General features: G+C 55.8%; 56 protein-coding genes and 1 tRNA gene (2 of these 57 cut by a window edge). 6 read left to right on the forward strand and 51 right to left on the reverse strand.

The window, feature by feature from the left end:
• Both AAFN83_RS14095 and AAFN83_RS14100 read left to right on the forward strand, forming a co-directional pair.
• Positions 1–103, forward strand: the end of a protein-coding gene (locus tag AAFN83_RS14095; protein WP_347770415.1) for an AlkZ-related protein. It extends 575 nt beyond the left edge of the window; only the last 103 of its 678 coding nucleotides appear in the window; the start codon falls outside the window, past its left edge; the stop codon is at positions 101–103.
• Between the two features lie 63 nt (positions 104–166).
• Positions 167–1,057 carry a hypothetical protein gene (locus AAFN83_RS14100; RefSeq protein WP_347770417.1) on the forward strand — a complete coding sequence of 297 codons (891 nt, stop codon included), beginning with the start codon at positions 167–169 and terminating at the stop codon, positions 1,055–1,057.
• Between the two features lie 133 nt (positions 1,058–1,190).
• On the opposite strand, the gene AAFN83_RS14105 is transcribed toward AAFN83_RS14100, so the two are convergent.
• From AAFN83_RS14105 to AAFN83_RS14205, 21 genes are all read right to left on the reverse strand, one after another.
• A complete protein-coding gene (locus tag AAFN83_RS14105) occupies positions 1,191–1,508 on the reverse strand; it encodes a rhodanese-like domain-containing protein (protein ID WP_347770762.1) in 318 nt (105 codons plus the stop codon).
• Positions 1,509–1,702: 194 nt separating this feature from the next.
• Entirely contained in the window at positions 1,703–2,647 is a 945-nt protein-coding gene (gene trxB / locus AAFN83_RS14110) for a thioredoxin-disulfide reductase (RefSeq protein ID WP_347770419.1), read from the reverse strand.
• A 326-nt stretch (positions 2,648–2,973) separates the two neighbouring features.
• The gene (locus tag AAFN83_RS14115) at positions 2,974–3,690 is read right to left on the reverse strand and encodes a winged helix-turn-helix domain-containing protein (RefSeq protein ID WP_347770421.1); all 717 of its coding nucleotides are present in this window, start codon (positions 3,688–3,690) and stop codon (positions 2,974–2,976) included.
• Positions 3,660–4,064 carry a Fur family transcriptional regulator gene (locus AAFN83_RS14120; RefSeq protein WP_347770423.1) on the reverse strand — a complete coding sequence of 135 codons (405 nt, stop codon included), beginning with the start codon at positions 4,062–4,064 and terminating at the stop codon, positions 3,660–3,662. The genes AAFN83_RS14115 and AAFN83_RS14120 overlap by 31 nt, the downstream gene beginning before the upstream one ends.
• Before the next feature lie 307 nt (positions 4,065–4,371).
• Complete coding sequence (locus AAFN83_RS14125) at positions 4,372–5,136, reverse strand: adenosylcobinamide amidohydrolase (protein ID WP_347770425.1); 765 nt, start codon at positions 5,134–5,136, stop codon at positions 4,372–4,374.
• Positions 5,133–6,329 (reverse strand): pyridoxal phosphate-dependent aminotransferase, encoded by a 1,197-nt coding sequence (locus AAFN83_RS14130; protein ID WP_347770427.1) that lies wholly within the window; start codon positions 6,327–6,329, stop codon positions 5,133–5,135. Before AAFN83_RS14130 ends, AAFN83_RS14125 begins: the two co-directional genes overlap by 4 nt.
• Before the next feature lie 94 nt (positions 6,330–6,423).
• Positions 6,424–7,458, reverse strand: coding sequence for an adenosylcobinamide-phosphate synthase CbiB (cbiB, locus tag AAFN83_RS14135; RefSeq protein WP_347770429.1), 1,035 nt, complete (start codon positions 7,456–7,458; stop codon positions 6,424–6,426).
• Between the two features lie 127 nt (positions 7,459–7,585).
• Positions 7,586–8,656 carry an ABC transporter substrate-binding protein gene (locus AAFN83_RS14140; protein WP_347770431.1) on the reverse strand — a complete coding sequence of 357 codons (1,071 nt, stop codon included), beginning with the start codon at positions 8,654–8,656 and terminating at the stop codon, positions 7,586–7,588.
• A complete protein-coding gene (locus AAFN83_RS14145; protein ID WP_347770433.1) occupies positions 8,657–9,454 on the reverse strand; it encodes an ABC transporter permease in 798 nt (265 codons plus the stop codon).
• Entirely contained in the window at positions 9,429–10,256 is an 828-nt protein-coding gene (locus tag AAFN83_RS14150) for an ABC transporter permease (RefSeq protein ID WP_347770435.1), read from the reverse strand. The genes AAFN83_RS14145 and AAFN83_RS14150 overlap by 26 nt, the downstream gene beginning before the upstream one ends.
• Complete coding sequence (locus AAFN83_RS14155) at positions 10,246–11,355, reverse strand: ABC transporter ATP-binding protein (protein ID WP_347770437.1); 1,110 nt, start codon at positions 11,353–11,355, stop codon at positions 10,246–10,248. The genes AAFN83_RS14150 and AAFN83_RS14155 overlap by 11 nt, the downstream gene beginning before the upstream one ends.
• Before the next feature lie 31 nt (positions 11,356–11,386).
• Positions 11,387–11,929, reverse strand: coding sequence for a helix-turn-helix domain-containing protein (locus tag AAFN83_RS14160; RefSeq protein ID WP_347770439.1), 543 nt, complete (start codon positions 11,927–11,929; stop codon positions 11,387–11,389).
• Positions 11,930–12,203: 274 nt separating this feature from the next.
• Positions 12,204–13,082, reverse strand: coding sequence for a glutamate racemase (gene murI / locus AAFN83_RS14165; protein WP_347770441.1), 879 nt, complete (start codon positions 13,080–13,082; stop codon positions 12,204–12,206).
• Positions 13,083–13,181: 99 nt separating this feature from the next.
• Positions 13,182–13,254, reverse strand: a tRNA-Lys gene (locus AAFN83_RS14170).
• Positions 13,255–13,352: 98 nt separating this feature from the next.
• Complete coding sequence (locus tag AAFN83_RS14175) at positions 13,353–13,853, reverse strand: hypothetical protein (protein ID WP_347770443.1); 501 nt, start codon at positions 13,851–13,853, stop codon at positions 13,353–13,355.
• Between the two features lie 14 nt (positions 13,854–13,867).
• Positions 13,868–14,323 (reverse strand): YrhA family protein, encoded by a 456-nt coding sequence (locus AAFN83_RS14180; protein ID WP_347770445.1) that lies wholly within the window; start codon positions 14,321–14,323, stop codon positions 13,868–13,870.
• A gap of 42 nt (positions 14,324–14,365) precedes the next feature.
• Positions 14,366–14,905, reverse strand: a complete 540-nt coding sequence (locus AAFN83_RS14185; RefSeq protein WP_347770447.1) for a T6SS immunity protein Tdi1 domain-containing protein — start codon at positions 14,903–14,905, stop codon at positions 14,366–14,368.
• Positions 14,906–14,968: 63 nt separating this feature from the next.
• On the reverse strand, positions 14,969–15,538 hold the full coding sequence (locus AAFN83_RS14190) for a suppressor of fused domain protein (RefSeq protein WP_347770449.1): 570 nt from the start codon (positions 15,536–15,538) through the stop codon (positions 14,969–14,971).
• Between the two features lie 30 nt (positions 15,539–15,568).
• Positions 15,569–15,955 (reverse strand): hypothetical protein, encoded by a 387-nt coding sequence (locus AAFN83_RS14195; RefSeq protein WP_347770451.1) that lies wholly within the window; start codon positions 15,953–15,955, stop codon positions 15,569–15,571.
• Between the two features lie 171 nt (positions 15,956–16,126).
• A complete protein-coding gene (locus AAFN83_RS14200; RefSeq protein WP_347770453.1) occupies positions 16,127–16,348 on the reverse strand; it encodes an SMI1/KNR4 family protein in 222 nt (73 codons plus the stop codon).
• On the reverse strand, positions 16,327–16,875 hold the full coding sequence (locus AAFN83_RS14205) for a T6SS immunity protein Tdi1 domain-containing protein (protein ID WP_347770454.1): 549 nt from the start codon (positions 16,873–16,875) through the stop codon (positions 16,327–16,329). Before AAFN83_RS14205 ends, AAFN83_RS14200 begins: the two co-directional genes overlap by 22 nt.
• Positions 16,876–16,967: 92 nt before the next feature.
• On the opposite strand from AAFN83_RS14205, the gene AAFN83_RS14210 reads away from it, so the two are divergent.
• Positions 16,968–17,723 carry an AAA family ATPase gene (locus AAFN83_RS14210; protein ID WP_347770456.1) on the forward strand — a complete coding sequence of 252 codons (756 nt, stop codon included), beginning with the start codon at positions 16,968–16,970 and terminating at the stop codon, positions 17,721–17,723.
• A 14-nt stretch (positions 17,724–17,737) separates the two neighbouring features.
• On the opposite strand, the gene AAFN83_RS14215 is transcribed toward AAFN83_RS14210, so the two are convergent.
• The 7 genes from AAFN83_RS14215 to AAFN83_RS14245 all read right to left on the reverse strand — a co-directional run bounded on the left by AAFN83_RS14215 (position 17,738) and on the right by AAFN83_RS14245 (position 23,422).
• Positions 17,738–18,241: a GNAT family N-acetyltransferase gene (locus AAFN83_RS14215; RefSeq protein ID WP_347770458.1), complete on the reverse strand. Its 504-nt coding sequence runs from the start codon at positions 18,239–18,241 to the stop codon at positions 17,738–17,740.
• Positions 18,242–18,285: 44 nt separating this feature from the next.
• On the reverse strand, positions 18,286–19,188 hold the full coding sequence (locus AAFN83_RS14220) for a TIGR02452 family protein (RefSeq protein WP_347770460.1): 903 nt from the start codon (positions 19,186–19,188) through the stop codon (positions 18,286–18,288).
• Positions 19,189–19,211: 23 nt separating this feature from the next.
• A complete protein-coding gene (locus AAFN83_RS14225) occupies positions 19,212–19,766 on the reverse strand; it encodes an NADAR family protein (protein ID WP_347770462.1) in 555 nt (184 codons plus the stop codon).
• Complete coding sequence (locus tag AAFN83_RS14230) at positions 19,763–20,656, reverse strand: NUDIX hydrolase (RefSeq protein WP_347770464.1); 894 nt, start codon at positions 20,654–20,656, stop codon at positions 19,763–19,765. The genes AAFN83_RS14225 and AAFN83_RS14230 overlap by 4 nt, the downstream gene beginning before the upstream one ends.
• 41 nt (positions 20,657–20,697) lie before the next feature.
• The gene (locus tag AAFN83_RS14235; RefSeq protein WP_347770466.1) at positions 20,698–21,714 is read right to left on the reverse strand and encodes an AAA family ATPase; all 1,017 of its coding nucleotides are present in this window, start codon (positions 21,712–21,714) and stop codon (positions 20,698–20,700) included.
• Positions 21,711–22,391 (reverse strand): nicotinamide riboside transporter PnuC, encoded by a 681-nt coding sequence (pnuC, locus tag AAFN83_RS14240; RefSeq protein ID WP_347770468.1) that lies wholly within the window; start codon positions 22,389–22,391, stop codon positions 21,711–21,713. Before pnuC ends, AAFN83_RS14235 begins: the two co-directional genes overlap by 4 nt.
• Positions 22,392–22,612: 221 nt before the next feature.
• Positions 22,613–23,422: a nitroreductase family protein gene (locus tag AAFN83_RS14245; RefSeq protein ID WP_347770470.1), complete on the reverse strand. Its 810-nt coding sequence runs from the start codon at positions 23,420–23,422 to the stop codon at positions 22,613–22,615.
• A gap of 88 nt (positions 23,423–23,510) precedes the next feature.
• Here AAFN83_RS14245 and AAFN83_RS14250 point away from each other — a divergent pair, with 88 nt between their 5' ends.
• Positions 23,511–24,977: a sensor domain-containing diguanylate cyclase gene (locus tag AAFN83_RS14250; protein ID WP_347770472.1), complete on the forward strand. Its 1,467-nt coding sequence runs from the start codon at positions 23,511–23,513 to the stop codon at positions 24,975–24,977.
• Positions 24,978–25,090: 113 nt separating this feature from the next.
• Positions 25,091–27,406 carry a stalk domain-containing protein gene (locus AAFN83_RS14255; protein ID WP_347770474.1) on the forward strand — a complete coding sequence of 772 codons (2,316 nt, stop codon included), beginning with the start codon at positions 25,091–25,093 and terminating at the stop codon, positions 27,404–27,406.
• Between the two features lie 107 nt (positions 27,407–27,513).
• On the opposite strand, the gene AAFN83_RS14260 is transcribed toward AAFN83_RS14255, so the two are convergent.
• The 11 genes from AAFN83_RS14260 to AAFN83_RS14310 all read right to left on the reverse strand — a co-directional run bounded on the left by AAFN83_RS14260 (position 27,514) and on the right by AAFN83_RS14310 (position 39,620).
• Positions 27,514–28,434 (reverse strand): ABC transporter ATP-binding protein, encoded by a 921-nt coding sequence (locus AAFN83_RS14260; RefSeq protein WP_347770476.1) that lies wholly within the window; start codon positions 28,432–28,434, stop codon positions 27,514–27,516.
• Positions 28,407–29,498 carry an ABC transporter ATP-binding protein gene (locus tag AAFN83_RS14265; protein ID WP_347770478.1) on the reverse strand — a complete coding sequence of 364 codons (1,092 nt, stop codon included), beginning with the start codon at positions 29,496–29,498 and terminating at the stop codon, positions 28,407–28,409. The genes AAFN83_RS14260 and AAFN83_RS14265 overlap by 28 nt, the downstream gene beginning before the upstream one ends.
• 12 nt (positions 29,499–29,510) lie before the next feature.
• Positions 29,511–30,530 (reverse strand): oligopeptide ABC transporter permease, encoded by a 1,020-nt coding sequence (gene opp3C, locus AAFN83_RS14270; protein ID WP_347770480.1) that lies wholly within the window; start codon positions 30,528–30,530, stop codon positions 29,511–29,513.
• Positions 30,523–31,464, reverse strand: a complete 942-nt coding sequence (locus AAFN83_RS14275) for an ABC transporter permease (RefSeq protein WP_347770764.1) — start codon at positions 31,462–31,464, stop codon at positions 30,523–30,525. The genes opp3C and AAFN83_RS14275 overlap by 8 nt, the downstream gene beginning before the upstream one ends.
• Before the next feature lie 121 nt (positions 31,465–31,585).
• Entirely contained in the window at positions 31,586–33,193 is a 1,608-nt protein-coding gene (locus AAFN83_RS14280; protein ID WP_347770482.1) for a peptide ABC transporter substrate-binding protein, read from the reverse strand.
• 182 nt (positions 33,194–33,375) lie between these two features.
• The gene (locus AAFN83_RS14285) at positions 33,376–34,137 is read right to left on the reverse strand and encodes a DUF1361 domain-containing protein (protein WP_347770484.1); all 762 of its coding nucleotides are present in this window, start codon (positions 34,135–34,137) and stop codon (positions 33,376–33,378) included.
• Between the two features lie 143 nt (positions 34,138–34,280).
• Positions 34,281–34,877 carry a TVP38/TMEM64 family protein gene (locus tag AAFN83_RS14290; protein WP_347770486.1) on the reverse strand — a complete coding sequence of 199 codons (597 nt, stop codon included), beginning with the start codon at positions 34,875–34,877 and terminating at the stop codon, positions 34,281–34,283.
• A 78-nt stretch (positions 34,878–34,955) separates the two neighbouring features.
• Positions 34,956–35,789, reverse strand: coding sequence for an endonuclease VIII (locus AAFN83_RS14295; protein WP_347770488.1), 834 nt, complete (start codon positions 35,787–35,789; stop codon positions 34,956–34,958).
• Between the two features lie 69 nt (positions 35,790–35,858).
• Positions 35,859–36,842, reverse strand: coding sequence for a Gfo/Idh/MocA family protein (locus tag AAFN83_RS14300; RefSeq protein ID WP_347770490.1), 984 nt, complete (start codon positions 36,840–36,842; stop codon positions 35,859–35,861).
• 34 nt (positions 36,843–36,876) lie between these two features.
• A complete protein-coding gene (pabB, locus tag AAFN83_RS14305) occupies positions 36,877–38,700 on the reverse strand; it encodes an aminodeoxychorismate synthase component I (RefSeq protein WP_347770492.1) in 1,824 nt (607 codons plus the stop codon).
• A 71-nt stretch (positions 38,701–38,771) separates the two neighbouring features.
• Positions 38,772–39,620 (reverse strand): AraC family transcriptional regulator, encoded by an 849-nt coding sequence (locus tag AAFN83_RS14310; RefSeq protein ID WP_347770494.1) that lies wholly within the window; start codon positions 39,618–39,620, stop codon positions 38,772–38,774.
• A gap of 223 nt (positions 39,621–39,843) precedes the next feature.
• Here AAFN83_RS14310 and AAFN83_RS14315 point away from each other — a divergent pair, with 223 nt between their 5' ends.
• Entirely contained in the window at positions 39,844–41,160 is a 1,317-nt protein-coding gene (locus AAFN83_RS14315; RefSeq protein ID WP_347770496.1) for a deoxyguanosinetriphosphate triphosphohydrolase family protein, read from the forward strand.
• 174 nt (positions 41,161–41,334) lie between these two features.
• Here the strand turns inward: AAFN83_RS14315 and AAFN83_RS14320 are convergent, their stop codons facing one another.
• The 12 genes from AAFN83_RS14320 to AAFN83_RS14375 form a co-directional block, all read right to left on the reverse strand.
• Positions 41,335–43,899, reverse strand: a complete 2,565-nt coding sequence (locus tag AAFN83_RS14320; protein ID WP_347770498.1) for a beta-mannosidase — start codon at positions 43,897–43,899, stop codon at positions 41,335–41,337.
• Positions 43,900–43,933: 34 nt separating this feature from the next.
• A complete protein-coding gene (locus tag AAFN83_RS14325; RefSeq protein WP_347770500.1) occupies positions 43,934–45,046 on the reverse strand; it encodes an SGNH/GDSL hydrolase family protein in 1,113 nt (370 codons plus the stop codon).
• A 14-nt stretch (positions 45,047–45,060) separates the two neighbouring features.
• The gene (locus AAFN83_RS14330; protein WP_347770502.1) at positions 45,061–46,101 is read right to left on the reverse strand and encodes a glycosyl hydrolase; all 1,041 of its coding nucleotides are present in this window, start codon (positions 46,099–46,101) and stop codon (positions 45,061–45,063) included.
• 40 nt (positions 46,102–46,141) lie between these two features.
• Positions 46,142–48,427, reverse strand: coding sequence for a DUF5060 domain-containing protein (locus AAFN83_RS14335; protein WP_347770504.1), 2,286 nt, complete (start codon positions 48,425–48,427; stop codon positions 46,142–46,144).
• An 80-nt stretch (positions 48,428–48,507) separates the two neighbouring features.
• Positions 48,508–49,428 (reverse strand): carbohydrate ABC transporter permease, encoded by a 921-nt coding sequence (locus AAFN83_RS14340; protein ID WP_481810512.1) that lies wholly within the window; start codon positions 49,426–49,428, stop codon positions 48,508–48,510.
• A gap of 99 nt (positions 49,429–49,527) precedes the next feature.
• Positions 49,528–50,424, reverse strand: coding sequence for a carbohydrate ABC transporter permease (locus AAFN83_RS14345; RefSeq protein ID WP_347770508.1), 897 nt, complete (start codon positions 50,422–50,424; stop codon positions 49,528–49,530).
• Positions 50,421–52,994 carry a DUF5696 domain-containing protein gene (locus AAFN83_RS14350; protein ID WP_347770509.1) on the reverse strand — a complete coding sequence of 858 codons (2,574 nt, stop codon included), beginning with the start codon at positions 52,992–52,994 and terminating at the stop codon, positions 50,421–50,423. The genes AAFN83_RS14345 and AAFN83_RS14350 overlap by 4 nt, the downstream gene beginning before the upstream one ends.
• A gap of 15 nt (positions 52,995–53,009) precedes the next feature.
• A complete protein-coding gene (locus tag AAFN83_RS14355; RefSeq protein ID WP_347770511.1) occupies positions 53,010–53,630 on the reverse strand; it encodes a YIP1 family protein in 621 nt (206 codons plus the stop codon).
• Entirely contained in the window at positions 53,620–55,083 is a 1,464-nt protein-coding gene (locus tag AAFN83_RS14360) for a gluconolactonase (protein ID WP_347770513.1), read from the reverse strand. The genes AAFN83_RS14355 and AAFN83_RS14360 overlap by 11 nt, the downstream gene beginning before the upstream one ends.
• 6 nt (positions 55,084–55,089) lie before the next feature.
• The gene (locus AAFN83_RS14365) at positions 55,090–55,965 is read right to left on the reverse strand and encodes a carbohydrate ABC transporter permease (protein ID WP_347770515.1); all 876 of its coding nucleotides are present in this window, start codon (positions 55,963–55,965) and stop codon (positions 55,090–55,092) included.
• 3 nt (positions 55,966–55,968) lie between these two features.
• Positions 55,969–56,841, reverse strand: coding sequence for a carbohydrate ABC transporter permease (locus AAFN83_RS14370; protein WP_347770766.1), 873 nt, complete (start codon positions 56,839–56,841; stop codon positions 55,969–55,971).
• A 107-nt stretch (positions 56,842–56,948) separates the two neighbouring features.
• Positions 56,949–57,223: the 3' portion of an extracellular solute-binding protein gene (locus AAFN83_RS14375; RefSeq protein ID WP_347770517.1), read on the reverse strand. It continues 2,665 nt past the right edge of the window; only the last 275 of its 2,940 coding nucleotides appear in the window; its start codon lies beyond the right edge, outside the window — the gene reads right to left on this strand; the stop codon is at positions 56,949–56,951.

A 57,223-nucleotide genomic window follows, 5' to 3' on the forward strand; every position in this document is an offset into this window, starting at 1 on the left:
CGTCTCGGCTGACCGGGCGGCCAAACTCGTAAAAGAGAGGCTGGAAGAGACGGCAAGCTCGGAAGCGATGCGCTATTTGGCCAAGATTTATCCGCTTCGGTAATCAAGCTGACATCGCGCGATGAGCACGATGCCTGGTTTAGATAAAACAAGGAGGATGTCCTATATGAGAACCGGACATGAAGTGTGGCGAGCAGGTAAGGATTTCCTTTACCGCAGCGGAAGGCTTCTTGATCGCAGGCGGTATGAGTTCCATTTTGAGGGAGGAAGCAAGGATTCCGTCCTTGCCGCGTTAACCGCTTACCAGAATGAAGACGGCGGCTTCGGAAGTGCGCTTGAGCCGGATCTTCGCGGGCCGGACAGCCAGCCTATTCCCACGGAGGAGGCTCTGCTCATTCTGGATGAGCTGGGCGGGCGGGAACCGGCTGTTCTCTCCCAAATTGCAGGATTCGTTGAGCGCTCCATCCGCCCATCTGGAGGACTGCCCAGCGCCTTCTTTTCGGTGAACGGGTATCCTCATGCACCCTGGTGGGAGACGAAAGACGATACTCAGGGTGCTCTCAATCCGACCGGCAGGCTCATCGGGCTGCTGCTCAAGCATGGGGCCTTTGACGGAAAGCCTTGGCCGGATTGGCTCACGCAAACGATGGACTTCCTCTGGGAGAAGACAGCTTCTCTCGGGAAGGCGGACTACCATGACTGGATCCAGGTGCTCACGTTCCTGGAGCATGCTCCGGATCGGGAACGCGCTGCGCAGGAGCTGCAACGGCTTAAGCCCCTCCTCCTGGCATCCGGAGCGATCGAGTTCGATCCCTATGCCGAGGGATATGTTCATCCGGTCCTGAATTGGGCGCCTTCCCCTTCCTCCCTCTGCCGGTCTTTCTTCACAAAGGAACAGATCGATCAGCATCTCGACGCACTCGTCAAGACCCAGCAGGAGGACGGAGGCTGGAACATCTCCTTCCCCGCTCAAAGCCCAGCAGCCGAAGCCGAGTGGAGAAGCTATCTGACCATCAAGCAGCTTCTCATCCTTCGTGCATACGGGCGCCTGGAATAGGGTGAGAAGTGCCTCTGCAAATGATGAAGGCCGGAGGAAAACGAGAACCCTCTCGTCTATCCTCCGGCCTGAATTCGTTATGGACGCCTCGCTTGAACAACCCGGCCGTCCCGCACGCGGAGCCGTATCGCCATTAGCGGCCGGTCTTGACCGATCCCGGCCAAGCAAGCATGCCGCCTGCCATGTTGGCAACCTTGTAGCCGATGCCTTCCATGTATTCACAGGCTAGGCCGCTTCGATTGCCGCTGCGGCACACCAAGATGAGCTCCCGATCGCGGGGAAGCTCCTGAATGCGATGCCCAAGCTGACCGAGCGGAATATGAACCGCACCCGCAATGTGCCCGTCTTCCCATTCGTCCTGCTCGCGAACATCGACCAGGTACAGCTTTTCCTTGGCCAGCCGCTTGTGTACTTCCGCTGCTGTCATCTCCTTGGAATAGACGCCTGCCATCGTCATCGATCCCTTCCGTACGAAATTCTTGTCTTATCAGGATAGAGCTTACCACAAAGGAAGCTCTATCCCAAACGCAAGCCCCGAGGGAGAAGCATCTGCCTGCAAACGGCAGCCTGCGGCCCATCGGGGCTTCTCTTTCCAGCCTATGCTCTGAATAATAGCCTTATTTCGCTTGGCCTATGCGAGGGTTTTTACAACGTCAGCACTTCTTCAGCGGGAATGCCCTCCAGGTAACGCTCGGCGTCCAATGCCGCCATGCATCCGGTGCCCGCGGCACTGATTGCTTGCCGGTAGCGATGATCCTGCACGTCTCCGCAAGCGAATACACCGGGAATATCCGTCTCGGTCGTTCCCGGATGAACAAGCAGGTAGCCCTGCTCATCGGTCGGAAGCTGCCCGGCCAGGAAGCCCGTATTCGGGGTGTGGCCGATGGCAATGAAGATTCCGTCCGTCTCGATAATTTCCTCTTGTCCGGTCTCATTATTCCATACCTTGAGGCCGGTCACGCCCCTCTCGCCTGCCAGCACCTCAAGCGGAGCTCGGTTCAGGCTCCAGGTAATCTTCGGGTTGCTGCGGGCCCGGTCCTGCATGATCTTGGAGGCGCGAAGCTCTTCACGCCGATGTACGAGAACGACCTCAGACGCAAACCGCGTCAGGAAGTGGGCCTCCTCCATCGCGGAGTCTCCGCCCCCTACGACGATGATCTTTTTGCCGCGGAAGAAAAAGCCGTCGCACGTTGCACAGGTGCTGACTCCTCGTCCGATGTTCTCCTGCTCACCAGGGATGCCGAGGTAGCGAGCGGAAGCCCCTGTGGAGACAATGATCGATTCCGCCTTCAATTCGCCGTGACCCTCCACCTTCAGGGTGAATGGTTTTTGGGACAGGTCCACGGAGGTGATCCAGCCCGTGCGGAATTCCGCACCGAAGCGCTGGGCTTGCTTGCGCATGTTATCCATAAGCTCCGAGCCCAGAATCCCATCCGGGAACCCGGGGAAGTTCTCCACTTCCGTCGTGGTGGTAAGCTGCCCGCCTGGCTGCGGCCCTTCGATGACGAGCGGGTTCAAGTTGGCGCGAGCCATGTAGATCGCTGCGGTAAGGCCAGCAGGACCGGTGCCGATGATGATCGATTTGTACATGAGGATTCCCCCTGAAAAGCGAATTGTTTTATAAGGTAGATACTTCTCCCATTCCTCCTAGGACACTACCGAGCTCAGCCTGCGGATCATCCGGCAGCATGGAGATGAACCCGAGAGAATGCCTGTCGGGAATCCTTTTATCAGAAGGAATCCCCTCTAGAAGGTAACAACGGTTAAATAGATTGTATTCAATCGGTTTATGCTCTCATCCTATCACCCGCTTGGCCCCCTTGCATGAAGAATGGATGAAGGCTGCGTGAAACTTGGATGAACGCATAAAAACAGGCTCGGATCGCCATTTGGCGACCGAGCCCGGACAAATGCGATTAATCGACTAACCGATACCCGACGCCGCGAACCGTCGCAATGTAGCGGGGACAGCGGGAATCGTCGCCCAGCTTCTGGCGCAGGCTTTTGACATGGACATCGACGTAGTTGCTGCCGCCGAAGTATTCCTCACCCCAGACGAGCTCCATGAAGTCTTGCCGGGAACGCACGCCCCCATCCGCTTCCAGCAGAACGCGGAGCAGGTCGAACTCCGTCTTGGTGAGGTCGATCCGTTCGGTCCCGCGGGTAACCATCATGCGCCGCAGGTCGAGGACGAGGTCCTTCATCCGAAGCTGGTAGGGGTCGTTCCGATTCACGGGGTCCTTGTCGCCGATGAGCTCCTCAAGCCGGGCCATCACAGCATCCGGTTCAGCCGGCCACTGCTGCGTGGGGAGGCTGTTCTCACCATCTGGAACTTGCACTCCGTCCGGAACAAGGATAAGAACGTCTGCCGGCTTTTTTGGGTGAAAGGCTTGAAGTGGAGAGCTCACGGTCCGATCGAGAAGAAACAGATCGGCCTGCAGCACGGCAAGAACCGGATCGCTCTCGTTATGAAACACCAGGACATCGTAGCAGCGAGCGGTCAGCTCATGAATGAGCGGATTCAACACCACAGGATACGGACTGATGATGACGATGCGGCGGGTAGTGGTGCAATAGGCTCCTTCCGGCAGGGAAGAGATCTTCACAGCTTCAACGCTTTCGAGTTGCGGCATTGCGGACAAACCCCCTTGAATAGAACTTGCTCCTGATCAATCAGGTACCCGGTCTCGGCCGAGACCTCCTCCAGCCATTTCTCGGGCACATGGGCAAACACTTCGTCGACTCGCCCGCACTCGGTGCAGACAATATGATGATGATCCTCCATACGGCCATCGTAACGGCTTGCGTCCCCTTCGAGCTTCAGCTCGCGGATCAAGCCTTCCTCCGACAGGTAACGGAGAGAGTTATAGACTGTCGCGTAGGCGAAATGATCGCCCCGCTCCTTCAGATGCTCCATGATTTCAGAAGCGGTAGGATGATTATGCGAAGCGCAGATGACCTCCAGGATCGTTTTGCGCGGCTTGGTTAGTTGCCCCTTGCGTGTCATCGTGCAACCTCCCTTGATGGGTATGTTTTTATATTTAAACTTAATCTAAATTTATAATAGATCTAACCAAACAAGATGTCAATGGCAGCTTTGTGAACTTCATCCGGGGTTCATTTCGTGTGTGATGGTCGGCGCTCATTCGTGTACGATATCAGGATTCATTTAGTGTGTGATATCGGGGCTTATTTCTTGTGTGCAAAAAGAGGTCCCTTTTTCCTGTACGGAGAGCTGGAATGCTCAAAAACCCGACCTGCTTGACGAGCTGCAGGATCGGGTTTTCCAGAAAGGCAACAGGCTGAGCAGACACTCAACGCTGCAGATGATCGTATGAAGGCAGCGAATCCGACTCTGAAACGGGCGCTCGATCCGACTCGATGGTCTCGAGGATCGTCCGGTAGACGAGTCGGCCGATGGCGTCGCCCAGCGAGGTAGCCGTCCCCGCATAGAGGTGAATGGCCTCCTCGGGGGCGGCCTGGCTGACGGCAAGCACGATCGCATCCGTTGTGGTACCGGTCGCCGGCCGGCCGCTCACCGGATCGAGGATGCCCGCGTCCTGGAGCGCAGCCGCCTTCGCCTCCGCTGCCGTCAGGAGCGCGTTCACCATCGCGGCGTCACTCATCCCGCCGTCCACCAGCACGATCGTGTTGATCGTGCCGGCGCTGTAGGCGGGATAGGTCTCGCGCGGGTAGCCCGCCCGGGCCGCGTTGCGGGTGCCGCTGGTCGTGCAGACCGAGAGGCGGAAGCGGTCGCCTGCCTCCTCCAGCAAGGAGGCTCGGCGAATCACCGCCGCGGTCAGCAAGCCCACGGCCTGCTCCGCCGCGAGGCCCTCGGCGGCAAGGAGCCGCCGGATGTCTTCTTCCGGGTCGAGGCCCGCGTAGTCTTTGTGAACCATTCGGTTCACAAAGCGGGACGCCGGGACCCGCCCGCCTCGATAGACCGCGTTGCTCAAGCAATCGAGCAGCGCGGGTGCTTCCGCCAGCAGGCAATCGCCTGCCAGGCGGTAATGGAGTCCCGGCCATACCTTCGAGGGATAGGCATCCCTCGCATCCGGGCCGAGGAACGGCTGTGTCATGGCTCGGCCCTCCCTTCTGCGTCAGCAGCGGATGGGCCGAGCCGAAGGCATTCCGCGAGCGCCGCCAGTAGGCGCTCGTGGTCGCGCCTCGTCTTGATGGCGAGGCGCACATGCAGCGGCGTGAGCTGCCCCATTCGCGACGCATCGCGAATAAGGACGCCGCGCCGCCCCATCGCCTGCTGCAGGAGAGGCGCCGTCCATCCGGAGGCGGCGGGCAGCTGTGCGAGCACATAGTTGACCGAGCTGGGGGTTACGGTCAGCCCCAGCTCCTGAAGGCACTCGGTCAGCCAAGGCCGCTCCTCCGCCAGCCAAGCTTCCGTCTGCTTAACGAACGTCGGGTCATCCACCACCGCGCAGCCGATCGCCTGCGCCAGCCCGTTGACGCTCCACGGGATTTGCGCATGGCGAAGCTGTTCGATGCGCTCGGGATGCGAGACGATATAGCCAAGGCGGATGCCGGGGATGGCGTAGAATTTGGTCATCGAGCGCAGAACGAGAAGGTTGGGGTCCTCCGCAGCTCTTCTGACATAAGAGAAGGCGCCTTCGCTCTCTCGCTCGACAAACTCCATGAACGCTTCATCCAGGAGAAGCGGCTCGCCTGCCGCCCGAATCGCTTCCGGAATGGCCGGATCGAGCAGTTGCCCGGTCGGGTTGTTCGGATGGCCGAGCACCCAAAGAGGGAGAGCGGTAACGCCGTGCGTTCCGTCCCTCATATCTTCGCTCGCTCTCTTTCGGGTCGCCTCATGCCAAGCCTCGCCCGAGGCAAGGGCAAGCTTCTCCGTCACCTGCTCCACACGAAGCCGGTACTCTGCCTCCTCCGGGAGGGGGAGTTCCTCTACTCTTGCTCCGATCTTTCTTGCCGCTTCTTCATATTCCCCGAAGCAGGGCTTGGCAAGCCTTACAACGGACGGCTGAAGCTGGCGAATCGCCAGATCGATCAGCTCCGCGGCTCCATTGCCGACCAGGATCGCTTCCTCCGGGATGCGGTGCAGAGCCGCCAGCTTGCGCCTCAGCTCGCGAACGGCCGGATCGGGGTAGCGTGTGAGCCAGTCCAGTCCGCCCTGCAAAATCTCCCGTACTCCAGAAGGAGGGCCGAGCGGATTCATATTGGAGCTGAAATCCACGAAATCCTCCCGTTCATAAAGACGGCTTGCCGTCTGCCAATCTCCACCATGTCCATAGGTTTCGAGCATGGAGCATCTCCCCTTCCCGACAGTTGCACTTCGTCCCGCTTTATCGTCTTGCTTCAGCACTCCTTGGCCTTGTGTCAGCCTCATTCATTCCCCACTACCCACTCGCCAGCACTACCCCTATCCCAGCGAGCAGCACCGCTGCAAACAACAGGAAGCTCACGCGGTACAGCAGCTTGACGGATGCTGCGATATCCGTTTGCTCCAGCGTGCGGAGCGGCCAGCCCATCCGGGCGCGTTCGCTCGCCACGCCGAAGTAGACATTCACGCCGCCCAGCTCGATGCCAAGCGCCCCCGCTACGGCGGATTCGGGAATGCCGCTGTTGGGGCTCGGGTGCAGGCGTGAGAAGGTGCGTATGGAGCGGGCCGCACGCCGAGCGGACACGGGGAGATCCCGCGAAATCCAAGCTGCGAGCACAAGCAGCCAGCCGGTCAGACGAGCCGGAAGGTAATTGAGGACATCGTCGAGCCGTGCCGATGCCCAGCCGAAGTGCCGGTAACGCTCGTTCTTGTAGCCGACCATCGAGTCGAGCGTATTGGCGGCTCGATACAGGAAGGCAAGCGGGGCGCCGCCCACGAGCGCGAAGAGAAACGGCGACACGAATGCGTCTACCGTATTCTCGGCAACCGTCTCCACGGTAGCCCGCACGATCTCTCGCTCCTCCAAGTGCTCGGTGTCGCGGCCCACAATCCAGCCAACGTACTTCCGTGCTTCGGGCAGATCTCCTGCGAAGAGCGGCCGAGCCACCCGGTCTGCCGCCTGCTTCAGTCCCTTCACCGCCAAGGTGGTGGAGATGAGCCACGTGTTCACCGCATAGCCAAGCCACGGATGAATCCAATCGGCAAGCCACACTGCGGCAAATGCTGCAACCGCCGCCCCGATGGGGATCACGACTGCCAGCACCACTCCCCTTCGCTTGAGGGAGGACGCACTTCCCCCTGTTGGGGCATTATCGTCGTGTCCTTCCCCGTTCCCTCGCTCTTTTCTCCGCAGGAGCTTTTCCAGCCCCTTGATCGCCCTGCCCATGAGGATCACCGGATGCGTGGGCCATGGAGGGTCGCCGACCAGCCAATCGACCAGAAGCGCGGCCGCCGCCATGAACAGCATCTCTTGCCAGCTGTAGAATCCCATTGTTCCGCCTCTTTCGTCCCCAACCAAACAAAAAGAACAGGGGAGGAATTATCATGCGCCAGAGCCAAACCTGCTGCCTGCTCTTGCCGCTCCCCGCCCTGTTCATTCGCTGGTTCAGCTGATGCCGTTATTTTTTATGCATTTTGAATTCTAGGAACAGCTCGTTGTAATGGGCGAGCATGATTTTGCCGAGGTTCTCGTAGACCTCCAGCTTCATGGAATCCAGCTCCGGGTAAAACCGTTCATCGGACGAGATTTCCTCAGGTAAAAGCGTGAGCGCCTTCTCATTTGGCGTGGAATACCCGACATATTCGGCGTTTTGCGCCGCATTTTCCGGATTCAGCATGAAGTTGATGAACTGATGAGCGCCTTCGATGTTCTTCGCCGTCTTCGGGATGACCATGTTGTCGCTCCACAGGTTCGTCCCTTCCTCCGGCAGCTCATAGGTCAGCTTTTCGTTGTTGCCGATGATCTCTGACGCATCCCCCGACCAGACGATCCCGACCGCCGCTTCTTCGTTCGCGAGCAGCATCTTGATCTCGTCCCCGACGATCGCTTTTACGTTCGGAGTAAGCTTTTGCAGCTTGGCAAGCGCCGCCTGGAGATGGTCTTCATTCGTGTCGTTAACGGAGTAATTCATGCTGTTCAGGCTCATGCCGAGAATTTCACGCGCTCCGTCGACGAGCAGGATTTTGTTCTTGAGGCTCGGGTCCCACAGGTCATTCCACGACTTGAAGGTCAGATTGCCGACCAGCTCCGGGTTATAGACGATGCCGACCGTACCCCAAAAATACGGAACCGAATATTGATTGCCCGGGTCGAAGGCCAGGTTCATGAAGCGCGGGTTGATGTCGGCCATGCCGGGAAGCTTGCTGTGATCGAGCGGGAGCAGCAGGTTTTCCTTCCGCATCTTGTCGACCGCGTATTCGGAGGGAACCGCTACGTCGAAGGTGGTCCCGCCTTGAACGATCTTGGTCATCATCGCCTCGTTGGAGTCGAACGTCTGGTAGATGACCTTGATGCCCGTCTCCTCCTCAAACTTGGAGATGAGCTCGGGGTCGATATAGTCTCCCCAATTGTAGACCGTGAGCGTATTTCCGCCGGTATACCCCTCGGATGCATTCAGATAGGATGCCGCATACATTAGAGCGAAGGCGGCAACGAAGATCAGGGTGAAGGTCTGGACAAGCTGTTTCATCTAGTGCACCTCCGGTTTCGGCCGGCTTTGCCGCTGGTTCAAGTAGTAATACCCGATGACCAGAATGATCGTGAACAGGAAGAGAAGCGTCGAGAGCGCGTTGATCGACAGCGAAATGCCCTGACGAGCGCGTGAGTAAATCTCTACCGACAAGGTCGAGAAGCCGTTCCCCGTGACGAAAAAGGTAACCGCAAAATCATCCAGCGAATACGTTAACGCCATGAAGAATCCAGCGAAGATGCCCGACCGGATGTAAGGCAGAATGACCTTGGTCAGCACGTTCCACCGGCTTGCGCCGAGGTCGCGGGCCGCGTCGATCAAGGTCGGGCTCATCTCCTCCAGCCGAGGCAGGATCATGAGCACGGTGATCGGCACGCTGAAGGCGATATGCGACAGCAGCACCGACACGAAGCCAAGCTGGACGCCCAGCGCCGTGAACATGATGAGGAACGAAGCGCCGATGATGACGTCGGGGCTTACCATGAGGACGTTGTTCAAGGTGAGCAGCGTGCTCTTTTGCCTGGCCTTGCGTACCGCAATGATGGCGAGCGAGCCGAGGATGCCCATGATCGTGGCGAGGGCGGACGACAGCAGCGCGATCACCAGTGTGTTCAGCACGATGATGAACAGCCTCCGGTCCTGGAAGACCTCCCGGTAGTTGTCGAGCGTGAAGCCGTCAAAACCGTGCATGGTCCCGCCGCTGTTAAACGAGTAATACATCAGGAAAGCGATGGGCGAATACAGGATGACGAAGACGAGAATGAGGTAGAGGTTAGACAGCTTTCCGAGCTTGACCACCCTTCATCCCTCCTTTCCTTCCTCCGGTGATGATCATGGTGAGCGCCATGGCGATGATCAGGAAGACGGCGATGGTCGCACCCATCCCCCAATCCTGCGTGACGAGAAAATGCTGCTCGATCGCGGTACCGAGCGTAATCACTCGGTTGCCGGCGATGAGCCGGGTGATCATAAACAGAGACAAAGCCGGAATAAAGACAGCCTGGATGCCCGACTTCACCCCTCCAACCGTAAGCGGAACGATAACGCGGCGGAAGGTCCCCCAAGGGGAGGCGCCCAAATCCCGCGAGGCATCGACAAGCGTTGGATTCAGCTCCTCCAGGGAGTTGAAGATCGGCAGGATCATGAACGGAATGAAGATGTACACCGAGACGAAGATAAAGCTGAAGTCCGTGAACAAAATCTGCTGCGTTCCAATCCCGATGAATTCCAACAGCTTGTTTGCCGCACCGTAGGTACCGAAGATGCCGAGGAAGGCATAAGCCTTCAGGAGCAGGTTGATCCACGTCGGCAGAATGATCAGCAGAAGCCAGAGCTGCTTGTGCTTCGTCTTCGTCAGCAGGTAGGCGGTCGGGTAGGCCACCAGTAGGGAGAAGAACGTGATCAGAAACGCGTACCAGAACGAATTGATCGTCATCTTCAAATAAACAGGCGTGAAGAATTTGACGTAATTGTGGAGCGTGAAATTCCCTTCAATATCGAAGAAGGAATAGTACAAAATCATCAGGATCGGCGCTACTACACAGAGCGCGATCCACAGCACGTAGGGAATGAGGTAGACGTTCCGGGATTTATTCTCCATGGCCAACCTCGCTGTAGGCCTCCAGCCGCTTGTCGAATTCTTCTTCGGTCTCGCCGAAGCGCATGACGTGAATGGCTTCCGGGTCGAAGGTGAGCCCGATCCGGTCCCCGACGGTCGCCCGCTTCGTCGAGTGGACGAGCCATTCGTTACCGGCATCGTCGTAGGTGCTGATCTCGAAGTGAACGCCGCGGAACAGCTGCGTATCGACACGCACCTGAAGCTTGCCCAGCTCCTGCTTCGTGATCTCCAGGTCCTCGGGGCGAATGACAATCTCAACCGGCTCATCCGGGTGGAGCCCTTGGTCAACGCATTCGAATTCCTTGCCGGCGAATTCAACGAGGAAGTCGCGCTTCATGCGGCCGGGAACAATGTTTGATTCTCCGATGAAGTCGGCGACGAAGCGGTTGATCGGCTCGTCGTAGATGTCCATCGGCGTTCCGCTCTGCTGGATAATGCCTCCGTTCAGGACGAAGATGACGTCCGACATGGCGAGCGCCTCCTCCTGATCGTGCGTGACGAAGATGAAGGTGATGCCGAGGCGGCGTTGAAGCTCGCGCAGCTCATACTGCATCTCGGTGCGCAGCTTCAGGTCGAGCGCGGAGAGCGGCTCGTCGAGCAGGATGATCTCCGGCTCGTTGACGATGGCGCGGGCAATCGCGACGCGCTGGCGTTGGCCGCCGGACATCTCACGGATTTCGCGATTTTCGTAGCCCACCAGGTTGACGAAGCGGAGGGCTTCCATGACCTTCTTCTCAATCTCGGCTTTCTTCATCTTCTTGATGCGCAGCCCGAACGCCACGTTCTCAAACACGTTCAAGTGCGGAAAAAGCGCATAGTCCTGAAACACGGTGTTGACCTGACGCTTGTTGGCGGGAACGCCGTTGATCACCTTGCCGTTCATGAAGATGTCACCGCGAGAAGGCTGAATGAAGCCGGCGATCAGCCGCAGAATCGTCGTCTTGCCGCAGCCGGAAGGACCGAGCAGCGTGTAGAATTTTCCTCGTTCAATTTCAAAGCTGACATCCTTCAGCACCGCCTCGTCCCCCTCGAACTGCTGGGTGACGCCTTCAAAGCGGATGATGATCTGGTCTTCCGTCATGTCCTCTCTCCTTCATGATCAAAATGGCTCCTTACAAATATGAGTCCGTTGCGACAAGAATCAGTTCGGCCGGACCTTCACCGTCGTTCACGATCTGATGCTCGTCTGATGCATAATAATACACCGTGTCGCCTGCCTTGGCGGTGTACACCCGCTGGCCGAGGCGGATTTGAATCCGACCCTTCAGCACGAGAGCAAACGTCTCTGACAGAGAGGGCTCAAATTCCTTGAACTGCCCGCGAACGTCCAGACTGAGCCGGATCGGTTCCATGACACGCTCGTTCGAATCGGGCACGAGCCACTGGATGCGGAAGCCCCGTTCCGTATCCTCGATTTCGTTCAGGTCCTCCGCGCCGTACACGACCTTTTGCTCGCGTTCGTCTTCGTCAAAGAAGTCCTTCGGCTTGCAGCCGAGCACCTCCAGGATGCTGAAAAAGGTCTCGATGGACGGAGAGCTCAGGTCGCGTTCCAGCTGGGAGATGTAGCCCTTGCTCAGGTCGGTCCGCTCGCCCAATTCTTCTTGGGTGAGCCCTTTCTTGAGGCGCAGGTTCTTGATCTTTTTGCCGATATTCATGCTATACCCTCACTCGTTTTGGTTTACCACCGCTAAACCTTAGCTAAAGTTTGTTTACAATTGCATAACAATATGTTTATTATTAACCAGACTATTATACAACAACGCGCATATTTCGCAATGGCGAATTTTCGACAAAACCTTCCTGCGAGCTAAGAGCTTAAGAAGGTTCCTCCAACGTTGTCCAAACCCATAAAAAAAGACGCTGGATCAGGGGTTCCCCCTGCCTCCAACGCCCTTCTTGCCCAACGGATGAGACTCTGTGTTTTCTCATTTATGGCTTAGGGGGATCTTCCCCCGCTTGTGCTCTATTCCTTGTATACCACGCGAGTGCGTCACGCATGCGCTGTTCATAAGCAGGCTCCGAACCGGAATAGCGGAACTCTACCCGTTCTTCGGGCACCGGTTCAGCCCCATCCCCTTGGAGCTCCCCAGAAGCCGGATCCCCTCCCTGTACCTCGGAAGTGTCTGGTTCGATTGCACCGCTGTGGGTGACGAGATCGTGCAGCCGGCGAACCGTCCCCTCGCTTCCGTCAATCAGCTCCACATGCGGCGGCAGGAATGCCTCCAGTGCGGTACGGAAAAATTGAAAATGGGTGCAGCCCAAAACGATCGTTCCGTACTTCGTCCAATCGTAGCCGCCAAGCGTCTCTTCCAGGTAAGCCTGTACTCGCGGTCCGGTAAAGACCAGCTCCTCGGCCAAGGTCACGAGACCGGGCATCGGCAGCGAGTCGATTCGGCCGGAATCGCCCAAGCGATTCACCAGGTCGTGGTACTTGGCCTCGCGCAGCGTGAGTGCGGTAGCCAGCACCAGCACCCGCCGTCCGGTAGAGCGGCTTAGCTCAACCGCCGGCTTAACCGCCGGCTCCATCCCGATCACAGGAAAACCGTACCGTTTGCGGAGGTCGCCGATAGCGATGCTGGTCGCCGTGTTGCAGGCGACGACGAGCGCGCGCGTCTCATCCGTAATGGTTGCCTCCATCGAAGCGAGGATGCAAGAGCGCACCTCTTCCTTCGTCTTGATGCCATAGGGAACATGGCCGTTATCGGCATAATAGATGTAGTGTTCGTGAGGAAACACTTGCAGGGCTTCGTGCAGTACGGTCAACCCGCCAAGCCCCGAATCGAATACCACGATGCTCAATTCCTTCACCGCCTCGTCTTCACTTGCACTATGAATGTACCACGGGGAGAACAGAAAAAGAACAACCAGGTACGCGGACGTGGCTGTTCTCCTGTGCTCGATATGAAATGGGTCCGGTGGGGGTCGAACCCACGACCTGATGATTAAGAGTCACCTGCTCTGCCAGCTGAGCTACAGACCCGAGACAACGAGTCTTATAATAGCACGGTTATATGGGGGATGCAATAAGGGATTCGGTGACCAGCATGGGTTGTCTGTATGAGGGGGTGAATGCTGACTTCATTCGGCACTGGGCAGCCCCTCGCTACTGTCCCCGGAATTATCTACACCATAGATGGACAAGAGTTCTTGCTTAAAATCCTGATACATCCGTAAGGACTCTGTCAGAATTCCTTTTAAGTCCTCATAATGACGAAACACTGGAGAGCTTACCAAATCTTCAGTACCATCTACTAATTCTTTTAGGGTGTCCCAAGGACTTCCCGTTTTCAACTCTCCATCCTTCCAAACCGCCCAAATAAATTCGATTACACTATGGGAAAGAGAAATAGTAAATTGAAATTGATAGGAAGGTAACTTTTCTACTATCTTAAAGAACTTTTCTTTCTTATTAAAGGTTGCTTTATACCCCAATTCATCAAGGATATGTAAAACCTGGTGATTGTCATAATCCCTGAACTTCTCCCTACCGTCAAAAGAATAATTTCTTGATAATGCTTTATATCGATCAATAAACTGGATGCTTTCTAAGGCAGCCCTTATTTCTGGTTTTAGTTGCACTTCTATTCCTCCTATTACCTAAGTGCGGCTAAGAAAGCGGATTCAAGCATAGCAGCAAAATCGGGGAATGTTTCCATCAGCTCCCCCGAGGGTTTATCGAGTTCCACAAAACGTTGTTTCGAAACGTTATAACAATACCACGCGATATCAGAATCCCCCAAAAACATCAACTCATCTTCGTCTTGAATGTCCTCCCATGTTTCGTTGGCGTCAAAGAAGCTATCCACCTGATTGATTGGGTCAGAATCTAACAAGAACGGGTCGATCCCGTAAATCTTAAGTCCATTAAATTCAATGCCATTAACGGTTTGTAGAAATTCGCAGTATTGCTGCGGCAGTACCTCTTCACCGAATTTTTCGACTACGGCTTCACGAAATCGTGAAAGTTCGTTCCCATTGGCAGGTGCATTGAGTTTCCGGTTCCGCTCCGCCCTTATCTTGCCGATCTGTTCAACTTGCTCTCTCCACATCGTATCACCTTCGTTTCGTATGTATTCGTTAAATCCTCACGCTCACTCCATTGGCCCCATGATCTCCGTTATCAAGTGGAGGTGTTCCAGCATCTTCCTCTTTTTCAGGTTTTCAACCTTCTCGATTCCCCCTAACCCCAAAAGGGGAACATACCCGAAGCATTCGTCAAAAGCAGGTGCCCCGTACTGGTTGACGGCATCAGGATAGGGGGCCCAATCCATAACATCCTGCAAGTAATACTCATCCCGAATATCCTGCAAGAAGAATTTAAAGTTCTTTGCCGCCACATTCACTTCCTGTTTCCTGTAAATAAGCACGAGCAAGTACCCCTCTTCCCAAACGATCACATCGCCCATCGCTGTGGTGAATAAGGGAATCGCCTTTTCGTATCTCGTGTAGGTATCACGCAAAACCTCTTGATAATCATCTGGATTGATCACCCGGAGATAACCGTTGTTCAGGCTGCCAAATCCGCATGTTCTCCATAGTTCAACCACTTGAGCAGGCACGCTATCCTTGTATGTTTCGATTACGCTTAACGGAGCCTCTTCTTTTTTGATAAAATCATCCAAGACCGCCATCATCCATTCTCCTCTCCAATGAACGTCCTGCTTCGAACCCCATAATGGGAAATTCTGATCCGGTCAGATCACCGATTCTCGGTTAACCTGAAACGGATCGACGTCCTTTTCTTCGAGCAGGTCCTCAAATGCATCCGCTCCATAGCGGGTAAAGTATTCGCATTCGGATTCGGTAATAAAGAACGCCAATAAGACTCGCCCCTCTCGCTCCCCGGTTGGAGTCCGAACATGACGATACTCATCCGGGAATGCGTAGGGGTCCGTAAAATAAATGGCGCTTTTGTTGTACGTCTGGACGAACGCTTGATCCAGTTTTTCCAGACCTTTAATCGCGATTCCCCTTCCCATTTGGATTTTGTTGTGGATACAAACAAATAATGCGCTTGCAAGAAGGTACCCCGTAAGGTCAAAAGCACCATCCACGACCATGGAAACCTCCGCGTTCATCCCTACGATGTCCTCAACCTTGCTAAACCCAAGCGAATTGAAGACCCTGCACTCTTCAAACACGTTCTCATACATTAGGACCTGTATACTAGGCAAATCATTCGAGCTCGTAAATACCTCTCGATTACTCGGCTCTCTTAGATAGGTGCTGTAATGATCGTAATATAATTCGCCGTAATGGATCATTCCGTGGGCTCCTCCATGGTTTCCCCGTTCCTACTGGGTAATGGTCGTCGTTGTTCCGCTCTCCGGGTCCCAAAATACATAGAAGACAACCGAATGATGAACGCTTCTTATCTCGCACTTCGTCTCCAACTGCCCAATAAAAGTCATCGGCCTCCCGTCATAGAACGGCCATTCGGGGTCTTGTATCCATTCGGGCTTTTTGTCTACCACTTCAAACTCCTTGGCGACAATCGTTCTCAGCCACTCTCTCTGTTCATCGCTGCTATTCCCCTGGCAGTGGTCCAGCAGCCTTCGAAAGTACTGTTCGCTCTCGATCGAGGACAGGGGATCAAAGGAATACTCCTTTCCCAGTCGGAGCAAGAGCGTCATCTGCTCCATTGGGATCTCGGAGGTAAAGGTATCGATGGACTCACTCATTGGGGTGCATCCCTTACAGATTGTCTACCTCTCTCTGCTGTCCTTTTGCATAAAACCGTAAATCGTAACAGGCTCTTGCCCATAGCGGACCTCACACATCTCGGCAGGATAAAAGTCCGGCTCCAGCCTGCACTTGATGAATCGAATGGTTTCCCCTTCTGGTTATGGTGATCATCTTGCGCTACTCCTCATCCCAGCCTTCTTTCGCGTCTTGGAGCTTTCGGAGAAAAATTCATAAAAATCGGTTGCTCGTTTGCCATTGAACCCCGCTGCTCGATCCCATGCGATGATGGGACATTCGCCATTCGATGCATTCCCTTTATCCAGGCAGTACGCGAATTCTCCGCAATCCTCGATGACCACGTATTCCGCTACTTTATCGCTCCCATGCATTCCGTAATCAATTGAATGTGTTCGAAAATGCGTACTTTTTGCAAATATTCCAATTTCTCTGCCCCTCCCAAGCCGAGCAAGGGAACATACCCAAAGCCCTCCTCATAGGAAGGTATTCCCAGCCGGTCTATGGCTTCTCCATAGGGAGCCCAATCCAGATGCCTGTTGCAAAAGGCCTCATCCAACAAATCAGAAAAGAACAATGTTAGGCTTGTCGGAATGATGGAGAACCCTCCCTTTCGATACTTCACCAACCGGAGGTATTTATTTTCCTCAAATGTGATAATATCACACATAGAAGTGGCAAACAGGGGAATCGAACCTTCACCTCGGAAATACGAGATGGTGACCAAGTCTGCATACTCATCCGGGTCAATCCATTTTATATAGCCATTTTTTATACTACCTGTCCCGTATTGCTCCCAAACCTTGACTATGTCATGGGGGACTTTGTCTCGATACTTTTCTATTGTAGTTGCGGATATTGTCTTATGAGGTACAAAGTCTCTTAAATCCATATGGATCATAGCGATCACCTCCATCTTGTGTTCAAGCCTAGCATATCATCATGTTCATTTACCCGAGTATGAACTTCTTCTCTATGATAGGAGTGATTTTCGTGCAGCAGCCTTCAGCTCCCTACCTCCGCAGGGCGCAGTTGCTCCAGGAGCGCATCTCTAATGATGAGATTTATCCCTATACCCTGCCCGCCGTTCGGCACCTGGACACGATCGAATTCCACCCGAAGGTCACCTACCTGATCGGGGAAAACGGCATGGGCAAGTCGACGCTGATGGAAGGACTCGCAGTCGCCTGGGGGTTCAATCCCGAAGGAGGCACCTTAAACTTCTCCTTCTCCACCGCCGCCACTCACTCCCCTCTCTATGAAGCCATCCGCCTCGGACGAGGGGTGAAGCGGCCGCGAGACGGCTTCTTCTTCCGCGCCGAAAGCTACTATAACCTGGCGACGAACATCGAGGAGCTGGACCAGATTGTCTCCGGCGCCCCTAAGATCAAGGAGTCTTACGGCGGCAAATCGTTACACGAGCAATCCCACGGCGAATCCTTCTTTGCCACCTTCATGCACCGTTTCTCCGGCCACGGGCTGTATCTCCTGGACGAACCGGAAGCAGCCTTATCCCCCTTCCGCCAGATGGCGCTGCTCTCGCGCATTCACCAGCTTGTCCAGAAGGATTCCCAATTCGTGATCGCGACCCATTCCCCGATCCTCATGGCCTACCCCGAGGCAGACCTCTATCAATTAACCGACAACGGCCTGGAAAAAATCGCGTACGAGGAGACCGATCACTTCCTCATCACCCGGCAATTTCTCAATCATCCGCAAAAAATGCTGGCCGAGCTAATGGGGGAGTGACGAATCGAGATAGGTCATCCCGATTTTGTGAGGTATAAGGCCAAATCATGATCCACCTTCACGGTGCTTCCTTGCTCGACCGATTCCCCTCTATATGCGATTCCTTTCCCATCCGGGATATAACCCCTCTTGGCATAAAGCCTTTGAGCGCTCCCGTAGCTTCCAAATAACCCTACACCAATGCCAACGGCTCCATATCGGGGGATTGCGAACTGTTCGGCCGCATCCATCAGCGCATGGCCGATCCCCCTTTTTCGGAAGGGCGGAATGACATTGAAATCGTTAATTTCTGGGATCTCCTCTTCGGAGAACCCAACATAATGGGAATTCACAAGAAGATGCACGGCACCCACAGGCTGATCGTCCTCTACGGCTACCCACGTGATTCTTACTCCGGTTTGATTTTCTTCCCAGCAAGTCCTGAGATAGTCCATCGGTTTATTGATTTGATGCTCTGCAAAGGCATGATAGATCGGTTCAATGTCCTCCATGCGCATCTGCCGAATGATCAGACTCATATCTCCTCACTCCTTTCGCTGCGCTCCCTGGTAACATCCAATCCCTATGCAAACTCGGCTTCAAATGCCTGGATGCAGGCTCGATTCCGGGACGAATCCAGAACCGAGAAGCGTACCGTGTCGAACAAGGAGCCGAAGCCTTCCTCCACGAGCAGTTCTCTCCACCAACGGGCTACTTTTACCGGATCATTCCGGAATACACCGCAGCCGTAGGCTCCGAGAACCAGATGCCGGTCTCCGCGTGCGGCAAAGATCGCGAGGGCGAGCCGCATCCGTTCCTTCATCACCCGTTCGGCTTTCTCCGGGTCTTCGCCCTTCTGGAGAACCTGCCCGAAGTTCACAGCAGGCAGAGTCAGCACCGAAGCCGTAACGGGAGTGGACAAGAAGGCAAAGCGTTCATCTCGGAAGAACACGACATCCGGTGAGTAGATGGCATGATCGGTATACATCATCGAACGAAAGGCCCGATTGGCCTGATAATACTCCTCATGGCGGAGCTGCGTGCTGTACAGCCCGCTGGAGGCGGCAAGGCTCTCCTCCTGGGCCATGGCTCCCCTCAGGAAGCCGCCTCCGGGGTTTTTGGCGCTGGCAAAATTGAGGACGCCGACCGAGCTTTTTCCCGCACTAGCCGCATCTAGAACGGCTCGGACGGTCGCTTCATTGGCGACCGAGCACTCGACCTGCCGAGTGGATTCGGACCGTGAGGTCGGGAAACCGATTGGGTCTGCCCCCAGCGGAGCATCTTGTTTCGGAGCTGCCGACCCCTCTATCTTCAGCCGCCCCTGAATGGATTTCACGATTTCCTTTCCTTGCTCCGGGGTGATGAGCTCACTCTTCTCCTCCGAATGCTTCTGCGCCGCCGCAATGCTGACCCGTGTCTTGTAGGGAACATAGAAGCCTTCCTGCTGAATGGACAGCGTCTCCTGCGCGATTTCTTTTCGATTCATGATTGATTCTCTCCTTCCATCGTTCATTCCGATTTCAACAGTTCGTCCCGGGCCTCCGTCAAGGCGAAGCCAAGCAGGTTGCGCCCCCGCCATTTTGTCGGGTTCTCCGCGTCGGGATTGGCCGCTCCCATCCCGATCCCCCAGATGCGGTCGCGCGGACTGGCTTCCACCAGAATTCGCTTCTTGGTTGCCTTCAAAAAGGCCCCGAGCTCGGCATTCTGCGAGAATTTCTCCAGGCTTGCTCGCTTTACAATGGTGTAGCACTTGCTGTCCCAGAGGGCTTTATCAAAATTTTTCACGGCACGGCCGTAGGCTTTCATCTCTTTGGGATGGTTGGCTTTCAGGATGTCCGCGAGCCGCTCCTCGTCACCGAAAAGCCTCGCTTTCTCGGCCATCATATATTGCTCGGCACAGGAATAAGAGATGCCGTCTACGAGAAACGAACTCATCCACCATTGGGAGAGGCAGCTCTTGTCCACGGTTCCCTCTGCGGAGGGCGTATGTCCCCAGAAAAAGAGGAACTTGAACGTTTCTCCCGCACCATAGGCCTTGCGCAAGGAATCCAGGTTGTAGATCATTCGATCTCCTCCAATCTTCTTCGGTATAACCGGGATGGCCGATGTCCCGCATTCTCGGTATAATGATCCGTTTCCTCCACTAGATCGGCTACCTTCCGACGGAAAGCGGCCTTTAGCAGCTCCTTGTCGAGTATGACCTCGTACACCTGCTGCAACTCGGTTAGCGTGAAGAGCTTCGGCATGAGATGGAGCGCAAGATCCGAGTCGTTCACTTTGCCCCGCAAGCGCTCTATGGCGCAGGAGATCAGCTTGGCGTGATCGAACGCCAGCCCCTCATTCGATACGATGGCATACCGGGTCTCGGTCATGGTCAGCGTCTTCGTGACGATTCGCTCGACCACTGCCACGAGCTCCGCTTCCTCTGACACCAGCTTCAGCTCGTACCGGAACGTCTTGACGAAGCCGTCCTGGATCGGCTCCTTCTCCTCCCGCAGCAGGCGATAGCTCACCTGGAACCAGGCCGCCTTCGCAGCGTCGTCCCCGGCCTTCACCTGCAGCTCGCTGCTGTTCACGAGCGCCATGTAGCTGCAGCTCATGATCCACATCCGCGGGTCACGACCGACGTCGCTGAACGTGTACAGCTGCTCCAGGTGAACGTGAGCGACCCCCGTCTCCTCCTCGAGCTCACGTGCTGCCGCCTGCTCCGTCGTTTCATCCGGTCGGACGAAACCGCCAGGCAGCGCCCACTTGCCAAGAAAAGGGTGGCCGCCCCGCTCGATCAGCAGAACCCGCAGCTCCTTCTTGGGGAGCTTGCGGTAGTTGTCCTCCAGCGCCTCGGTGACCGTAAAGATCACCATGTCCGTCGCTACCGAAGGCCGCTCATAATCCCCCGGCTTATAGCCGGCAAGAAACTCTTGCTCCGTCAGTCCATCGTGATCTCTCAATTCCATATTGATCAACCATCCTCTCTTGAAAGGTACAAACGCGCCGTCTAGCAGCGAATCATTTCTCCATAGTAGTTGCGATAAGACGTAAACCCCGCCAGCACCTCATCTACCTTGCGAATCCGTTCCTCCAAGCTTCCCTTGAGCGGGATGTAAGGGATCCGCCGCGCAAGCAGATCCGCGATAATCTGCTTGTGGAACACGCTCCGCTTCTGCTCTCCGCTGCGGTCCCACGTATCGTCATAGGGAATATCATCCTCGCACAGGAACACGAGGTCGTACCGCTGTGCATTTTCCAAAGCGAGCCGCGTCAACAACTCCGGAGCTCGGCCGTGATAATCCAAGGCATACATGTAAGTTGTGATCGCATTCGTATCCACGAACAGGTACCGGTCCGCCTCCAGGAGGGCCCGCTCTTCGCGCTCGATATGCCCCACGGCGATCTCGTCGAACGCTTCCAGGCCGATTCGCCGATCCACCTGATGCTCCGCCCAGTAATCCCGGCCGTATTCACTGGCGAAGGCGGTCTTGTATTTGCGGGCGAGCGCTTCGGTGAGGGTCGATTTCCCTGTGGACATCGCACCCAGGAAGACCACCTTCGTGATCAGATCCCGGTACACAAGATCGCTCACAAACTTCCGGTACTGATAAGGATTTGAGCGAATCATCGTCGCCGAGACCGGTACCTGCTTGCGCGCCTCATCCACCCGACGATCCACCGCACCCAATGCCCGGCTCATGTGCTCGCCATAAAACTCGCTGGAATAAAAATGCGTCACCTGCTCTCCCTCTTGCAAGAGCCCCAGGATATACTGCTCTTCCCGAATCTCGTGTTCTCGATCATCCGAGTACCCGTCCGGTCCGTCCCACGCCTCGATGACCCGCACTGTCGGATACAGCTTGCGAATCCATCCTGCCCGAATGTGCAGAGGGACCGGCATAACCTGCGTCTCGTAGATCACCACGATCAATTCGTCTACTTCCTGCAATGCCGTTTCGATCATATATTGATGGCCTTTGTGAAAAGGGGCAAACTTGCCCAGGGTTAATCCCAGCTTTTTCATGAAGCGACAGCCTCCTTCGCACCTTTGTTCCAGGTGTAGTAGCCATAGAGCGCATTGATCAGGTACGCGCTCCACATGACGATCATCAGCGCCCCGTCCGGGCTTCCGTCCAAGAGACGAATGACCCACAGCACGACGGTGAAGAGGTTGAGCACGATGTAAAGAAGCCACTGCTCCTTATAACGCCTCACCATCAGGAAGGTCGCCATCACGGACAGCACCGTGGTCAGCGCATCGATGTAAGGGGAGTTTTGACTGGGAATGAACGAGAGCGCGAACCCGAGAGCCAAGCTTCCGAACGCGCTGATCGCCGCTACCCCGAGCAGGCTCTTGCCGCTCATTTGCTTCATGACCACCTTCCCCTCCTCGCGGTGGTTCTTCCACATCACAAACCCGATGACGTTCATCGGTACGAAAAAGAGCAGGTTCAGCATGACCTCGCCATAAAGTCCATTTCCATACGCCAGATAGGCATATCCGAACGTATTGTACATCCCGAATACGTACGTCATCAGGCTGCCCTTGGCCGCCAGCAGCACGCACAGCACGCCGGTCAAGAACACGGTGAAGCCAAACAGGGTATCTTTCGAGATCACGGTAATCCCGATGGCGGTTCCACAAAATAACCCTAACCAAATCAACTCATAGATGCTCCACCGACTCAAAATCCTTCGCATGATAAGCCCTCCTCGTGTTGTTCGTATCTTTTTGTTAATATCATTTTGTTACTATCAAGATACCAGAAAAAGACATGATGTGCAAGTGGTTTTGTATAATCAAAATAGTCCCCCATACAAGCAAAAGAAGCGCCTGCATCATGAGGCGCTTCTTGTTCTTTGTGACAGGGCAGATTCCCCTTGCGAGATGTAGTGGAACAATTCTTCCTTTTTGAGGATCTTCATAAAGCCTCCCCCGTCACCCGAAAGGTCCAGCTCTCACCCTCTTCCGTCCATGTGCCCCGCTTGCCTGCGGCGAGTGCCGCGATCTCCAGATGCGCCATGGCGATGCCGAGGTCGACCGGCTCCTTGCTTGCGCGTCCTTCGACCGTCACTTGAATCGCCTGCTCCTCCGGCTGAAGATGGAAACGCCACGGCTGCGCATTCAAGGCCGACGGCGCGATTCGGGCTGCCTCCAGGGCTGAGCGCATCCAGCCGGGTGCCTCGACGAATCGATCCGCGTTGCGCACGATGTCCTCCAGAGGCTTCCGCCTCCTCGTGGTGGAGAAGCCCTTCAGCAGCTTCTCCCGCAGGCTTAAGCTCTCCGGTGTCTCACCTACCGGGCAGACACACAAGAGCTGCTCCGGCTCTTCCACACCCGCAACCCGCTTCGCCATCGCCTTATCAAAGGTACCCGCCACCCAGCAGGTGCCCAACCCCATCCTGTTCGCTTTCAGAACCAACTGCTCGCCGTAGTAACCGGCCAGGGTCTTCACCTGTTTGGGATTGCCCTCCATTCGGCCGATGAAAGCCATGAACGCCTTCACGCCTTTAAACATACCGTAGCTGTTGGACAGGCCTCCGAACACCTCTTCCGCTCCATCCTCCCAAATCCCGAAACGGATGGTCCCACCCGCCTCCGCATTCAACTCATCGGCGTACGCTCGCAGCTCAGCCAACTGGCCCTGATGGGGCGGCGCCGTAAAATTTCTTCTCGACACTCGCGAATCCATGCTGGCATAGAGCTCTTGACTCATTTGAATGATTCTCATCTTTGTTTCTCCCGTCATATATTGTAAAATATTCCACTCTACTGTGCTACAATAGGACTACCTGAATCTATCCAAAAGGATGAATCCCGTGAGCGCTCCTTCCTACCGGTCTCCCCGAGCGGACGAATCCTCCGCCTTCTCTCGTTGGTACAACGAGTATTTGCTCTGGCGGATCAAATGGATCTCGATCTTTTTGCTTGTCGGGTACCCTTATTTCTTTTTTGTGGATTTCTCTCAATTGAACCGGGACATGCCGGAACGCTATCGAACAGGCCTGATCGTCACCCACCTGTTCTCGGCCGTTATCTCCATCCTGTTCCTTGCTCTGTATCGCCGCTTGCGTTTTCAGTTATCCGCTGGGTTCAGCCGCATCTCGGTCATTGTCATATACGGCATCGTTGCCATCTACCTTGGCATCGGCTCCTTCTCTTCCTTGAACAGCCAGCTCTGGAACGGCAACGTCGATGCGTATCTCATCATCTTGCTCGGCATTTCCATCCTGCTGCCCATTCGTCCGCTTGTCTTCATCCTGCTGGCAGGGACGAATCATCTTGTCTTCCTCGTTCTGCTGTATCAAACGGACCAAATGGCCGGGCAGTTGCTGACCAAGCAGATCAACACAACCGCCGCTGCGGCGATCGCCATCCTCATCGTCAGCCTCTTTTACCATTATAAGACAAGAGAGTTCACCGTCCAACGCCGATTGCGGGAAAGTGAGCAAAAGCTCCGCAAGCTGTTTGCCGTCAATCCGTTTCCACTCGTCTTGTCCCGGCTGTCCGACGATAAAATCCTGCTGATCAATCCTAAGGCTTCTCAACTCTTTGACCTCTTCACCATTGGCTTTGACGCAGCAGATGCCTCCATCACCTACCCGGACGCCGCCAGCAAGGAGAACATCCGAATCGAGCTGGAGAGAACGGGAAGCTCGCGCAACAAGGTATGCCAGTTAAATGTTTCGCCCACCGCCAAAAAGTGGGTGATGATCAATTATGAGCTGATCGACTTTGAGAATGAAACTTGCGTGCTCGCAGGGGTTACGGATATCTCCGAATTGAAGAAGATCGAATACGAGCTGGAAAAGCACGCGACCACCGACCCGCTCACCGATGTTCCCAATCGCAGCTACGGCATGGCGCTGCTGGAAAAGAGACTGGACGAGCGCCTAGAGGGTTCGAAGCTCACGGTATGCTTTGCCGACATCAACGACTTGAAGCAGGTCAACGACCAATGGGGTCATGCCGTCGGAGATGAGCTCATTCTGGAGGCTAGCCGCGTGCTGCGAAGCTGCCTGGATGCAGATGACTTCCTTTTTCGATACGGGGGAGACGAGTTCATTCTGGTCTTCAGCAAAGACAGGGAAGAGGTGCTGGCCATCTGGGACGAGATTCAAGTCGAGCTGGAGGAACGAAACGGCGAGCCCGGTCCTCTCTACTCCCTGTCCATCAGCTATGGCTTATTTGTCTGCGAGCCTGGGGAAACGGTGAGCGTTAAGGATTTGATCGAGCGGGCGGACCACGAGATGTACAAGAATAAGAAACGCTTTAAGGCCAAATAATGCGGCTGTCTCTCCCCTTATCCAACGATTAAATTAATGATTGGTAAATGAAGGAATTCGCTCCTCCATTGTCGAAATAGCACAGAAAGCTGCTTCTATTGGAGGAAATTGTCGTGAATCGAAGAAAATCGTTCTGCCTGCTTCTGCTCGTCCTGATCCTGCTTGTCGGAAGTCTCCCTACTGCCCCTGCTCCCGCGACCGCTGCTGGGACCACCTGGAGGATCGCCGGGGATGACCATGTCACCCTAGCGCTCTCATCGAGCGGCACCTTATGGGCCTGGGGAGCCAACAACTACAACCAATTGGGCCGTCCAGGCCTTCGCGAAGCGCCTTCCCCCATCCAGTTGATGACTCAGGTGAAGGACATCTCCACACTTGGCACCACCACCTTGACTCTCAAGTCGGACGGTACCGTATGGGGCTGGGGAAATAACTTCACCGGTCAATTGGGCACAAAACCCCTGATTGAGAAAACCGAGACAATCGCAAAGCCGATCAAGGTCAACGGCTTGTCCTCGGTTAAATCCATTGCCGCCGGCATCTCGCACAGCCTGGCCCTCAAATCAGACGGAACCGTATGGGCCTGGGGCTCCAATAAGGACGGGGAGCTTGGCATCGGCTCGCATGGCAAGGACAAAAACACTTGGGGACCAACCGTGATCGAAATCACGCCCAAGCAGGTGAAGAACCTCCGCAATGTCGTCGCCATTGCTGCGGGACTCCAATACTCCGCGGCGATTGATAAAGACGGGAATCTATGGACTTGGGGCAACTGCTACCCCACGTACGCCTCCTCCACGATCGGACAAAAGAGCGACGTTCCCAAAAAAGTGTCGGGCATGACGCAAGTCGTCCAACTGTCTGCTCAAAAAGACCGGCTGCTCGTGCTTCGCAAGGACGGAACCGTGTGGGGGATCGGAGACGGCAGCGAGGGCGAGTTGGGAGACGGTATCAAACGTACCAATGACGACAATGAGGTCTCCACCAAATTCGTTCAAGCCAAGGGATTGAAGAATGCGATACAGATTTCAGCCGGCTCCGACGTTTCGGCCGCTGTCACCAAGGACGGATCGGTCTGGGTCTGGGGTGACAATGAATACGGACAGCTCGCAGCGGACTGGAAGACCGGATGGTCCTGGGAGCCTGTGAAAGTAGACGGCCTCACGAAGGTGCAGTCGGTCTACGCAGCGGATTCTCATGTCTACGCCCAGAGCACAGACGGTTCGGTATGGGGCTGGGGAGAGAACTTCCGCCAACTGCTGTTGAACGGAAAAAACGAGCACATCAACGTGCCCGTTCAGATCCCCCTGCCCGGCTACAAGAAGATAACCCCACCCGCGCCCAAACGCGTAGAAGAATTGAGCTTCACCATCAAGGGTGAGCCCTTTGATCTCGGAGGCCCGGGCGTCTTCCTGAATGAGAAAGGGATCGCCATGATTCCCCTGCGTTTTCTGGAGAAGCTTGGCGCCTCTATCATTCAGGTTCCCTCCACCCAAAGCGCCATGTTCATCGCAGGCAACACCCTCTACTCCATGACGGCGGGAGACAGCCGTCTGTACAAAGGAGACTCGACGAGCTATCTGACCGGTCAGCCCGTCCTGCTAAACAAGGAGTTCTACTTGCCTGTTTCCTTTGTGGAGTCGATCCTGTCCGGCACATCCACCCTCAAGACGGAAGACGGGCAAAAAACAGTGGACTTCACGCTTCCGAGCCCCCTTCCTTCCTTTGCCTTGAAGGGCGTTGACCTGTGGGGCAAGAAAATCCGTACCATTTCCCTGCCTAAGAATGCAGCGAGTTATCCTTATGTTCTGCAAGGCATTCCGAATGAAGCGTACGAGAAGCCGCTCTTCGCCGTCTACCAAAGCCGGTTGGTTACACCGGCACAGTTCATGAGCCGTGAAAATTACGACAAGAAAGTGATCGACATCTGGCTGAAGCGGATCCAGGATTGCTACGCCCTGCTGCTCAATGTCGACTACAAGAAGGACAACAAGAATTGGGCGACCCAATTGTACAAGCTTCAATCCCAGGGTGTGAATGAGAGCCAGGTGATTAAGGCCAATCAGGTGTATGCGGACTGGGTGAAGAAAAACCAGATTCAACTGGAGGGCAGCATTCATCCCGAGCCTTCCCTGATCTATGTCACCGATGGACAAGTCCGGGTACGCAGCCTTGTGAAATTCCGGATCAAGTCCTATAAGCAGAACAAGGATATCCTTTATGACGAGCGCTACAACAAATACATTTCCGAGGTTCAATCGTTCAAAAAGGGTGTCTGGTACCAAGGCTACGTCGATATTGCCATCAGTACAGCCACTTTTGGCGATTACAACGGAACCTATAGCATGCCGAGCATCTTCAACAGTTTGTTCTACAGTGATATTGTCTTAACCGACAAAGGGATCACCAAATTCACGGTCGTTAAGTAAAGCTATCAGTGCCCACGCCGAGTTTGGGAATCGGCTTTTCTAAATGAAACAGGACCGCTCTCCTGCCTGACGGCATGATAAGCGGTCCTGTTTTTGTTCTCCCCCCCTCACGTCCAGGAGGCCAGCTCCTCGTCCGTCGCCAGCACCTTGTGCGTGTTCGAGAGGCTCTGCTCGCGGCCGAGCGCATAGTCGATGCCGCTTGTCGCGTAATCGTAAGGGACGGCAACCCGCTTCTTCTCCTGAATCGGGTTCGCGAGCGGGATGGCGGACAGCAGGGATTTCGTGTAGGGGTGAACGGGATTCTCGAAAATATCCTTCGTCGTTCCGGTCTCCACCAGGTACCCAAGATGCAGCACCCCGATGCGGTCCGAGATGTACTTGACCATCGACAAGTCATGCGCGATGAAGAGGAAGGCTGTATTCGTCTCCTCCTGAATGTCCTTCATGAGGTTAACAACCTGCGCCTGAATGGAGACGTCGAGCGCGCTGATCGCCTCATCCGCTATGATCAGCTTCGGCTCCATGATCAGGGCGCGTGCGATGCCAATCCGCTGCCTCTGCCCGCCGGAGAACTGATGGGCATATCGGTCGGCATGCTCCCGGGAAAGGCCCACCTTATCGAGGATGCGATACACCTTCTCCCGGCGCTCCTCCTTGCTCTTGTATAGCTTATGAATATCGAGCCCCTGTGCGATGAGGTCAATGACCTTCTTCCGGGGATTCAAGCTTGCCATCGGGTCCTGGAAGATCATCTGCATCTTCGTGCGCAGAAGCGCCTGCTCCTTCCCGCGGAGCGGCCCGGAGATCTCCACTCCTTCGAAGGTCACCCTCCCGGAGGTCGGCTGATAGAGCCGGATGATGGAGCGACCGATCGTCGACTTCCCGCTGCCCGACTCCCCGACGAGCCCGTAGGTCTCTCCTTCGTGAATAACGAATGAAACGCCGTTCACGGCCTTCACCGTATAGCGCTTGCTGACGCGAAAATGCTGCTTAAGCTCCGTCACCTCCAGGAGTCGCTTTCGGTCCATTCCCCTGCCTCCTTCCGGGCGGTCTCAATCCGAGCCTTCAAGCTGGCGGCCATTTCCATTGACGGCGCTTGCTCATGCAGCAGCCAGGTCGCGGCATAATGCGTGTCACTGATTTGAAACATCGGCGGTTCTTCCTGGAAGTCGATATTCAGAGCATATCGATTTCGCGGGGCGAACGCATCTCCCTTCACTTCATGAAGAAGGTTGGGCGGACTGCCGGGAATGGAGTACAGCTTCTCCGTTTCCGTCACGATGTCCGGCATGGAGGAGAGCAGTCCACACGTATACGGGTGACGCGGATCATAGAAGATCTCATTCACCGTTCCCCGCTCTACGATCTTGCCCGCATACATGACGGCTACGGAATCCGCCACCTTCGCAACTACGCCGAGGTCATGGGTGATGTAGATGACCGACAGCTGCATCTTTGCCTGAATGTTCTTAATGAGCTCAAGAATCTTGGCCTGAACGGTCACGTCCAGGGCGGTCGTCGGCTCGTCGCAAATGAGCACCTCGGGATTGCAGGCGAGCATGATCGCAATGACAACCCGCTGCCGCATACCGCCTGACAGCTGGTGCGGGTAGCTCTTCATCCGCTTCTCGGGATCGGCGATGCCGACCAGGCGAAGCAGTTCAAGCGCCCGCTCATGTGCTTCGGGGCGACTCATCTTCAGATGAATGATAAGCCCCTCCATGATCTGCTTGCCGACGGCCATCGTCGGGTTGAGCGAGGTCATCGGGTCCTGAAACACCATGGCAATCCGCTTGCCGTTGATTCGGCGGCGCATGTCCTTCTTGGACAGCTGCAGCAGGTCCTGATGGACCTCCTCCCCGTCCCGGTTGTACCGAAACTGGATCGTCCCGGAGCGAATCTCCTGATTTCCGCTTAGAATTCCCATGATCGCTTTCACCGTCACCGACTTGCCGCTCCCGGATTCCCCGACGATGGCGAGGGTCTCCCCCTTGTTCAGGTCGAGATCCACACCCCGGATCGCGTTCACGGTACCATTCGATGTCTTGAAGGAAATGGACAAGTCGCGGATGGATAATACCGGTTCGTTCATCTGACTCTCCTCCTACATTTCCTTCATTTTCGGATCGAGGGCGTCCTTCAAGCCGTCTGCCAGCAGGTTGAAGCTCAGCATGAGCAGGGCCAGCACGACGACCGGGGCGACGATCATGTACGGATAGATCGTCATCGACTTGAAGCTCTCGCTGATGAGCGAGCCGAGAGAAGCCATCGGCTGCGGAATCCCAAGGCCGATGAAAGCCAGAAACGCCTCGGTGAAGATCGCACTCGGGATCGAGAACATCGACATGATGATGATCTGCCCGAAGATGTTCGGCAGGATGTCCTTGAAGATGATGCGCATGCTTCCTGCACCAAGCGTTCGCGAGGCGAGCACAAACTCCTGCTCCTTCAATTTGAGCACCTGCGCGCGCGCCACCCGGCTCATGCCGATCCAGCCGGTGATCATCAGCGCGAGCGTAATCGTGACAAGCCCCGGCCTCAACACCACGATGAGCAAGGTGACGATGACCAGATGAGGGATTCCGCTCAGGATTTCGATGAACCGCTGCATCGCATTGTCCACCGCCCCGCCGAAATAGCCGGAGATGAGGCCGTAGCTCATGCCAATGACCATATCGATGGCGACAGCGATCAGCGCGATATAGAGCGAGATGCGCGTCCCTTGCCAGGTTCGTGTCCAGAGGTCGCGTCCCAGCGTGTCGGTCCCGAAGATGTAGTAGACGTCCTCAAGCTTGCGCTCCTTGTAGGAATGGATGCCGTTGGCTACCCCGTTGAAGACAGGCATGTTCTCAAAGCCCTCAATGCGAGGAGCCAGGCTCTTGTGCTTGATGTTCATCGATTTGTAGGTGTGCTCGCTCAACATCGGCCCAATGATGGCGAAGAGCGTGATGAGGACGATAACGAGCAGGCCGATAACGGCCCCCTTGTTTGCGGTAAACTGCCGGTAAGCATCGCGCCAGTAGGACTGGTTGGAATACGTATGATCGACATGCGCCCGCGCATGAGGGTCTGCCAACTGAAAGTCGCCCGGCCTATGGGATTCGGTGTACGATCGATCAGCCATGATTCTCCCCCTTTGCCAGACGGATTCTTGGATCGATGATGCCATAGAGAATGTCCACGATGAGCATGATCGCAATGAACATCACGCTGTAAATAAAAGTTACCGCCAAAATCACGTTGTAATCGTTCACCTGAATGGCCGTGACCAGCAGACTGCCGATGCCCGGAATGGAAAAAATCTGTTCGATGACGAGACTGCCTGTCATGAGGCCGACCACGAGGGGGGCCAGCACCGTGATAATCGGGATGAGAGCGTTGCGCAGCGCATGCACGTAGATAAGACGTCTGCGGCCCACCCCCTTACTCTCCGATAAGAGCAAGTAATCCGAAGCCAGCACGTCTACCATCTCCGACCGAGCGAAGCGGGCCACCGTCGCGATCGTAAACATGGACAGAGCGATCGTGGGCAGCACGGTCGAGATAAGAGGCTTCGACGTGGTATACAGAATGGGAAACAGCTTGTACTTGGAGCCGAGGAAATACGAAAGCCCCAGCGCAAATACATACGAGGGAAAGCTCACCCCGATGACCGCAATGAAGGTCGTGAAGCTGTCGGCAAAGCTGCCCCGCCGAAGCGCAGCCACGATCCCCAACAGCAGCCCGATGGCGGTGCCGAGCACGACCGCTTGAAGCCCGATCTGAATCGAGACCGGCAGACGACCGGCCAGCATGTTCGAGATCGGCATGTTTTTCTGAATGACGTAGGAAACGCCAAAATCCCCAGTCAGCATGGCCCCGACATAGTGAAGGAAACGGGCGAGGACCGGCTGGTCGAGTCCATATTTGGCATTCAAAAGCGCCCTTTGAGCATCCGTGATCTTCTCGTCGTTAAAGGGAGAGCCCGGCATCAGCTCGAGCATCAGAAACAAAACCAGCAGAATCGCGAGCAAGGTGGCGGCGGCGATGACCAACCGTTTGAGCACATAGTTTCTCAGGTCTATTCACCTCGTAACATACCAAGTTGCAGCAGCGGTTCCATCCGCTGCCGCAACTTGAGTCCTTATCATCTGGAGCGTTACCCTAGCTTTCCGGTGTTGGGTGAAGAATCGCTGCCGCTTATTTCTTCTTGTCGGCGTTCTTGTAGAAGACGTTGACCCCGACCGAGTGGAATTCGATGCCGGTTACGTTCGGCTTGATCAGCACGGCATTCCCCTTTTGGTAGATCGGGAAGATGACAGCTTGATCCATGACGATGCCTTCCGCCTTCTTCAATGCTTCCCAGCGCTCAGCAGGCTTGCTCGCCAGGTCGCCCTTCGAGGCGCTGTCGATGATCGAGTCATACTCCGCGTTGGACCAGGAGCCGTAGTTGTTCGGGCTTCCCGTCGTCCACATGTCGAGGTACGTCATCGGGTCTGCATAGTCAGGACCCCAGCGAGTCAGGCCGACTTGATAGTCGCCCTTCTGCATCAGCTCGACGCGGTTTTTCTTCGGCTGGGATTTCAGCTCGAAGCTCACGCCCGGCAAGGTGCTTTCGATCTCAGACTGGATGAACTGGGCGACCAGCGTGGCCGATTCCGTGTCCTCGAACAGAAGCTCCAGCTTGATCGAATCGATGCCGAGCTCAGACTTGGCCTTATCCCAATACTTCTTCGCTTCTTCCTTGTTCGTAGTCGGATAGGTTCCGGCCGTTTCGCGATAATCTTTGCCGTCCGGACCGGTTGCGAGCAGCGTCGGAACGGCGAAATCGGCAGCGATGGAACCGTCCTTCAGGATGTCGTCCACCACCGCCTTCTTGTCGAAGGCGAGGGACAGAGCCTTGCGCAGGTTGACGTTCTCCAGCCCCTTGATCTTCTGATTGGGCGACAGGTACCACAGGTACCCGGCCACGATGCTGTGATACTCGGGACTGTTCAAGTATTTCACGATCTGCTCGCCGGATAGGGTTACGTAATCGACGTCACCGTTTTCATAGGCGAGGATGGATTGCTGAGTGTCTTTGATGACCTTGTAGTTGAGGCCGTCCACCTTGATGCTTTCGGCATCGTAATAATCTTTATTTTTCTCGAGGTAAAAGGTCGTTCCGCCCACTTCCCAGGTCTTCATCTTAAACGGACCGTTGGCAAGCAGGGCATCCGCCTTGAGGGCGTACTGATCGCCCTTCTCTTTGTAGAAGGCTTCGTTAATGGGATAAAAGGAGGGGAACGCCAGGAGGGAGTTGAAGAAGGCAATCGGACGGTCCAGTTCGACGACGAGCGTCTTGTCGTCCTTCGCCTTAACGCCCAGCTCGTCGATGCCTTTCTTGCCGGCTACGATGTCATCGGCATTCTTCACGCCGGCCACACCCATGATGAAGCTGTATTCGCTGGCCGTCTTCGGATCGACGAGACGCTTCCAGGCGAATTCGAAATCCTTCGCGGATACCTTCGTGCCATTTGACCATTTGGCATCCCGGATCGTAAAAGTGTACGTTTTCCCGTCTGCGGATACATCGGCTTTGTCCGCGGCGGCAAGCTGAGGTACCCCATCCGCATCGATGGTGTAGAGCCCTTCGATGGTGGCGGCAATCACCTCAAAGGATAAGCCGTCGGTGGCGATCGCGGAGTCCATGGACGCGAGCTCCACTTCCTTGCCGAGGTTAATGACCGTCGAGCCCGACTTGGACGAAGAGCAGCCGACGAGAACCAGAATAAGGATCAGTGCCAAAACCAGGTTCGCTTTTCTCAAGACGTTTCCTCCCCTAATGATTAATGGATAAAAAGAAAAGAAGCCCCGACCAGGACTTCTATCTTTTGTAAGAATTATAGATTTCGAACTTATTTGCGTCAATATACCTGCCATAGCACGTTTCTTTCATAGTAACAGAAAATGGTTATTGGTTCATAATCATCTAATTTGCCTATCTTATACTAATTATCTTCCGAAAATGACTCTCTTTGACGATCTTCCATCCAGATAAACCCAATGTACGTAAGCAGCATGATAAGAAACATACCGCCGCAAAAGGAGAACAAAAACGAATACCGAGAGGGATTCAAGACGGAGACCAGCTCGCCAACGAGAGAGCGGGGATTGAACAGCACGTCCCAGCTGTTCAGCCGGAGAAAACGACCGAGGTAAATACCGAAGGACGAAAGGGCCAGTACGACACCGGCAAACAAGGCTCCCCTCCATGCCCCCATGCGCTCTCGAACAAGCCGATGGACCGCCCGCAAGGAATACGAGCTGATTACCAGGCCGATCATCGCCGTCAGGAGAAGAGCAAACAGATGGGTCCAGAAGGCTTGCTCGTGCCAGAAGTAACGATCCGGGTTTACGGGATAGCGCGCGAACACATGCAGGAGGTCCGTAACCAGGTAAGCGGCGTTGGGATAAAAGAACAGCCATCCGGCCCCCGTGACCAAGAGGCCGAGGGTTCGGATTCCGCTTTTGCGATAGGTGTAGAGTTGAGCAAGCAACAGCTGGAACGCTACCGGCACCCAGGCGAGAAAGAGGTTCCACACGAGAAACGGATACGGCCTGAACTCCGTTCCGATGCGAATCGAGCTAACCTGCAGCATATTCAAGACCGTGAAGGCGAGCAAAACGAGCAGATAGAGCGCTTCCCTCCTGCCGAGGGCTCTTTCCTTTGCTTTGCGAGGTCGTGCCCTTTCGGGAACCGTTGGCAGCATGTCCTTGCTCCTTTCGATCAAAAAAGCCGGTCCGCCGACGGGTGCGGCAGCTCATCCTCTCTCATCTGTGATTTCAAGCGGGGCTCGTTGTTGAAATCATGCAGGAAGAGTCGATGAGCTAGCAGGTCGTCAGCAGCTCGGCTTCAGCGTTCGTAACGGTAGTGGGTAAAGTAACGGTACAAGAAGGCAAAGAGGAGAATCCCGACAAACACGAGGTAAGCGGCTCCCAGCCTGTGTACATCCGTATCCGGGAAAACAACCGCTGCGCTCAGCAGCCCGAACAGCCAGATGTGCGACAAAATGCCAACGACGTTCGACCAAAGATAATCCTTCGGCTCCATCTTGATGATCGCAGCGGAGAAGGAGATCAGGTTATTCGGCATGACTGGAATGGTGCGAAGGAAAATCATCCCCCAGCCTCCATAGAGGCGCAGGGTCTTCTCCCACCGTTTGTATCGCGTCATCTTTCCAAACCACTTGCGCTCGAACCAGTCTGCGAAGGCAGATCGGCAGAGGGCGAAGACGATCAGCGCGGAGATCACCCCCACCAGCCAGCTGGCGAAGAATCCCCCGGCAATCCCCAGGGAGGAGATATGAAGAAGAATCAGCGTAGCGAAGGGAAACACGCCGAACACCCCTTGTACGATCCCGAGAGGAATCGTAATGAGCAGGATGGCAAACCCTTCAAGCCCTGTCGCCGAAAGCAGCCAGTCGATCCATTGGTTTAGTTTTGCCGACATCGGTTCATGCCCACCCCGGATGTAATGGTCGGATCTAAAAGTACTCCTACTATAAACGTGTGACAAAACGATTGTCAATCAAACCGCGGCGACCTGGCAGGACAAGCAGGAATAGATGCTGCCGCCCAAATACGGTTCCTTGCGAACCGTACCGCCGCAGACAGGGCAGGGATCGGTATAGGTTTTGGAGGACAGGAGCGTAGCGTAGCCTCCCCTTCTGCCATAAAGATCCTTCTCTGTGTCGCGCCCTCCTTGCTCCGTCATCTGCCGGAGGGTCTCCTTCACACTTCGGAAAAGCTGCTCAAGCTCCGCATCCCCCAAGCGTTGAATCGAGGAACGCGGGTGAACCCGGGCTCGGAACAAGATATCCTGCAGCACCCCATTGCCTACGCCTGGAATACGCTGCTCGGTTGCGAGAAAGGCTTTGGCGCTCAAGCGGCGGTTGGCATTCTGCCCCACCAACCCGGCAAAATACGATTCGTCAAACGCGGGGGTAAGCGGGGAGGGCTTCTCCAAGGCAGCTTGGTAATAGGGGTTATCCACTGTCCCCTCCTCAAACGCCCAAATCCCGCCGTACATCAAAACCGAAGCGCTCAACCAGCTCCCGTCATCCAAATCAAGCAGAAGCTGATGCTTAGCCGGCGGTTGGACATCCGCCGCGCTCCAGCGCAGGTTGGCCCCGTCGTTGAATACCAAGCGGAGAGAGCCGAGCGCAAGCTCGATCATTCCTCCGTGAGCAGCCGCAGCAGTCAGGGTCTGCTCAGTTAAGAGGTCTGGATATTGGGCGCTGTCCCCCCAATAAAAGCAAAGCTTGTGCGGATGACCATTCACCGTAACGCGGCGAATGGTTCGGTGCATGACGGTTTCGTTCAACTGGCGAGCTTGTACATAAGCTTCAGGTACTTCAAGCATAGGAACACCTCCGGATTGAGTCGTCCTTCCATTGTATCCCAGTTAGGGGACAACTCTCTGTCCAGTTCCTCACAGAAGCACATGTCGCTCCTCGGCAATGGAGGTGATCGCCGCCTCGATGATCGCCGCCGTGTGCAGGTTATCCTCCACATCGGTCTCGCCCGGTCTCTCCTCTTCCAGGGAAGCCAAGCATTCGTCGAGCACAGCCCAACGGCTGTCGCGCTCCTGCTCGACCGTCCAGCGCCGAATCCCGGCCGAGGTTTTCACCTCCAGCTGGCCGTTCGCCATATGAAGCACGCCGCTTTCGCCCTCGAACCGCCAGCTTCCGAGCCAGTCGGTCTCGTCTCCCCGGCAGGTCAGCGAACCCGTGTAAGACAGCTCCACTCCTCCGTTCATGGAGACGAGCAGATGGGCGTTCGTGAGCCCGGAATACCAGCTCCAAGACGGGTTCCACCCGCGGGCCGATACGCTTCTGGCATTGTCTCCCGTGAAGTAGCGCAGCATGTCCACATGATGGATCGTCACATCCAGCAGGAGCGGCTGCTCCATCTGTCCGTGGTAGTTGCTCATGCGGTGAGCTCGGCGGAACTCGACTTCCACCGCATGGAGGCGGCCGATGGTCCCTTGCTCCAAGAGACGTTTTACCTCACGGCAGATCGTGAAATACCGATAATTCTCCGCTACCATCAGCGGTACCCGGGAAGACCGCGCACGATCCCGTTCCTGCATGGCCTGCTCCAAGGTCAAGGAGAGAGGCTTCTCGCACAGGATCGGAATCCGGTACTGAATGGCAAGCGCATTGACAGCTTCGTGGTGATTAGGCTGGGTGACATTGATCAGAAGATCGGGGGTATGCTTCCGAAGCGCATCCTCCGCTTCGTAGAAGGTCTCCACCTCCCGCTCTCCCGCGATAAGGCGGGCCTTCTCGAGATTCTCCTCATGGTGGTCAACCACGATAACCTTCCCGATCCGCTCATGCTTCGAGAGAACACGCTCCAGCCAGGTAAGGCCGAAGTTGCCCATCCCGACCTGCAGCACCTTCCAATCGTTCATCCGGGGGCCTCCTTTTCAAAAGGGTCTTCCTATCCTATACCCCCAAAAAGGTTACTTCGACCCACCCGCGAATGCTGTTGATGAACCAGATGCGGTCGCTTTCCCGCAAATCCGAAGCGGTGAGCGTCTTCTCCTCCATTTCACCGCGGGCGAGAAGCTCATCGCGGAAGGTCCCCGCGAGAAGCCCGGCCTCAACGGGAGGCGTCCACCGCTGCCCACCTCGTTCTACGACCAGATTGCCCCGGGTGAACTCGGTTAATTCTCCCCGCTCGTTCTGCAGCAGCACGTCGTAGGCGCCGTTGCCGGACTCGAATGCGCGGCTGTACAGCCCTCTCCGTGTCGTCTTGTGATAGAGGAACGGATCCCGGGAGTCAACCCGCTCCTCGGCCAGAACCGCTCGCTCAGGCCGACTCTGCGTCAGGTGCGACTCGGGAAGCGGCATAATGGGGCTGCTCGGCGGGGAAGAAACCCTGGATGGCGCCGGCGACAGGAGGGCGGCCTCATGCCGGACCGCGCCGTCCTCGGCTAGCAGCAGCCGAATCTTGTAGGCACCCTGGGGATGCTCGCGAGCAATGGACGCGAGGGCGGCTTCAACCTCTTCCTCCCGATACAGGAAGCCGAAGTATGCCGCCGACGCGCGGAGCCGCGCCCGATGCCGCTCCAGAAGCCAATACTCCCCCTCCCGGAGAAGCAGGCTCTCCAGGAGACAAAACGGCTCGATCGGGTGACGAAGCACGGCGGCCTTGGCCAGCGCCTCTTCATACTCTCCCGCTGCCGACGAATCCCAGGTTACCCCGCCGCCCACCGAGTATTCTGCCGTGGCTGCCGCCCGGTCCAGCCAGACGGTGCGGATCGGCACATTGAACACCAGCTTGCGGCCATAGGGCGCCGCATAGCCGATGGCACCGCAATAGACCTCGCGCGGCTCGGCCTCCAGCTCCGCGATGTGCTCCATGGTGTTCACCTTCGGAGCACCAGTCACGGAGCCGCATGGAAAGAGCGCGGCGAACAGCTCGACCAGCGTCGTCTCCGGCTCCATCTTGCAGGTGACGGTGGAGGTCATCTGGAAGACGGTCGGGTAAGACTCGATCTGGAACAGCTCCGGTACCTCGACCGTTCCCGTCACCGCCACCCTCCCGAGGTCATTGCGCAGCAGATCGGTGATCATCAGGTTCTCCGCCCGATCCTTGCCGGATACACGGAGACGTTCACGCTGCTGGTCATCCTCTCGAAGGAAACGCCCGCGCCGAATCGTTCCCTTCATCGGACGTGTGGTCAACCGGCCTTCTTCCACGCGGAAGAACAGCTCCGGCGATACGCTCAGCACCTCGAAGGCTCCGAAACGCAAATAAGCGCCGTATCCCGCCTTCTGTGCACGGGACAAGCGCTGGTAATAGGCTTCTCCGCTGCCGCGGAAGCTCGTTCGAAGCCGCATCGTGTAATTGACCTGATAGGTTTCCCCGGCGGCGATCGCTTCCTTGATCCGAGCGATCCGAGCGGAATAGCACTCCCGGCTTTCCGCCGGCTCCCACTCGCCCAGCTCAAAGCCGGGTGCTCCCTCCTCCGTCAACGTCTCCTCCGCCTTCCACGCGGAAGGCTCCGCATAGACGCCGAACCAGAGGAGCGGCATTCGCTGCCCCGCCCGAACCCGAAGGGCCGGATCGAAGGCCGGAGCCGCTTCATAGCTGATCGATCCAGCGGCGTAATAGCCGCGGTCCAGCGCCTGCTGGACACGCCGAAGAGCCGGAAGCACCTCCTCCAGCTGCGTCGCTTCAATCACTTCCAGCGGCTCGCGAAACGCCAGCGGCCCTTCTGGCTCGCCGTGAAACGCGAAGCCCAAGAACGGGTTCGATTCCATGTGCACCATTTCTCCCTTACCGAGGGATTCCCTCCGGGTTTCGGTTTCCCGTATCCGGGATAGAGGAACACTTACCCGCGGCTCTTTTCCTGACGATATTTTTGCGGGGACAGTCCGACGGCTGCCTTGAACACGCGGCCAAAATGCGTCACACTCTGATACCCCGTCTTCAGTGCGATTTCGGTGACGCTCATCTCCGTCGTAGCCAGCAGAAGCCGGGCTTCCTCCACCCGCACGTGATTGATGTAAGAGACAACGGGAAGTCCCGTCACCTGATGGAAAATTCGACTCAAGTAAAATGGGCTGATGTGAAACCGCTCCGACAATCCGTTCAGCGTGATCGGCTCTCCATAATGCTCCCCGATAAACTGAGCCACCTCGGAGACTTTGTGGTGAAGCGAGTTGGGGAACTCCGCCACCTCGGCGTGGCGCCCCTCCGTGATCCGAATGAGCAGCAGGATCAGCTCGGCAAGCAACAGCCGCGCATACCGCTCCGCCCCCGGCTTTTCCGCTTCCAGCTCGTACAGCATGCTGTCCACGATGCGGCGAATGACCGCCTGTTCCTTCACGCTCAATCGAATATGAGGAAACTGCGCGAACATGTCCAGGATGCGTTCCTCGTATTCGGGAAGCAGCCCGTCCAGCGCCTCCTTGCGAAAATGAATCAAAATCCGCTCATGCCCGTCCTTGCGCGCGCTTGAGGTTTTGTGAAGCACGTGAGTCGGGATGAGGACGAGATCGCCCTTGTGCATATGATAGGTGCGGTCTTTAATGAAGAAATACCTTTCCCCGGCTACCAGGTAATAGAGCTCGTACGCCTCATGGTCGTGATGGGTTTCGGTCTGCACCGCTTCCTTGTACTTCACAGCTTCCACCCGAACCAGTCGGTCGCCCGAGCCTCCAGGTCTTTCCGCAGCCATATCCGCACCTCCTTCCCTTGATTATGCCGAGGATCATGGGCAAACGCAAGTATTGTAGAAAATCGCGGGGACCTCTGTTCGTTTTCTATTCGAATCCTTCCATTTTGTCACCCAGCACCAGGGGAGGTCGTCCGCTTCTCCCCGTCTCAACAGGTGGCGAATTGCTGCAAATTGTGCTAGTCTCTGATTCATAACCCTTGCCCGGAAGAAAAGAGGAATGACCATGGATGTCCGTCACATGCGGCTGGATGACAAGACCAGCCCCACCTTCAGCGAAGAGAGAGAGGAGTACGAGCGCGACTATGCCCGGCTCATTCAGTCGCCGGCCTTTCGGCGGCTGCAGGGCAAGTCGCAGGTATTCGGAGCAGGCTCCGGCGACTATTATCGGACCCGTCTTACGCACTCGCTGGAGGTGTCCCAAATCGCCCGCGAAGCAGCGAGAAGACTCGGCAAGCAGTACCCTTTCCTCAGCAAAGGCGAGCATCCGGCCCTCATGCTGGAGCAGGCCGTCGTGGAGTGTGCAGCGCTCGCCCACGACCTCGGCCACCCTCCCTTCGGCCATAAGGGCGAGGATGTGCTGAACCAGCTGCTCCAACAGCAGTATGGAATGAAATACGAAGGCAATGCGCAAAATTTCCGCATCCTGATGTTTCTTGAAAAGCGGGCGGAGAGCGGCAGCGGCTTGGACCTGACCGCCGCCGTGCTGCTCGCGATCAACAAATATCCTTTTGCGCTCGAAGAGCCTGGCCGCTTGAAAGGCGTGTACGCCTCGGAATGGGAATCGATCCGTGAGCTCCGGGACAAGTGGCAAATCCCAGCAGGCTGCTCCACGCTCGAGACGCAGCTGATGGACTTGTGCGATGACATCGCTTATTCCACGCATGACATCGAGGACGGCATTCGCGCCGGCAAAATCCAGATGAACCGCACGTTCTTCGAGGACAGCTGGCTGCGCAAGCACCTCGTCGACGAGATCGTAAACGACGAGGGCAACTCCGAGGTCGGCTGGGATCAGGTCGACGTGGAGGCCATGGTCGGCCGCGTGCTCGACGCTTACCTCGACCAATGGGAAGAGGTCTACGCCTTGAGCGGCAAGGAATCCTCCCGCGCAAGGCGAGAGATGAAAGCCCGCTGGGTGAGTACCTTCGCCGGCCGCCTCGGCATCCTTGACGATCCCACTCGCGGCTGGAAGAAGGTCACCTTCGTGCGGGATGGGGAACAGGACTTCGAGCTGCTCCGTACGATGGAGATTTTGAAGAAGCTCGCGTGGGTAACGCTCATCAAGGATTTCCGCGTGCAGCGCCTGCAGATGCGCAGCGAAATCATGATCAAGCGGCTGTGGGAGAGCTTCATTGACGAAGAAGCCGGCAAGCGGATCATCCCGCCCGATTGGCTGGCGAACTATGAGCGGCACAAGGCGACCTGGGCCTGGCCGCGGTTTATCGCCGACTATCTCTCCGGCATGACGGATGCCTACGCCGAGAAGGTGTACACCGAACTCTTCGCCAGCAAGACCGGCTCCATCTATGAAATGGATTGAGCGCACTATGCATACAGGAGGATAAGCTTCTGCCTGTTCACAAGGAAAAAGCGACCGGTGCTTCGGAAGAAGCGTCGGTCGCTTTTGTGTTAGGAATCAAACTTCATTTCATCCAGCCTTCCATCGATTCCGACTCCAATTCCCCTTATCGAAATCGATGGCCAGCGCTTGTTTCTATGCTTCGCTTTCGCCCAGACGAATGAAGTCTGTCATGGAGAAGACCTCGACCTCACCGGCATCTGCCGAGGAGTAAGTCCAGGTTCCTTCTGCATGGGCAAGGAAATCAACCGTTACGGGAATGCCGGGAATCAGGTCGAAGAAGTTGTCCGTGAAGATACCGGCCTTCTCCGTGTAGAGCCAAACCTGACGGGCCAGTTTGTCCGTCTCCAGCGTGATGCGGGTCCCGCTCCCATCCTCGGTCTTCGATTCAGTAACCTTGAGGACGGGGGCTTCCAGCCGCAAGTGCTTGGATCGGACGAAGTAGTGCGTCTTCGCATCCACCACTTCCTGGTTGTTGTCCAGAAGCTCCATCAGGAGAAGAACTTCTTCCGGCCCCTTGTCCGCCGGCCATTCGGCATGATCGATCTTGATCGCTTCCACCGCTTCATTCGCCGCAAGATGAACGGGAACGCAAGTCTCCCGGACTACGGCTCCCTGGAAGTCCATCAGCCGGAGTCGTACCTGACCCTCGAAAGGTTCCGGACGATCGGAGACGACCTTGATGTCAAACAACCCATTCTTGATCTCGGCCGACACGATCACATCCCGGAAGCTCCGCTTGATGTGGTATTGCGCCGCTTTCCAGTGACCGTAGTAGTCCATGCTCGCCCAGGAAGCGACCGGCCAGCAGTCATTGAGCTGCCAGTACAGCGACCCCATGCAATACGGCTTGTTGCGACGATGCGCCTCGATGGCGATGGCCATCGCATCCGCTTGCAGCACCTGGCTCAGGTAGAGGAAGGACGGGAAATCCTTCGGCTCATGGAGATATTGCTCCATGTATTCCTTGATGAGCAGGTTGCCTTGGCCGTTCTTCTGGTGAACCTGCATGACCTTCGATTCCAGCTCCATGTCCTCCGGCTCGGCGTAGCGCAAGGCGCTCTTGTACTCCGGGAAGGACTGGAAGCCGTATTCGCTCATGAAGCGACCGACCACTTCGTTGTATCGTTCGAAGGGCTCCTTGCTGTGCCACACTCCCCAATAGTGAATATCACCGCTTGAGGGAGTACCCTTCGTGTGCTGGCGGATATCCCCCGTCAACTCCACGAGCGGTGAAGAAGGCCAGTAGTCCGTTCCAGGCATCAGGCGCTCCACCACATCCGGAAGCATGCGATGGAAGAGCTCTTCGTACCAGGACCAGATCGTCTCCCGACGTTCCGGGCTGTGCGGGTTCTTCCATCCCCATCCGGAGTTCTCGTTGAAGTGGGCCCAAGCTGAGTCGATCTCATTGTTCCCGCACCACAGGGCGATGCTTGCGTGGTTGCGCAGACGCTTCACGTTGTCTTCTGCCTCTGCTTTTACGCTGGCAAGGAAGGCTTCATCGCCTGGGTACATGCTGCACGCGAACATGAAGTCCTGCCACACGAGCAGACCGGCTTCATCACACAGGTCATAGAAGATCTTGTCCTCGTAGATTCCTCCGCCCCAGACCCGAATCATGTTCAGATTCGATTCCACAGCCGCCGCAATCTCGTGGCGATAGCGATCCGCCGTTACCTCGGAAACGAAGCTGTCATTCGGAATGTGATTGGCTCCACGGGAGAAGACGGGCTGACCGTTTACTTCTACGTAGAAGCTCGTCCCGTTTGCTTCGCGTTCGCGAATGAGTCGAATGGTCCGCAGTCCAGTGCGCACCGAATGCTCGCTTGTCGTCCTCCCAGCTTGGGAAAGCTCAGCGTGGAAGGTGTACAGGTTCGGCTCGCCGAGCCCACGGCACCACCAGAGAGAAGGCTGCTCGATGACGAGCGGAAGCTCTAGCCGATTTATACCCGCTTGAAGCTCAACCGTCTGTGTCCATTCCTGGCCGCCGGCTTCGATGCGGAGAACGGCCTCTCCGTTCTGTTCCGCTTCCACCTCCACCACCGCCGTCAGGCGAGCGGCCTCTTGGCGGATGTCATCCTGGCGGATGTACAAGTCCGTGATTCGGCTCTCGGACCAGCCGATCAGCGTCACAGGCCGCCAAATCCCGCTCGTGACGAAGCGGGGGCCCCAGTCCCAACCATAATGGTACGGGGCTTTGCGGGCGAAGACGCTGATCTTCTTGTCTCCGAGTCCGCCCATCTCCGACGTATCGTTCGGAGCCGGAAGCGGGAAGCCAAGCTTCTCCAGCTTCGGAACATCCTCCACGATCGGAGAACGGAAGCGAACCGTGAGCGTATTTCCTGTCGGCATAAGCAGTCCGGTCACATCGACCTTCCAGGTTCGGAACATGTTGTCCGCGGATAGCACGAGGCGTCCGTTCAGGAATACATCGGCATAGGTATCGAGCCCTTCAAAGAAGAGCTCCTGCTTCGACTCGGCCAGAAGCTCAGGCGTTGCCGCAAAGGATACCTCGTAATCCCAGTTCTTCTTGTCAATCCATTGCAAATCCAGCTCATTTGCGCCGTAGAACGGATCGGGAATCCGTCCGTTCTTCAGCAAGTCCGTATGCACACAGCCGGGGACATGGGCCGAAAGCCAGTCCGTATCCTCCGCCATTTTAAACCGCCAGCCATCCAACTGTTGAATCGTGTTGCTCATTTGTCCTCCACTATTCCGCCCACTGATGTTGAGCTTAAGGTAATTGTCCGATGAGTCCCAGGCGGAAGTTGGTCCCGTTGCAGTTCGAGCTTTTTCCATGGATGACTTCAATCTCACAAGTATGATCGCCGATTTCGAGGTCAAGTGCAAGGATACTCAGCCGGAACCAGCCGTCCGTGCCGACCCAATCCGGGCGCTCGCGGACTTCCGTCTGCCACTCCCCGCCGTCGAGGCGGTAGCGGAATTCGGCTGACGTCTTGCCGAAGTCAAAGCCGAGTGCGACTCCTCTTCCGTGGAAGGTGAAGGAGAGCTTGGCTCCAACGGCAGCCGTCTCAAGCGTACGATCGATCCACGGTATCCCGTTCAGTCGGCGAAGCACCCAAGGCCCGGTCGTCTGAACATCCGTCAACTCCACCAAGCTGGCAGATTGCCAGTTGCGCGGATCAAGCGGCTTTTCCATGGCTGTTTGGCGACGCTCCAGCCACGAAGCTGCCTCTGCCTCCGTAAGTGAACGCTCGCGCTCTGCTGCCAGGAAGCGGATGACGCTGGTTCCATAGCTGTAGCTTCCCCGGTTCGTCGGGTGAAGGCCGTCCGGCAACCACTCTTCCCAGCGCATATGGCCGCGCTTCACTTCGTCCAGCGCGTGAAGCCCCATCCAAACGGAACTCAGTCCATAATGCTCGGCGATGGCTTCGTATTGGGCGATGATCGGCGGCTTTTCGTCCTTCATCATGTATTCGTACATGGATTGGATGTACGTATAAACCAACACCACTTCACGCTTTGGATCGGCGAGCAGCTTGCGAAGGAGTCCTTCGAGGGTGCGTCCTCTCTTCTCGACCGGCTCATCATAGTCATTGACGGCAAACTCAACAAACACCAGCTCGGTTCCGCGATCGATCAGATCCCGCTCAGCGCGAAGGGACCCAAGATCGCTTCCGGTCGCACCGATCCCGGCGTTCTCCACCGCGATGTGCACACCGGGCAGTTGCTCTACGATCCAGGCGGTTACCGGCTCCGGCCAGTTGTGACGCGGACGTCCGTCCGTGATGGAGCCTCCGATGAAGCCCAGTGTCAGCGTTTCCCCTTGCTTTTTCGTCCAGGGTCCGGTAACCGGGCCTCGATGATTCCAGATGGATAATGTCATGGTCGAACTCCTCTCTACGGCAGCCTGTAGGTTTTTAGGTTGGGCAATTGCTCTCGGGTAATCGAGAAGGGATGGCTATAAAGCTTGTGCAGCATAAAGTGCTCCGTGTATTCCTCGGAATAGGGAAGCTTGCCCTCCTCATCGCGGGTGTACAGGAACTCCCCATACCAGGTGCAGTTCCATGCCCAGCGGACATTCTCTGCGAGCATTTGATCTGGATCCGGCAAAATGCCGTTCTCGGACAAGGCAATGATCTTGTTGGTGTTCGTATAAGCGAGCGCAGTATCGAACCGGTCCGCTTGCGGCGTATAGTCCCTCTTTGGCGGATAGATGTCTTCCCCGATGATGTCGACCGTCTCATCGCCCGGGTACCAGTCCTTGTGCTGGCCGTTCCAAACCCAGATCAGGTTATTTAACTCATGATCATTCGTCAAGCGATCATACAGCAGGTTCCAAAGCGCCAAGAATGGTTTGGGCCCCTTCGCCCCCCACCAGAACCAGCGCCCGCTCGCTTCATGAAGCGGCCGCCACAGGACAGGCACACCCGCTTGCTGAAGACGCTTGAGCTGAACGGCAATGGCATCGATATCCCGCACGAGCAGCTGGTAGCCCTCGGACGATGAGTCACTCATCGCTTCCTCCAGGTCAAAGCGGGTCGCTTCCGTATAGAAGCCCTTCTCCCACTTCTTGTTGTTGGGCAGATCAATCATGTCCTTGGGTGCCGTCCAATGCCAGCAGAAGGTGACGATCCCGCCCTCTTCCCACCAGCGAAGCGCATGATCCGTGTCGTGGCTGACCCCGCCCTGATTGACGCGTCCAGGTGAATAGTCCATGAAGTCAAAGCCGCCGACAGCGGGATAAAAGCCGGTTTCCCGATGGAGAATGTCCATTTCGGGTGTAGAATGAACTCCGATCTGCTGACCGGTAAGCATGTGCTTGCCGTAGGTATCGCACAGGTAAGCCATCAAGCGCAGGGCGGATTGATCCGCCCGCGGATTCACCAGCTTGGGCTCAACCTGATAGCGATCACGGCTCTTGTTCGATGATCCATTCATGGGTGAGAGGTTCTCCTATCCTTGATTTTTTCTTGTCTCTCTACTTGATCGTAAACACCAAATCGGATTTCTCCGAGTCGGGAGCTGTTACCATGAGCTTACCGCCGGCTGCCTTCGCCTCCGTGGTTGTCAAGCTTTGCCCTGTCCAGGGATCTGTCCAATTGACCGTATAGCTGCCGTCCTGCCAGCCATTGAATGTCACGCTCTTGCCGCCCAGCTTGCCCAGGTCCGTGACCATCCAGCCGTAGGACAACGTCGTCCCCTTCATCATCCAGGCTTCGGCCGTCTTTTTCTCGATAGTCGGAGCCTTCTTTGCCACCAATCGGGGATTCCGAATTTGAATGGCCACAGGGTCCGCTTCATTCGGCGTGCTCGTGGCATAAACCTTGAGGCCCCAGCGTTCCATCCGCGTAAGGTCCGCGCGGGTCAGCTCACGGTTTTTCCATTTGCCGCCGTCCAGCTTGACGCGTACGGTCGTCCATTTGCCTGCAGTGAGCGGAACATCGCCAGGATCGTCTGCCTCATTCCACTCTCCTCCAGGGAAGAGAACAGGCCGGGCAATCAATCCTTTCTGTGCGGCGGCGTCCACATGAACGTCGAAGACCAGCTCATCGTAACCGGACCAATCCTGCTCGGCAGCAGCCTGGTCGATCACCCCTTGCGAATATTGACCGGTCGCAAAACGAAGCTTGGCTTGAACCGTAGGCTTCTCGGCGTTTTCCACCGGCTGAACGGTTGTCCGGATGCCGTCTTTGTCCTTGTTGGCGTCCGCCCAATCCGGTATGCTCCAGTCCGCATAATCCTTGCCGTCCTCCATGGACAGTTCGGCTGGAAGCGGAACTTTCACGATCTCAGCCTCCGCTGCTAGCGGGTCGCGCGTCTCTTTGAAATCGATGGACTTGATGAAGTCAGAAAACACCTTCATCTGCGCAAGCATGGCGTCGTCTACCTTTGTATAATCCCACCAGATGGGCGACGATGCAAGTCCATTGGCCCAGGTCACCCAGAGAACGTTATGATAAGCTGTCTCGTCGGTGACGTTGCCCGTTTCCCCAATCATCAGCGGCTTCTCATACTTCCAGCGACTGGCGATATCCTCCGCATAAGAGCGATAGTCGAGGCTGTAGTAGTTTTCCCGATCCGCCAAATCCAATGTCTGGTAGCCGTGCTCCCAGAAGTCCTCCGCCCCACCGGCCATGGAGCCCATCGTCGGGTGTCCGTACGGGTCATGCTCCTTAAAATAGGTATGAATGCGGGTTACCCATTCGTTAGCTTTCGCCGGGTCACCCAGCACCCAGCCGTCGGTGCCGTTGATTTCGCAGATCAGGTCCCAGATGCCGATCGCACGGCTGTGACCGTAACGAGCGATGATATAGCGATACAGGTTCTCCTGGTACTTCCACATCTCTTCGCTGGTATAGAATTCAGAAGCTTCGCCAAGCGCGGAATATGCGTTCTTGGTCCAGGTGGTTGCCCATCCGCCTCCCAGCTTGTCCGCCAGAGAGTCATGCGGCCAGATGACGAAGCTCATGTTCAGATCACGTGTCTCAAACGAACCAAGAAGCTCATCGATCCGAGCGGCTTTCCTCATGTCGTAGCTGCTCAGGCCGGAAGCAACCGATTCCAGTTGCTCATTGCCGCCGCCGCTGCCGGAGTTGTCGTAATTCCCATTCCAATAGGTAACGAGATTGCCTCCGCTCGCTTTGATGCGATCCAGGCCCCATTCGTCGACTCCCCACGGATAGGCGACCCCAACCCCATAGAAGGAAGTGCCGTTTCGGTATTCCAAGGCCCGTTTGTTTTCCTGCGAAGGCTGGATCCAGCCGTTTGATGCTCCTTCCGTTACTTCAAAGGCGAGGGCATCTCCCTGGCTTTCTCCCGTCTTATCCTTCAAGTGGAACTGGTAGCTCCACTTGCCGATCTCGTCTGCGGCAAAACGCAGCTTCCACGCCGTTCCATCATAGAACCCATTGATGTTCCATACTTTGCCCGATGGTGCGGTCAGCACAGCGCCCAAGTCTACTTGAGCCGGATCGTATGGATTCATATAGTCCGCTTTTAGCTCGACGGTCCACTCCAGCTTGTCATAGCGCCCCACCGTCTCTCGGTCCGGTGTAACGTTCAGCAGCTGCGGACCCGGCATAACCGTCGCCGCAGACGAAGCTGAAGGTGACGGCTGCTCGGTAGCGGCAGGTTTGGCCTCTTTGTCTCCGCGGCCAAAGAGAAATACGGTCACCAGAATGAGAACCACTGCAGCCCCAACCGCTGCGATCAACCCGTTTCGTTTCCGTCTGTCCAATCCATCGCTCTCCCTTCGTTCATCCAAAAAACAATCTCCTTAGAGAAGCCAACGGCAAAGCGCAGGCGCTTTGCCGTCGTCAGATCAAGGATTAATTGGTGGTTTGGTTACCCGACAACCCCCGTACGCTCGACGCTTTCCACGAAGTGGCGCTGCACGAACAGGTACAGGACAATCAGCGGGATAATCGCAAGCAGAATCCCGGTATCTACGATAAGTGCAACGTAGTTTGGATCTGCCTGACCGCTTGTTCCAAGGCCCATGAGGACCGGCAGGAACTGGCTAGTGTCCGCAGGCAGCGACGCGATCTTGAGCGGCATGAGGCTGCTCTCACTCATGAAGAGCGAGGTGTAGAACGTGTCGTTGTAGGTCCAGACGAACGAGAAGAGGATGACCGTGATCATGGGAGGGATCGCGTTCGGAAGCATGATCTGGAAGAAGGTGCGGATGCCTCCAGCACCGTCGATCAATGCCGCCTCTTCGATCTCCTTCGGCAGTCCAATGAAGAACTGACGGAAAATGTAGATGAACAGACCGGATTTGAGTCCGTTGGCCGTAGCGGATGTGATGATGGACGGCCAGTAGCTGTTCAAGAGGTTGACGCCTTCCTTGCCGGTGATGGCGTGAATGATGCCCAGCACGTCAAAGCTGCGGAAGTGCAGGTACATCGGAACCATCAAGGTGCTCATCGGAACGAGGATGGTCAGGATCACCAAGGTGAACAGTATGTTGCTCCCCGGGAACTTAAACCTCGCAAATCCATACCCCGCAAGCGCGCAAGAGGCTGTCTGCAGCAGCATGACCACCACGACATAGAACAGCGTGTTGCCCAGCAGCGGCCAGTAATTGAGCAGGTCCTTCGCCAGCTTCAGGTTATCAAATGTAAAATGCATCGGAATCATGTAAATCGTCGGGTTGTAGATATCTTGTTTGTCTTTTAAGGCGTAAGAGATCTTGGTCAGGATGGGATACAGAATAATGAATGAGATCCCGATGATGAGCACGTAGCGGAAGATGGAGTAAAGCATATCCACCGTCTTGTTCCGCAGCTTGTGCCGGTTGAATTTCGTCGCCGTGTTCTCGGCTGTCCGAGCGGTCGCCATGAACGAACCCTCCTTTTCCGCTTGCTAGTTTTGATAGAAGACTTTTCGGGAGATGGCGACACCGATCAGGAGAAGCATGATGCTGACCGCAAGGGTATACAGCCAAGACATGGCCGCACTGAGCCCGAAGTTTTGCGACGTGAACGCCGTTTCTTTGATGATCTGAGTCACAGGGCTGTCCGCGAAGGAATCGATGATGGTATAGATGATGTTCGTCAGGATGAGCGGGCTGACCATCGGGAAGGTGATCTTCCAGAAGGTTTCGTAGCCGGTCGCCCCTTCCATCTTCGCCACCTCATACATCGAAGTCGGTACGGACTGCAACGCGGCGAGGAAGATCAGAATCTGTACCCCGGAGCTGCGGACAATCTCATAAATCCGCATGACGGCTTCCACGATATAGTCGGTGATGCTGATTGGGAAGCCCGCATGGACAAGCAGGTCCACGATAGCGGCTCCATTGAATTGAGCGGTTCTTGCCATGTCTTCTGCTACAGCCGCATTGCCGACGAGGTTGATAAGACCCGCGGATTCTGCCGCCGAGATGGCGCCGGATGCCAGTATAACCGGCAGGAAGAAGATGGCACGCGCCATTGCCCGTCCGCGGAACTTCTGGTTGAGCAGCACCGCAGAGAACAGGCTGAAGAACAGGATGAGCGGAACGTTGATCAACATGTCAAGGACGGACTCGGTTAGAATCCGATTGAAGTTAGGGTCAACGAACAGGGCGTTATGAAAGTTGCTCCAGCCTACGCTCTCCAGCTTGAATCCGGTCGGATCGATCACCAGCTTGTTGAAGCTGTAGCGAATGGATTCGATAAGCGGCTTCAGGAAGAGTAGCAGGAACCCGATGAGCCACGGCGAGATGAACAACAGGCCGAGCAGCGAGCGTTTACGCGTTAAGGTTAGTCTCATTTTCATTTGCGATCACCGCCTACCGCATAATCGAGAGCGTTCACTTGGACTCCATCCACGGTAACGGGCTTCTCGGTGTAGTTAACGAAGACGGAAGTTCCTCCTTCGTATTTCACTTCTACGACGCCTTCTTCATGGCGAACGTGATCGACGATTTTCTTCGTTTGCAGCTTGCCGAGGACTTCATCGGCCTTTTTGTACATGTCGACGGCTTGATCATACCAATTGGTATACGTCGACGCGAAGCGATCGTCGTAGCGGGTCAGCTTCAGGTCGGAGGAATCCTCATAGCTCCACAGGAAGTGAGGGGCCGTCCCGAGCTCGATGGAGCGAAGAAGCTGCTTCGACAGGTCTTGTTCGTCGGACAGGTTGATGGCTTCGCCGGTGTAGTCCGCAAAGCCGTGGACAACCATCTGATAGAACGGAACCTCTTCATCGGCCAGGTTAAATCCGCTCGTGGAAGTCGGAACGTCAATCAGATGACGGGCATATTCCCAAGCGTAGGAATTGGCACCCGCTACCATCAGGTTCGGATAAGCCGTCTCCAGCTTGCCGAGCTGCTCCGATGCAATGGCCTTCGCCGTTTCCCGGAACATGGTGCGGCTGTTCCGATAATCGGAATTCAACGTGCTGCCGAGATCCCGGAGGCTCAGGGACGAGAGTCCGAGCTTCTTATACGAGGAGGAGAATCTCTCGGTAAAGGAAGGCAGCTTGGACGGAGAGAGCAGGTAATAGGAACCGTAATAATCGTTCATCCGGTTAGTGGCCCGGTCATAATTGGCGAGCATGGAGACATCCCGCGTTACAAACCGAGAAGCATCCGAAGCCGGAGTGAATTTCGAATCGTCGTGGTAAACGAGCTGAAGCGCGACGTCCGGATAAAGCTCTCCGCCCATCGTCTTCAGCTTGTCAGCTAGCTTCTGGAGATCCTTCTTGCTTCCAGAGGCGCTGTCCACTTTGACTTTCGTCGGAGTCTTGTGATTGACGCCTTTGTTGAACCAGCCCGTCAATCTCATCTGCAGGTTGGAAATGCCGTCCTTCCCCAGTTGATCGGCGATGGTTCCCGCCTGATCAAAGGTGGTCATGGACGCAACCGATTGATAAGGGATTCCGAGGAAGAAGGAGCGCTTGTCGATCGTACCGAGGATATCGAGGTAGAACGGAAGCGATTTTTCATCGGTGAGGGCTTGAAGCTTGTTCTCGCTTACGAGCAGATTCTGATAGTGGCGCGCCATGCCCGCATAGCTGGCTTCCTCACCAGAGAGGAAGCTGAAGCGAACGCGGATGTCGCCGCTGTACAGCTTGTTACCGAGCATGTCGATCTGTTGGATCGTGTTGCCCGTATACAGCTCCAGCTCATCTTCTCCGCGAATGGCGTAGGTGCTGTAAGCGTGGTTAAAGGAATTGACCTTGCCGCTGACGTCTGCCGCGATGCTAGCGAGCGCATCTCCCTGCTCGATCACGGCAAACCAGGCTCCGTTCCCCTTCTTCAAGCCGTATACCGGCATTTTGGCGCTTTCCGTAAACTGACCGCGGTTGCGGCTGTTGTCGTTCAGGTCCGTGCCGTACACCTGCTGGACATATTTTTCTTCCTTGATTTTGCCGTTGTTCAGGTGAATCAGGCTGCCCATCCCATCGGGAACGAGCATGTAGCCTTGATCCTGGACCCCGGCAGCTCCGAAGTAGGGAAGAATATCAAGGGTCCGAATGCGATGGTCGCTGCTTTCTTCGACGTGACCGACCGGAACTGTCGCCGTCAGGCCCTTCTCATCCAGCCGGTATTCCAGCGGAATCGTGAACTTCGGCTTGGAGGAATCAGCTCCGGAGGCGGCGCCATGTGCCTCATTGTCCGCAGCCAAGTCTTCATCCGTATAGCCTGCTTGCGCGAAGGCGTCGATCATTTTATTCAGAACGAGCTGTTTCTTCACTTGATCATCAAGACGCTCAAGAACGTTTGCGTCTGTTTTGCTAGGGTAATACCGTTGAGATACATAACGAGCGAGCGATTCGTCGAGCTTGGACAGAACCTTCTCTTCCAAACGCTCCTTCGTAATATACTTCGGCAGAGCGTCGATGCCGAGCGACATATCCCCGAGCGTGTAGGTCACCCGGATGCCGCCCTCAATGCTCTCCAGCTTAAATTGCTTCTTCTCAATGCTTTGAGCAAAGTTGGAATAGGTCTCCAGCGTCCCTACCGTATCCCGAAAGGATAGAACGATTTGCGAGGACAGAACCCCTTTCTCGAAAGGGGAAGCTTTCGCATCCTCGTTGCGGTCCTGAGGGTTGCTGTACCAGATCTGTCCGCTCTTCTTGTCAAGAACGGCGATCTCCGTCGTTTCCGATTGGAGATACAGCCCGTAGTTGGCGTTGTCTGCTACGAGGTCCATGCCCGGTACCCCGGCCGACGAACTGGAGAGCTTCTCCAGTTCCTTACCGGGAGCAAGCTCGGCGGAATCCTTCGCATAAGCCGAAGCCGAAACGGCCGGAGCCCCTACATTTTTGGTATAGATGATGCCGGCGATGACAAGGATGAGGGTGCAGGCCAGCACCAGCATTCCGATTTTTCTCTTGGTCACAGGGTGCGGCCTCCTTTAGGTCCGGAAGATAAGTTCACGGTAAATGTTCATGATAAACTCGTAAATCTGCTGAATCATACTGAAGACCAGTGCACCCAGGAAGACGATGATGACCATGACGATCACGCTCAGGATCATCGTGACGATCGTCTTGCTCGCTGTATATTGATGCACGGTCATAATCCCGACAAACAGCAGCAGAACAAACCAGATGGCTGCGATCGAATTCAGCAGATAGTAAAATGCGGTCTCATCCTGGGCCATGAATCGGCTGAAAAGCGTCATCGGGAAGTAGATCAGGACCATCGGGACGAGAGCGTAGGAGGAAGCCATTACGATCTCGCTGAACTTGCCTTCCCCTTCCAGGAGAGTCGTCACCGACCAGTTGGCGATGCACCACAGGAAGAATGGGAACACCAGGTAAACCAGCTCATTCAGGTTGTTCAATTGACGAGGGTCATTGAAGTTTACCAAAAACCCTGCAAATTGCTTTTGAACGACGATGGCGAGGAAGGTCAGGAAGATGATCGAAAGCGCGACCTTCATCTTGCCTCTCTTCTCGTACTTCAAATCCCAGAACCCATCAAACGGATGAACAATCAGATGAAGCGGAAAAGATACGAAATCACGCAGCACGTTTCATCACCCTCCTTCTTCTCCATTTCAGCAACGGGCGGGCGATCAGGATGCCTGCAACCAACACGATGAACACGGTCATGTACGTTCCGAAGTTTTCTTTCAGGACCTCGGTCCGATGGCGTTTGAAGGCAACGGAATAGTTTTTGCGGTCCATCCCGAGCTTAAAGTATTTCATCGCTGCCTTGTTGTCCTTCTCCAGCAGCTTCGCCTTTCCGATCCCGTTATAGGCGATATCGTAGTTCGCGTTCAGCTTCAGCACTTCTTGCCAGCTTTCAACGGCTTCGCCGTCATCTCCGGCATAGTGATGCTGAATCGCTTCATTGACGTGCTTGCCGAAGAGCGTCGGCTCGAAGACGACCAGATTGGACTTGCCGCGGTCAAGCACGACGATGTTCTCGCCGGACTTCTCAACGGCTACCGGCGTTTTCAACGTCCCGAGCTGATTGCCTTTGCCGCCGAACACGTAGAGCAGGTTGCCTTCGCTGTCATACGTGAAGACACGGCCTTGCGTAGAGTCGAGCGCGCTGTACATGCCGTCGCCCAACACTTTGATATCGACGAATTTGGACGGGCCGACCGATCTTCGGAAGTAGACGTCTCCCGCTACTGCATAATAGCCGTAGCGCTTCAGGACGTCGGCCCCCGAAGGGTTGAGCCGCTTAATCGGCTGATCAGAGCCGGTATCGATATTGGTCGCGTACACGAACCCCTTCTGGTCGATGTCCAGATTTGAGAATTCGGTCGGGATGAAGAGCGTCATCTGGGCTTTCTGCGCCTTGGTGGACAGCAACCTCCAGATGTAGTCGCTATAATCGCGTTGAACTTTGATGGTTCCCGCATAGCCGAGGAACTCGCCCTTCTCATCAAACTGCATGATCCCTTCGTAAACGCCTTGAGCAACGACGAAAATCCGTTTGGCTTTGTCTACCGTTACCTTAAGCGGAACAAACTTGAAGCCTTCCGCCAAAATATCGGATTTGGGCTCCTTGACGATTTTCACCAAATTCCCGTTCGGGTCCAGCACGACGACGCGTTGATTGCCGGTATCGGCAACATAAAGGTTGCCGTCCATATCGACGAAGATACCGGATGCACCCTTAAAGCTGTCTGCTGTTCCGTTGTTATCAAAACCCTTGATCTCTTTGACCAGCTTCCAATTCGCGTCGATGACGACGACACGGGCATTGCCGCTGTCGAGGAGGTAGGATACCCCCGTTTCCGTCGTGTAGAGATCGTTCGGCTCGACAAAGCTGCCGATGCCGAGATCATCTCCCGACAGGGAGAATGAGGGGAGATAAGCGGCAGGCGCCGGCAAGGATTCGTTGTAATACCCGTAATTGTAGCTCTCGTAGGGAGCCTTGGACGCCGCTTGCGCCGGCACCGCACCCGCCGTAAACAGCAGGGAAGCCGCTGCCATCGTGAGAAGCCATTTTTTCGCTGTCAACTGCATTCCCTCCTATTCCTTCATGCCGGATGTGGCCATCGTTTCGATGATTTGGCTCTGCGAGAAGACGAACAGCGTGATCGGAACGCTCATCAGGATAAGCGCTACGGCCGCTCCCGCACCCGCACGGGCAATCCCGCCCTGAATGATCTGGTTCGCGGCAAAGTGCAGCGTCTTCAGCTGCTCGCTCTGAATGAAGCCGTTGCCGTCGCTTCCCCACAGCATTTGGAACAGCAGGATGATCAGCGTCATCCAGGCCGGCTTGACGTTCGGCATGACGATCGTCCAGAAGATCCGGTATTCGCTGGCGCCGTCAATCTTGGCCGCTTCCAGAATCGCGTCCGGAATTTGCTCCATGAACTGCTTCATGAGGTAAAGACCGAGCGAGTACGAGAAGGCCGGGATAATGACAGCCCAGTAGGTGTCCACCATGCCGAGCCAGGACATGATCATGTAGTTCGGCGTTGCGGTAACCGCCGGGGTGAACATCAGGGACAGAACGACGATTTGGAACAGGATCGCCTTGCCCGGAAAATGATGCTTGGCAAGCGGATAAGCTGCGGCCGATGCCAAGATCACGTGGCCTACGATCCCCATTCCGGTGATAAACACCGTGTTAAAAATGTACCGCGAGAACGGAACCCAGGACTGGCTGAGCAGGTTCATGAGGTCCGAGAAGTTGTTCATCGTGGGGTTGCGGACGAACAGACGCGGTGGGAAGAGAAAAATCTCATCCAACGGCTTGAAGGCGTTGTTAATGGCATAAACAAGCGGCAACGCCATAAAGGAACCGACAGCAAGGAGCAGCAGGAACAACGATAAGCTGCCCATGAAGGACCGGTTTACCCGTTTTTGAGGAATCAGCATCCGGATTGACAGGTTCTTCATGTGTTATTCACCCACCTTGCGAAGAAGTTTTTGGACCAAGATGTTGGTGCCGACCATGAGCAGGAAGAGCACCGTCGCGATCGCAGAGGCATAGCCCATTTCGAAGCGAGTTGTACCAAAGTCGATCAAGTGAGTGACTATGGTTTCCCCGGCGTAGTTCACACTCGGGAATCCGGCGAGTGCGATGGACACATCGGCTACCGCGAAGGACGCCGTCAACTGGATAACCGCACCGAACATCAACTGCGGCCGCATGGAAGGAAGGGTGATGTACCACAGCTCCTGCCAGCGGTTCTTAATGCCGTCTACCGCTCCCGCTTCATACAACGTGCGATCGACGGTTTGCAGACCGGCGATGAAGGCCAGGAAGCCCGTACCCAGACTAAGCCACAGCTGAACGATGATGATGATCGGCAGGATGTAGCCTTCCGTCTTGAGCCACAGGATCGGCTCGAGGATAAATCCGTATTTAATCAAGAAGCCGTTCGCGATCCCGTATCGGTCACCCGAGAAAATGATTAACCAGATGAAGAAGATGTTACCGGAGATCGACGGAGCATAGAAAATCAACGTCATGAGCGCCCGCAGCTTCGGAGAAAGCTCGTTGATGATCCAGGCGAAGACAAAGCAGGCGATATAGCTGATCGGGCCGGTAATGATGGCCAGCAGCAGCGTGTTCTTGAGGGCGATGATGAAGACGTCGTCCTCCAGGAACAGCCGGGTGTAGTTCTGCCAACCGATAAACCGGGGGAATTCCAGCATGTTGAAGTAGGTGAAGCTGAGAACGATCGAAATGACAACTGGCAGAACCGTAAAGATACAGAACAGAATCATATACGGTGCCATGAGAACGTACGAGTGCTTGTTAACCTTCATTTCGTGCAGCTTATGCTGCCACCAGGTGCGGGCTCCAAGCGGACGGCCTGCCGGCTGACCGCTCTTGTCTAACGGGGTATTGGTGGATGCCATCGTCGCGGTCCTCCTTACGGCGTAATGTTAAACTCTTCCCGCTTGTTGCGGATTTCATCATTGATGTACTGAATGTAGTCCATGAGTGTCTCTCGTGCCTCTTTTTGACCGACAACGGTTTTATAGAAGGCGTTGAAGAGATGTCGGCCCGTAAAGTAACCGCCGGGAACTTCCGGAACACCGCGAACCCATTCGAACTGGGCTTTCAGGTTGTTGTAGTCTTCCGTCGGCCAAGGCAGGCTGTCGAGCGCGTTGATGTTCGCGGTTGGATAACGGGCAGCTGCACCCA

The organism is Gorillibacterium sp. CAU 1737 (assembly GCF_039888655.1).
In the GTDB taxonomy this organism is placed as follows: Bacteria; Bacillota; Bacilli; order Paenibacillales; family NBRC-103111; genus Gorillibacterium.

Bases quoted from the DNA above. Each gene is read 5' to 3' on its own strand.
- AAFN83_RS14185 (WP_347770447.1), bottom strand. From the start codon at position 14,905: ATGGCGGTCTTGGATGATTTTATCAAAAAAGAAGAGGCTCCGTTAAGC.
- AAFN83_RS14370 (WP_347770766.1), bottom strand. From the start codon at position 56,841: ATGAAGGTTAACAAGCACTCGTACGTTCTCATGGCACCGTATATGATT.
- AAFN83_RS14220 (WP_347770460.1), bottom strand. From the start codon at position 19,188: ATGAATCGAAAAGAAATCGCGCAGGAGACGCTGTCCATTCAGCAGGAA.
- AAFN83_RS14105 (WP_347770762.1), bottom strand. From the start codon at position 1,508: ATGGCAGGCGTCTATTCCAAGGAGATGACAGCAGCGGAAGTACACAAG.
- pnuC (WP_347770468.1), bottom strand. From the start codon at position 22,391: ATGCGAAGGATTTTGAGTCGGTGGAGCATCTATGAGTTGATTTGGTTA.
- AAFN83_RS14140 (WP_347770431.1), bottom strand. From the start codon at position 8,656: ATGAAACAGCTTGTCCAGACCTTCACCCTGATCTTCGTTGCCGCCTTC.
- AAFN83_RS14180 (WP_347770445.1), bottom strand. From the start codon at position 14,323: ATGTGGAGAGAGCAAGTTGAACAGATCGGCAAGATAAGGGCGGAGCGG.
- AAFN83_RS14320 (WP_347770498.1), bottom strand. From the start codon at position 43,899: ATGAGCAACACGATTCAACAGTTGGATGGCTGGCGGTTTAAAATGGCG.
- AAFN83_RS14100 (WP_347770417.1), top strand. From the start codon at position 167: ATGAGAACCGGACATGAAGTGTGGCGAGCAGGTAAGGATTTCCTTTAC.
- AAFN83_RS14225 (WP_347770462.1), bottom strand. From the start codon at position 19,766: ATGATCTACAACCTGGATTCCTTGCGCAAGGCCTATGGTGCGGGAGAA.
- AAFN83_RS14230 (WP_347770464.1), bottom strand. From the start codon at position 20,656: ATGGAATTGAGAGATCACGATGGACTGACGGAGCAAGAGTTTCTTGCC.
- trxB (WP_347770419.1), bottom strand. From the start codon at position 2,647: ATGTACAAATCGATCATCATCGGCACCGGTCCTGCTGGCCTTACCGCA.
- AAFN83_RS14285 (WP_347770484.1), bottom strand. From the start codon at position 34,137: ATGCTGCCAACGGTTCCCGAAAGGGCACGACCTCGCAAAGCAAAGGAA.
- AAFN83_RS14200 (WP_347770453.1), bottom strand. From the start codon at position 16,348: ATGCATGGGAGCGATAAAGTAGCGGAATACGTGGTCATCGAGGATTGC.
- AAFN83_RS14115 (WP_347770421.1), bottom strand. From the start codon at position 3,690: ATGCCGCAACTCGAAAGCGTTGAAGCTGTGAAGATCTCTTCCCTGCCG.
- AAFN83_RS14205 (WP_347770454.1), bottom strand. From the start codon at position 16,875: ATGATCCATATGGATTTAAGAGACTTTGTACCTCATAAGACAATATCC.
- AAFN83_RS14195 (WP_347770451.1), bottom strand. From the start codon at position 15,955: ATGAGTGAGTCCATCGATACCTTTACCTCCGAGATCCCAATGGAGCAG.
- AAFN83_RS14340 (WP_481810512.1), bottom strand. From the start codon at position 49,428: ATGCTTTACTCCATCTTCCGCTACGTGCTCATCATCGGGATCTCATTC.
- pabB (WP_347770492.1), bottom strand. From the start codon at position 38,700: ATGGAATCGAACCCGTTCTTGGGCTTCGCGTTTCACGGCGAGCCAGAA.
- AAFN83_RS14315 (WP_347770496.1), top strand. From the start codon at position 39,844: ATGGATGTCCGTCACATGCGGCTGGATGACAAGACCAGCCCCACCTTC.
- AAFN83_RS14215 (WP_347770458.1), bottom strand. From the start codon at position 18,241: ATGAGTCTGATCATTCGGCAGATGCGCATGGAGGACATTGAACCGATC.
- AAFN83_RS14260 (WP_347770476.1), bottom strand. From the start codon at position 28,434: ATGGACCGAAAGCGACTCCTGGAGGTGACGGAGCTTAAGCAGCATTTT.
- AAFN83_RS14155 (WP_347770437.1), bottom strand. From the start codon at position 11,355: ATGACGGAAGACCAGATCATCATCCGCTTTGAAGGCGTCACCCAGCAG.
- AAFN83_RS14290 (WP_347770486.1), bottom strand. From the start codon at position 34,877: ATGTCGGCAAAACTAAACCAATGGATCGACTGGCTGCTTTCGGCGACA.
- AAFN83_RS14245 (WP_347770470.1), bottom strand. From the start codon at position 23,422: ATGAGAATCATTCAAATGAGTCAAGAGCTCTATGCCAGCATGGATTCG.
- AAFN83_RS14235 (WP_347770466.1), bottom strand. From the start codon at position 21,714: ATGAAAAAGCTGGGATTAACCCTGGGCAAGTTTGCCCCTTTTCACAAA.
- AAFN83_RS14160 (WP_347770439.1), bottom strand. From the start codon at position 11,929: ATGAATATCGGCAAAAAGATCAAGAACCTGCGCCTCAAGAAAGGGCTC.
- AAFN83_RS14190 (WP_347770449.1), bottom strand. From the start codon at position 15,538: ATGATCCATTACGGCGAATTATATTACGATCATTACAGCACCTATCTA.
- opp3C (WP_347770480.1), bottom strand. From the start codon at position 30,530: ATGGCTGATCGATCGTACACCGAATCCCATAGGCCGGGCGACTTTCAG.
- AAFN83_RS14295 (WP_347770488.1), bottom strand. From the start codon at position 35,789: ATGCTTGAAGTACCTGAAGCTTATGTACAAGCTCGCCAGTTGAACGAA.
- AAFN83_RS14330 (WP_347770502.1), bottom strand. From the start codon at position 46,101: ATGAATGGATCATCGAACAAGAGCCGTGATCGCTATCAGGTTGAGCCC.
- AAFN83_RS14325 (WP_347770500.1), bottom strand. From the start codon at position 45,046: ATGACATTATCCATCTGGAATCATCGAGGCCCGGTTACCGGACCCTGG.
- AAFN83_RS14300 (WP_347770490.1), bottom strand. From the start codon at position 36,842: ATGAACGATTGGAAGGTGCTGCAGGTCGGGATGGGCAACTTCGGCCTT.
- AAFN83_RS14150 (WP_347770435.1), bottom strand. From the start codon at position 10,256: ATGGAGAATAAATCCCGGAACGTCTACCTCATTCCCTACGTGCTGTGG.
- AAFN83_RS14310 (WP_347770494.1), bottom strand. From the start codon at position 39,620: ATGGCTGCGGAAAGACCTGGAGGCTCGGGCGACCGACTGGTTCGGGTG.
- AAFN83_RS14265 (WP_347770478.1), bottom strand. From the start codon at position 29,498: ATGAACGAACCGGTATTATCCATCCGCGACTTGTCCATTTCCTTCAAG.
- AAFN83_RS14130 (WP_347770427.1), bottom strand. From the start codon at position 6,329: ATGCTCGAAACCTATGGACATGGTGGAGATTGGCAGACGGCAAGCCGT.
- AAFN83_RS14125 (WP_347770425.1), bottom strand. From the start codon at position 5,136: ATGACACAGCCGTTCCTCGGCCCGGATGCGAGGGATGCCTATCCCTCG.
- AAFN83_RS14345 (WP_347770508.1), bottom strand. From the start codon at position 50,424: ATGAAAATGAGACTAACCTTAACGCGTAAACGCTCGCTGCTCGGCCTG.
- AAFN83_RS14365 (WP_347770515.1), bottom strand. From the start codon at position 55,965: ATGAAGAACCTGTCAATCCGGATGCTGATTCCTCAAAAACGGGTAAAC.
- cbiB (WP_347770429.1), bottom strand. From the start codon at position 7,458: ATGGGATTCTACAGCTGGCAAGAGATGCTGTTCATGGCGGCGGCCGCG.
- AAFN83_RS14360 (WP_347770513.1), bottom strand. From the start codon at position 55,083: ATGCAGTTGACAGCGAAAAAATGGCTTCTCACGATGGCAGCGGCTTCC.
- AAFN83_RS14120 (WP_347770423.1), bottom strand. From the start codon at position 4,064: ATGACACGCAAGGGGCAACTAACCAAGCCGCGCAAAACGATCCTGGAG.